38 protein-coding genes, 1 tRNA gene and 1 riboswitch (2 of these 40 cut by a window edge) are annotated in these 57,671 nt (G+C 42.9%); of the genes, 14 read left to right on the top strand and 25 right to left on the bottom strand.

Going from position 1 to position 57,671, the window contains the following annotated elements:
- From IJI01_RS01910 to IJI01_RS01920, 3 genes are all read right to left on the bottom strand, one after another.
- Positions 1-1,245, bottom strand: the 5' portion of a protein-coding gene (locus IJI01_RS01910) for an alpha-amylase family glycosyl hydrolase (RefSeq protein ID WP_292185037.1). The gene continues 609 nt to the left of window position 1, outside the view; the window shows 1,245 of its 1,854 coding nt (coding positions 1-1,245); it begins with the start codon at positions 1,243-1,245; its stop codon lies beyond the left edge, outside the window.
- A 397-nt stretch (positions 1,246-1,642) separates the two neighbouring features.
- The gene (locus IJI01_RS01915) at positions 1,643-2,689 is read right to left on the bottom strand and encodes a hypothetical protein (protein ID WP_292185040.1); all 1,047 of its coding nucleotides are present in this window, start codon (positions 2,687-2,689) and stop codon (positions 1,643-1,645) included.
- A gap of 81 nt (positions 2,690-2,770) precedes the next feature.
- Positions 2,771-3,448 carry an ABC transporter ATP-binding protein gene (locus IJI01_RS01920; protein ID WP_292185043.1) on the bottom strand — a complete coding sequence of 226 codons (678 nt, stop codon included), beginning with the start codon at positions 3,446-3,448 and terminating at the stop codon, positions 2,771-2,773.
- Between the two features lie 214 nt (positions 3,449-3,662).
- Here IJI01_RS01920 and IJI01_RS01925 point away from each other — a divergent pair.
- Positions 3,663-3,734, top strand: a tRNA-Trp gene (locus tag IJI01_RS01925).
- A 109-nt stretch (positions 3,735-3,843) separates the two neighbouring features.
- Here the strand turns inward: IJI01_RS01925 and IJI01_RS01930 are convergent.
- Positions 3,844-6,003, bottom strand: a complete 2,160-nt coding sequence (locus IJI01_RS01930; protein WP_292185046.1) for a M13 family metallopeptidase — start codon at positions 6,001-6,003, stop codon at positions 3,844-3,846.
- Between the two features lie 30 nt (positions 6,004-6,033).
- Complete coding sequence (locus IJI01_RS01935; RefSeq protein ID WP_292185049.1) at positions 6,034-6,534, bottom strand: GNAT family N-acetyltransferase; 501 nt, start codon at positions 6,532-6,534, stop codon at positions 6,034-6,036.
- 239 nt (positions 6,535-6,773) lie between these two features.
- Here IJI01_RS01935 and IJI01_RS01940 point away from each other — a divergent pair, with 239 nt between their 5' ends.
- Entirely contained in the window at positions 6,774-8,264 is a 1,491-nt protein-coding gene (locus IJI01_RS01940) for an alanine/glycine:cation symporter family protein (RefSeq protein WP_292185052.1), read from the top strand.
- Positions 8,265-8,281: 17 nt separating this feature from the next.
- On the opposite strand, the gene IJI01_RS01945 is transcribed toward IJI01_RS01940, so the two are convergent.
- The 6 genes from IJI01_RS01945 to IJI01_RS01970 all read right to left on the bottom strand — a co-directional run bounded on the left by IJI01_RS01945 (position 8,282) and on the right by IJI01_RS01970 (position 16,362).
- Positions 8,282-8,854, bottom strand: coding sequence for a hypothetical protein (locus tag IJI01_RS01945; protein WP_292185055.1), 573 nt, complete (start codon positions 8,852-8,854; stop codon positions 8,282-8,284).
- 94 nt (positions 8,855-8,948) lie between these two features.
- Positions 8,949-11,096 carry an ATP-dependent helicase gene (locus IJI01_RS01950; protein WP_292185057.1) on the bottom strand — a complete coding sequence of 716 codons (2,148 nt, stop codon included), beginning with the start codon at positions 11,094-11,096 and terminating at the stop codon, positions 8,949-8,951.
- 45 nt (positions 11,097-11,141) lie between these two features.
- Positions 11,142-12,398, bottom strand: a complete 1,257-nt coding sequence (locus tag IJI01_RS01955) for a sensor histidine kinase (RefSeq protein WP_292185060.1) — start codon at positions 12,396-12,398, stop codon at positions 11,142-11,144.
- A 34-nt stretch (positions 12,399-12,432) separates the two neighbouring features.
- Positions 12,433-13,095, bottom strand: coding sequence for a response regulator transcription factor (locus IJI01_RS01960; RefSeq protein ID WP_292185063.1), 663 nt, complete (start codon positions 13,093-13,095; stop codon positions 12,433-12,435).
- A 76-nt stretch (positions 13,096-13,171) separates the two neighbouring features.
- Positions 13,172-13,939 (bottom strand): ABC transporter ATP-binding protein, encoded by a 768-nt coding sequence (locus tag IJI01_RS01965; protein WP_292185066.1) that lies wholly within the window; start codon positions 13,937-13,939, stop codon positions 13,172-13,174.
- A 50-nt stretch (positions 13,940-13,989) separates the two neighbouring features.
- Positions 13,990-16,362, bottom strand: coding sequence for an ABC transporter permease (locus tag IJI01_RS01970; protein ID WP_292185069.1), 2,373 nt, complete (start codon positions 16,360-16,362; stop codon positions 13,990-13,992).
- Positions 16,363-16,627: 265 nt separating this feature from the next.
- Here IJI01_RS01970 and IJI01_RS01975 point away from each other — a divergent pair, with 265 nt between their 5' ends.
- Genes IJI01_RS01975 through IJI01_RS01990 form a run of 4 tightly spaced genes read left to right on the top strand, consistent with a single transcriptional unit; the run spans position 16,628 to position 20,591 of the window.
- The gene (locus tag IJI01_RS01975) at positions 16,628-17,701 is read left to right on the top strand and encodes an ABC transporter substrate-binding protein (protein ID WP_292185075.1); all 1,074 of its coding nucleotides are present in this window, start codon (positions 16,628-16,630) and stop codon (positions 17,699-17,701) included.
- Positions 17,676-18,779, top strand: a complete 1,104-nt coding sequence (locus IJI01_RS01980) for a FecCD family ABC transporter permease (RefSeq protein WP_330623003.1) — start codon at positions 17,676-17,678, stop codon at positions 18,777-18,779. The genes IJI01_RS01975 and IJI01_RS01980 overlap by 26 nt, the downstream gene beginning before the upstream one ends.
- Positions 18,766-19,797 (top strand): FecCD family ABC transporter permease, encoded by a 1,032-nt coding sequence (locus IJI01_RS01985; RefSeq protein WP_292185078.1) that lies wholly within the window; start codon positions 18,766-18,768, stop codon positions 19,795-19,797. The genes IJI01_RS01980 and IJI01_RS01985 overlap by 14 nt, the downstream gene beginning before the upstream one ends.
- Positions 19,797-20,591 (top strand): ABC transporter ATP-binding protein, encoded by a 795-nt coding sequence (locus IJI01_RS01990; RefSeq protein WP_292185081.1) that lies wholly within the window; start codon positions 19,797-19,799, stop codon positions 20,589-20,591. Before IJI01_RS01985 ends, IJI01_RS01990 begins: the two co-directional genes overlap by 1 nt.
- 121 nt (positions 20,592-20,712) lie before the next feature.
- Here IJI01_RS01990 and IJI01_RS01995 read toward each other — a convergent pair whose 3' ends face one another.
- Positions 20,713-21,234, bottom strand: coding sequence for a peptidylprolyl isomerase (locus IJI01_RS01995; RefSeq protein ID WP_292185084.1), 522 nt, complete (start codon positions 21,232-21,234; stop codon positions 20,713-20,715).
- A 550-nt stretch (positions 21,235-21,784) separates the two neighbouring features.
- Between IJI01_RS01995 and IJI01_RS02000 the strand changes: the two genes are divergently transcribed.
- Complete coding sequence (locus tag IJI01_RS02000; RefSeq protein WP_292185087.1) at positions 21,785-22,300, top strand: CPBP family intramembrane glutamic endopeptidase; 516 nt, start codon at positions 21,785-21,787, stop codon at positions 22,298-22,300.
- A gap of 134 nt (positions 22,301-22,434) precedes the next feature.
- Here IJI01_RS02000 and IJI01_RS02005 read toward each other — a convergent pair whose 3' ends face one another.
- The 5 genes from IJI01_RS02005 to IJI01_RS02025 all read right to left on the bottom strand — a co-directional run bounded on the left by IJI01_RS02005 (position 22,435) and on the right by IJI01_RS02025 (position 38,285).
- Positions 22,435-26,496: an endo-1,4-beta-xylanase gene (locus tag IJI01_RS02005; protein ID WP_292185089.1), complete on the bottom strand. Its 4,062-nt coding sequence runs from the start codon at positions 26,494-26,496 to the stop codon at positions 22,435-22,437.
- 457 nt (positions 26,497-26,953) lie between these two features.
- Positions 26,954-28,678, bottom strand: coding sequence for an EAL domain-containing protein (locus IJI01_RS02010; protein WP_292185091.1), 1,725 nt, complete (start codon positions 28,676-28,678; stop codon positions 26,954-26,956).
- A gap of 53 nt (positions 28,679-28,731) precedes the next feature.
- Positions 28,732-32,601 carry a helicase-exonuclease AddAB subunit AddA gene (addA, locus tag IJI01_RS02015; protein WP_292185095.1) on the bottom strand — a complete coding sequence of 1,290 codons (3,870 nt, stop codon included), beginning with the start codon at positions 32,599-32,601 and terminating at the stop codon, positions 28,732-28,734.
- Positions 32,591-36,118, bottom strand: coding sequence for a PD-(D/E)XK nuclease family protein (locus tag IJI01_RS02020; protein WP_292185098.1), 3,528 nt, complete (start codon positions 36,116-36,118; stop codon positions 32,591-32,593). Before IJI01_RS02020 ends, addA begins: the two co-directional genes overlap by 11 nt.
- 22 nt (positions 36,119-36,140) lie before the next feature.
- The gene (locus tag IJI01_RS02025; protein WP_292185101.1) at positions 36,141-38,285 is read right to left on the bottom strand and encodes a bifunctional diguanylate cyclase/phosphodiesterase; all 2,145 of its coding nucleotides are present in this window, start codon (positions 38,283-38,285) and stop codon (positions 36,141-36,143) included.
- 197 nt (positions 38,286-38,482) lie between these two features.
- Between IJI01_RS02025 and IJI01_RS02030 the strand changes: the two genes are divergently transcribed.
- The 3 genes from IJI01_RS02030 to IJI01_RS02040 all read left to right on the top strand — a co-directional run bounded on the left by IJI01_RS02030 (position 38,483) and on the right by IJI01_RS02040 (position 41,261).
- Entirely contained in the window at positions 38,483-39,046 is a 564-nt protein-coding gene (locus IJI01_RS02030) for a TIGR01440 family protein (RefSeq protein ID WP_292185104.1), read from the top strand.
- 74 nt (positions 39,047-39,120) lie between these two features.
- Positions 39,121-39,206: riboswitch (ZMP/ZTP riboswitch) on the top strand.
- A gap of 101 nt (positions 39,207-39,307) precedes the next feature.
- Positions 39,308-40,015 carry an IMP cyclohydrolase gene (locus tag IJI01_RS02035; RefSeq protein ID WP_292185108.1) on the top strand — a complete coding sequence of 236 codons (708 nt, stop codon included), beginning with the start codon at positions 39,308-39,310 and terminating at the stop codon, positions 40,013-40,015.
- Positions 40,016-40,082: 67 nt separating this feature from the next.
- Positions 40,083-41,261 carry a phosphoribosylaminoimidazolecarboxamide formyltransferase gene (locus tag IJI01_RS02040; RefSeq protein ID WP_292185111.1) on the top strand — a complete coding sequence of 393 codons (1,179 nt, stop codon included), beginning with the start codon at positions 40,083-40,085 and terminating at the stop codon, positions 41,259-41,261.
- 411 nt (positions 41,262-41,672) lie between these two features.
- Here the strand turns inward: IJI01_RS02040 and IJI01_RS02045 are convergent, their stop codons facing one another.
- Positions 41,673-43,811 (bottom strand): glycoside hydrolase family 53 protein, encoded by a 2,139-nt coding sequence (locus tag IJI01_RS02045; protein WP_292185114.1) that lies wholly within the window; start codon positions 43,809-43,811, stop codon positions 41,673-41,675.
- A gap of 193 nt (positions 43,812-44,004) precedes the next feature.
- On the opposite strand from IJI01_RS02045, the gene IJI01_RS02050 reads away from it, so the two are divergent.
- Both IJI01_RS02050 and IJI01_RS02055 read left to right on the top strand, forming a co-directional pair.
- A complete protein-coding gene (locus IJI01_RS02050; protein WP_292185117.1) occupies positions 44,005-45,588 on the top strand; it encodes an alpha-amylase family glycosyl hydrolase in 1,584 nt (527 codons plus the stop codon).
- Positions 45,589-45,625: 37 nt separating this feature from the next.
- Positions 45,626-47,146: a glycoside hydrolase family 5 protein gene (locus IJI01_RS02055; RefSeq protein ID WP_292185121.1), complete on the top strand. Its 1,521-nt coding sequence runs from the start codon at positions 45,626-45,628 to the stop codon at positions 47,144-47,146.
- Here the strand turns inward: IJI01_RS02055 and IJI01_RS02060 are convergent.
- From IJI01_RS02060 to IJI01_RS02085, 6 genes are all read right to left on the bottom strand, one after another.
- Entirely contained in the window at positions 47,143-48,084 is a 942-nt protein-coding gene (locus IJI01_RS02060; RefSeq protein WP_330623005.1) for a radical SAM protein, read from the bottom strand. The genes IJI01_RS02055 and IJI01_RS02060 overlap by 4 nt on opposite strands.
- Before the next feature lie 57 nt (positions 48,085-48,141).
- Positions 48,142-48,630, bottom strand: coding sequence for an NUDIX hydrolase (locus IJI01_RS02065; RefSeq protein ID WP_292185126.1), 489 nt, complete (start codon positions 48,628-48,630; stop codon positions 48,142-48,144).
- Positions 48,631-48,703: 73 nt separating this feature from the next.
- Positions 48,704-49,669 carry a DMT family transporter gene (locus IJI01_RS02070; protein WP_292185128.1) on the bottom strand — a complete coding sequence of 322 codons (966 nt, stop codon included), beginning with the start codon at positions 49,667-49,669 and terminating at the stop codon, positions 48,704-48,706.
- Positions 49,670-49,845: 176 nt separating this feature from the next.
- Complete coding sequence (locus IJI01_RS02075; RefSeq protein ID WP_292185130.1) at positions 49,846-51,312, bottom strand: methyl-accepting chemotaxis protein; 1,467 nt, start codon at positions 51,310-51,312, stop codon at positions 49,846-49,848.
- Positions 51,313-51,925: 613 nt separating this feature from the next.
- Positions 51,926-52,867, bottom strand: a complete 942-nt coding sequence (locus IJI01_RS02080; RefSeq protein WP_292185133.1) for a nucleoside hydrolase — start codon at positions 52,865-52,867, stop codon at positions 51,926-51,928.
- 169 nt (positions 52,868-53,036) lie between these two features.
- Entirely contained in the window at positions 53,037-54,599 is a 1,563-nt protein-coding gene (locus IJI01_RS02085; protein ID WP_292185136.1) for an RICIN domain-containing protein, read from the bottom strand.
- A 545-nt stretch (positions 54,600-55,144) separates the two neighbouring features.
- Between IJI01_RS02085 and IJI01_RS02090 the strand changes: the two genes are divergently transcribed.
- Together IJI01_RS02090 and IJI01_RS02095 are read left to right on the top strand one after the other, a co-directional pair.
- Positions 55,145-55,960 carry a class I SAM-dependent methyltransferase gene (locus tag IJI01_RS02090; RefSeq protein ID WP_292185139.1) on the top strand — a complete coding sequence of 272 codons (816 nt, stop codon included), beginning with the start codon at positions 55,145-55,147 and terminating at the stop codon, positions 55,958-55,960.
- Between the two features lie 64 nt (positions 55,961-56,024).
- Entirely contained in the window at positions 56,025-56,591 is a 567-nt protein-coding gene (locus IJI01_RS02095) for a GNAT family N-acetyltransferase (RefSeq protein ID WP_292185141.1), read from the top strand.
- A 460-nt stretch (positions 56,592-57,051) separates the two neighbouring features.
- Here IJI01_RS02095 and IJI01_RS02100 read toward each other — a convergent pair whose 3' ends face one another.
- Positions 57,052-57,671, bottom strand: partial view of a nucleoside hydrolase gene (locus IJI01_RS02100; protein ID WP_292185145.1) — the 3' portion only. The gene runs 148 nt beyond the window's last position; the window shows 620 of its 768 coding nt (coding positions 149-768); its start codon lies off the right edge, out of view — the gene reads right to left on this strand; the stop codon is at positions 57,052-57,054.

Below are 57,671 nucleotides of genomic sequence, written 5' to 3' on the forward strand. Positions count from 1 at the left end.
GTAGCCTGCTGCCCTTGCCATATCGTGGTTGGTAAAAAATGGCGCATCTATGTAGTCCTCGCGCACTTCCTCAAGCTCTTTTTCCGCATTGGCGGTAGCCTCAGCATAAGCTCGAGGAGATTTCTTACCTCTTGCTACAGTCGCGATCACGCTCTCACTTCCAGATAATTCGAAGGCAAAAAAGCTGTCTATGCCGCTTGCATAGTACTTGGAATATCTGGAAAGATTGGTCCAGGCTTCGCCAACCATGTAAGCATCGGCTTTCTGGCCCTTAACCGTGTCATTGAGCCATGTCATGAACTCGATGCTGCTGGTGTCGTTATCAGTGTAATAAGAAGTAACTGCATCAAGCCTGAAGCCGTCAACGCCTCTGTCGATCCAGAACTGTGTAATGTCTGAAATTTCCTCTTTTACCATGTCATTATCAAGGTTCAGATCAGGCATTCCAGACCAGAATCGTGCTTCATAGTACCAGTCGGTGCCCGCAACCTTCTCATAGCCGCTCTGATTAGTCTTGGTGAAATTGTAGTAATAAAGATATGGGCACTTGTCGACCAAATCCTCAATTGGATCACCCTGCGCATCATCACTCGCGCCAGTATACAGCTCAGTGATCTCAGGGTGATCCCTTAAATACCTGGTAGCATCCTTAAACCACTGATGTTCACTGGAAGTGTGATTCAGCACAAGGTCAATGATGAGTCTCACGCCCCTGTCGTGGCACGCAGCAAGGAGCTTATCAAAATCCTCAAGCGTTCCGTAGACAGGATCAATATCCTTGTAATCAGTAATATCGTATTTGTGGTAGGTTGGCGATGGAGAAATTGGCATGAGCCAAATCTCATTACAGCCAAGATCAGTGAAGGTCTCGTCATCCCCATCATTGACGTAATCGAGCTTATCAATCACGCCCTGCAGGTCACCGATTCCATCACCGTCACTATCGTAAAAAGAGTATACGAAAATCTCATAGGTTGTGCGATATTTATCATCTATGATGTTAAGGGCAGGCAGCCCCTCGCTGATTTTAGCAGCAATATCACTTGCTGTCTGCGGATTTTCTTTTTGCACATCACTCTCAGTGTCTTGCTGGTCAGTTGTTGTAGCTTCTTCCACACTTACTGATGCCTGTGTATCAGCCGTATTAACAGCTTCTTCCGTCTTCTGGCCGCATGCAGTCACCTGCAGCATAAGAGCTGCTGCCATTCCCAATGATAAAATCCTAGTTATATTCTTGTTCTTCATAATGTATTCCTTCTTGCTTTCTATCAGCATGCATCGCTAAATCTATGCATCTGCATATCAATTCACAAAAAAGTATAACATAAAGAGGTATAGGAAGAAAACGTTTTCCCCGCCTTTATTTCCAATATCCTATACCCAAATATCCTGCGACACATTATTTTGCATCAAAATTCAATAAGTTACCCAGAATAGATGCAATTTTATAGGTGCTGCAAGTAGTAATTACATCGATAATACAAAAAGAATTATTTTTCGATGCATACAGCAAGAATGAGCCCTTGAAATGTGCATCAATTTCAGGCAAACCAGATAAACTCGATGCAAGGATATGGATTTCTACTTTAAATTAAAATACCCCCGGCGCATTGTTGCACCGAGGGCCCAAATTAGTCATATTTTACTGAATAGCAATTGCGTGATTGTACTCATCACTGCCGCGCTCGATTGTAACCTGAACTGTCTTGTCCTTGAGAAGCACTGGGCATCTGGAGAAGTTTGTAGCTGCATCAAGTCTGATCTGCATTGTGCCGCCTGTTGTGTTGAGGTACAGTGTATTCTCTGTTGTTGACTCATCTACTGTACCAGTTACTGTAGCCTTGGTAGAAGCATCAAGTGAAACCTCAGAAGCAGCCTTGGAAGAATTGTTAACGATTCTGGAAGTGTGATTCCATGCATCGCTTCCTCTGTAGAAGCTAACTGTTACATTCTGGCCTGGCATCAGGACTCTGCATCCGCTTGCATCTGTAGCAAGATCCATTACAAATTCCATTGTGCCGCCTGTTGTTGAAAGATACAGCATAGAAGCTGTTGTTCCTTTATCTACTGTTCCTGTTACTGTATTACCAGAAGTACCTGTTGATGTAACTGTTGTAGTTGTTGATGTTGTAGTAGTTACTGGTGAAGCTACATCTGTGATAGAAAGAGCATGCATGTAAGCATCTGAGCCTCTTGCTACAACTACCTGAACCTGCTTACCGATGATAAGCATTGTTGTTCCGCTGAGGTCTGTGTCAGCATCCATCTTGATCTGCATTGTTCCGTTATCAATTACCAGATACAGGAGCTCTTCTGATGTTCCCTTAGCAATACGTCCCTTGACTGTTGCCTTGGTACTCATATCAATTGAAGATTTACCAACCTGAGTTGTTCCTGAAAGCTTGGAAACGTGCCAGTACTCATCGCTTCCCACGTAGCAGGTAGCTACAACTGAGTTGCCTGGAAGAATTACCTTGGTTCCTGTAACAGCTACATTGGAATCAATCTTGATCTCCATTGTTCCGCCGCTGGTGTTAAGGTAAAGCATATCGGCATTGGTCTTGTCTGAAACTGTTCCTGAGAAAGTTGTCTCCGCAGCAGTGATTCTTGCTGGGCAAAGATTAAAGCTTACAATTGAAACGCACACCATAAGAACTACGGTTAAAAGCGTTTTGATTCTTTTATTCATACGAATCCCCCTAAAACATATACTAGATATTCTACTTTTTCAGATACAATTATACATCATCTAGTACAATACGTATAGGGGCTATAGAATTTCTACTATTTTTCCGTCTTTTATCCTGATAACTCGGTCAGCCATTCTGGCCACTTCTTCGCTTCTGGTGGTTACTACAACGGTGGCAATACCTTCATTCACAAACTTTTCTATCAGACTTAAAACCTCTCTGCAGGCAGCAAAATCAAGCGAATAGGTTGGTTCATCCGCCAGTATGATCTTAGTCTTTTTAACAAGTGCCTTGGCTATGGACACTTTTTTCCTCTGACTACTACTCATCGTAGATGGAAAAGCTCCGGCTTTCTCGCTCATCCCCACCTTATCTATGGCATAAGCCGGATCATATGGAGTTTCGCATACTTCCGCCGTATTCTGAACATTACCTAAGGCCGTACGATTGGGCTTAAGTTTAAAAAACTGTGAAATAAAGCCCACTTCATCCCTTCGGTAAGCCTCTAGTTCTTTTTCCGTGAATTGAGCAAGATTCTTGCCATCATAGATGATCTCACCCGATAAAATCTTATCTACTCCGCCAATGGCATTTAGTATCGAAGTTTTACCGCTTCTTTCCTCGCCAATAATGACAACCAGCTCATTTTCATAGATGTCAAAACTGATATCCTCAAGGATATGCTCGCCCTTCTTGCCTGAGCTGCTGTCCTTGGTAACATTTCGAAGCGACATTATAACTTTTCTACTTTTTTCCATAGGCGGCCTCCTTTTTTGAGTGAGTCCGTAGTTACAAATGTTGGTGCAAAACATATTATACTATGCTATTATAATCCCTTCAAATAAGGATTTATTCCAATGTTTTTATTGCTTTAAAGTGCTTAAATGTATGGTAAAAAAATTCTTTACAAGCATTTTCCTATATGCTATAGTATCCTTTGTCGGTGCTATTAGTGCTGATACAAATGAATAAAGGGGAATCATACACTGGCTAGTATGCAGGTCTCCAAAACCGCTCATGCGGGTTCGAATCCTGCTTCCCCTGCTTTTAAAAGCCCACAGATTACTGATCCGTGGGCTTTTTTGTGGCCAAACGAAACCCTCAATGTCAGAGACATTGAGGGTTTCTTATTATCTAATCAATTACAACCACATCACCAGATTACCAGCCTGTCTTCAGGAGCGAGGTACATTCCATCACCCTCTTTGATATCGTAGGTGTCATAGAATTCTTCAAACTGCTGAACTGGCACGTTGGTTCTGGAATAGTTAAGCGGATGTGCATCCTGTGTAAGGACTGATAATTCGTTACTGTATACCTCAAGACTGGCATTCATCTGAGCGTATTTGGTAAAAAATTTGTCGTAGTCAAAATTATCAATCTTGGAAGCCATACGCAGTGCACACTGAAGGCCTGTCATATCGGCTACCATTTCGGTATCAATATTGGAACCTATGAAATGATAATCTCCAAAAGCAACAATAGTATCGAGATAGTCATCCATCTTCTGCACACGCTTATCGAATTCCTCTTTGTCCTTTTCCGTCCACCAATCCCTATAAACGCCCTCTGCATCGAACTGAGCGCCATTACTGTCAAAAGCGTGGGATACTTCATGTCCAACCCAGAATGCGCCGATTGAAGCATACAATTCCTCGATGCTCATGTCGCTTGAGTAGAAAGGCTCACCCATCATGCCTATGATCATGTTGATAGTATTCTCGGATGGGGAATAGAAAGCGTTGCACTCCAGAATGTTAAAGCCTTCAGCCCACATTTCCTTATCAAGCTTTTTGCCAAGAAGGCTCTTATTATATTCAATTTCATATATGCCAATTTTCTTAGCTGCTTCCACCAATGAGCAATCTGTTATATCTATCTTGGAGGTATCTCTGAATTTGTCAGGATAGGCTGCGTGGATAGTAATCTTATCAAGTTTTTCTATAGCGTAGTTTTTGACCTCATCTGAAGCCCAGGTGTTCTCAGATAGTAGTTCTCTGTAGGTATCGATCACTTCCTGGCAGAGGCTTTCCATCCTTTTCTTATCTTCCTCAGAACCGTACCTGGCTATATAAACCTTCTGCATAGCTGCTGGGAACGCGCCTACTACCTTGTTATAAGCCATCTCTTCATCAGAAACTGTTCCACTTGTACCAAAATAGGAATTGTATAACTCATTGCTCTTGTCGTAGGTCTCACGGTCAAGATAGCCCGCATGATCAAGCACATAACGAACCAACATAAGTGATTTCAATCCCTCTACATTTTCCTCAATATATATTTTATCTAGTAGCTTCAAGTAATCCGGAGTTGTGACGAGGTAAATTCCATTGTACTTATATCCAGTCACAGTAAACAGCTTTTCAAGAGGAAAAACCTCTGATAAAGCCATCGCTTCGGTAAAAGACATTTCGTTGTTGATCTTGTCGTAGAAATCTTCGTTATACTGGTCAGCTGTGGTATATATTTTTTCTGAAAGCTTGGTCTCAAGGCCGATAGCAGCATCAAAGCAGTCCCCAGCATCTGCCTCTGACATTCCAAACTTGCCTGCTATAAATGTGAAAAGATCTTTTCTGTAATTGTAGATCATATCGCCAAGTTCAGATCTCTCGGAATACTCAGCAGAATCTCTCAGCAAAAGATCCGGTGTATCAATTATAGCCAAATATGTTTCCGGATCATTAAGTCCGGTTGTTACTCCATAACCAACAAAGTCATAAAAGGTAAAAAGAGTATCTTCATCAGTTATTATAGAAGTGACATCATCTATGGTCTGCACACCAAGGAGCTTATCGAAATTATCCTGTAATTCCGATACTCCCTTTTCATTTCTCGTATCCCAATCAAGTACAAGTTTATTATAGGTGCGAATAAGGTCAGCATCGTGGCCTTCTATGGATTCATCCTTTAGAAGCTCCATGCACTTATTCTTGACCTCAAGACCGCACTCAGTATAGTGAGACCATGAGCTATAGCCGGCAGGAATCTCATTTTCCAATATCCAATCTTTGTTGGCGTAGAGATGGAAATCATCCTTGGGATTTGTTTCTGTATCTGCAGAAATATTAGCTTTTATATCAGACTCAATCCAGGGTGATCCGCCAGTGGTATCCGACCCCTCTTCAGATGCTGGTGTTTCTTCGGATGCCGGTACCTCTTCAGATACCGAAGTCTCTTCGGATGCTGATGCCTCTTCGGCTGCCGGTGCCTCTTCAGATACAGGCGTCTCCGCAGCAGGAGCAGTCTTACCACAGCCTGTAAATACGCATAGCATAGCAACAGATAATAGTGCAGATAATAGCTTTTTCTTCATAAATATACCCCTCTTTTATAACTAAAAAACTCACTCAAGTTCTTTTATATAAAATCTGGTCATTCCTGAATGTACTACGCTCTTAGGTCTATCAATCTCCCTGTAGCCACATTTCTCATAAACATGGATCGCTGCAGCAAGATTGTCGTGGGTTTCCAGATATATCTTTTTATATCCCATCTCGGAAGCCTTGTGCTCGATGAACGCGATCAGATAATAGCTAAATCCTGAGCCTTTAACACTGTCTGCAAGGTAGAGCTTCTGAAGTTCGCAGCAGTTTTCAAAGAACTCGCATTCAGCTAGTCCGATTCCGCCGATCAGCTTATCTTCCTCATCAAGGACGATGCAGTAATATCGCTTCTGAGGATCAGCGAGGTAATAGTCGCTGAGGTGGTTTAAGTTATCGTCATAGTAGACAGTTCCTGGAATATCCAGGGCGCTCTTTTTAAGATTCTCTCTGATGAGCTCGGCCAGCGCACTGTCATAGGCTGGTATCAGTTTAACGATCTTCTTATCTTCACTATTTCCCATACACACCTCCAACAAAATTCAGTAAACCCCTTTATATTACATTGTATACGAAAGCAGCCAATAATATAAGTTATTATATTTTGTCGTTTTCTTGATCTTTTTTAATCTACGATACATTAAAATGAATCAATTGTTTATCAGTAAAAATATGCTATACTAGCATAAAACAAGGGCGTTTCGATTTAATTCGTGCGCCCTTTTTGTTTAATTAAAAGATATTCGGGTAGGAGGAGCAGTGTATGTCAGGTTTTGTAGGAGTTGTTGAGACCGTCAACAACGCAGTAAATGGTTTTGTATGGGGACTTCCCATGCTGATTCTTCTGGTTGGAACAGGTATCCTAATGACCGTTCTGACTAAAGTCTTTCAGATTTCTCACTTTAGCCACTGGGTTAAGAACACCATCGGCGGAATATTCAAGGATAAGCACGTCACAGCCCACACGGGAAAAGACGATATGCAGATTTCTCAGTTCCAGAGTCTTTGTACAGCTCTTGCTGCCACAATCGGAACAGGTAATATCGCAGGTGTAGCAGCTGCTATCCTTTCAGGCGGACCTGGTGCTATCTTCTGGATGTGGATCGTTGCCTTCTTTGGAATGATGACCAACTTCTCAGAGAATGTCCTTGGTATCTACTACAGAAGAAGAAATGAAAAGAATGAGTGGAGCGGCGGTGCTATGTACTACCTTAAGTATGGCCTTGGCTCCAAGAAGGGCTGTCAGTTCATAGGAACAGCTCTTGCTCTGATGTTCAGCGTATTCTGCATCCTTGCTTCTTTTGGTATCGGCAACATGAGCCAGATCAACTCCATCGCAGTTAACATGAACTCAGCATTTGGCGTTCCACACTTTGTAACAGGCTTTATTCTCATGCTCCTTGCTGGTCTTGTAATCGTGGGCGGTCTTAAAAGAATCGCATCAGTTACAGAAAGACTTGTTCCATTCATGGCTGTTATATATCTGATCGGCGCAACAGTTATCGTTGTTATCAACGCTGATATGTTGGGTGCTGTATTTGCTTCTATCATCAAAGGAGCCTTTGGAATGCGTGCTGTAGGCGGCGGAATTGTTGGTAGCGGCGTTGCTTATGCTATGCAGTGGGGTATGAAAAGAGGAGTCTTCTCCAACGAAGCAGGTCTTGGTTCTTCCGTAATGGTTCACTCAAGCTCCAACGTAAGAGAGCCTGTAGTTCAGGGTATGTGGGGAATCTTCGAAGTATTCACAGACACAATCATAGTATGTACACTTACTGCTTTTGCAGTTCTTTCCAGCGGACTTGTTGATCTTGATACAGGTAAGGTTTTATCAGATCAGGTTTCTACAGCGCTTGTAGCTGAAGCCTTCTCAACAGTATATGGCCGCGCAGGCTCAGCTTTCATCGCTATTGCAATTTTGTTCTTTGCTTTCTCAACTGTACTTGGCTGGAGCCAGTACGGCAGCAAGGGCTTTGAGTACCTCTTTGGCACCAAGTCAGTCAAGCTCTATCACGTGATCTTCGTTGTCTTCATCGTTATAGGTGCTACCATGGATCTGACACTTGCCTGGGATCTGTCAGATACCTTCAACGGTATGATGGCTATTCCTAACCTTATCGGTGTTCTGACCCTTAGTGGAACAGTAATGAAGATCACCCAGAACTACGTAGATAGAAAGATTAAGGGTAAAAAAATAGCGCCCATGCTGTCCGCTGTAGATGAGATACAGGAACTTCACGAGCGCGAAATTTCTTAATATGTGCTATAGCTCTTTTACTTGATCTTATTAGCAGTTCTAAGCTCTGCCTTGCCACAGGTGTTCCAGTGATTTAAAAGAGCATCACCATTCTTACCAAAGGCAGCCTGCAGATCAGGATAGTTAACATAATAGTAATAAGCATTAAACTCAGCATTATTGCCAGCATAGGTCTTGAGAACTTCAGCAGAAGGATCAGCCAGTGCTGGCTTTATGTTTTGTACATAAACCTCAAGTGTTGCATAGGCATCCCAATGCTCATAAGGATCTTCTGCAGGGTAAAAATAGAAAAATACATTCTTTTCCTGCTCATCTGCTCCTATATGGATCTTGATGTTCTCTGTATTTCTCCTTGAAGAACACTCGATATAAGTGCCCTTGCTGGAGTGTTTGCCAATGTAGTAGTTGTAGTTAACCTTGGCATAAAGCCATACTTCACGAGTTGTGCCAGCATCCATACTGATTACCTGATCACCCAGATCAAAGAACTCAGGACATTCGCTGGCTGCATAAGCTTTATTGCTAACACCAATTGAACACAGCATAACTAATGTAAGTGTAACGGCCAATATCTTAGATATTCTCTTCATATGCTATACCTCCATCATCATGATTATAATTCTCCGTATACGGTATTGCACATAAACATTCTCTTAAAACAATTAAGTATTACTAAATCACTTATCACTCTATAACCCGCATTCCTGTGGTAAAAGCAAAGGGATAAATAAACTTTCTCTCAGTGCCGTCATCAAACTCCACCGTGAACTTGGTTGGAATCTCATCTTCATCCCAGGTCACATCGCTGATAGTACCTTCACCATATCTTTCCTGATAGACCCTCTCTCCCATCACCAGATTCTCTGGAACATTTTCACCAGAAGTTACCAGCTTAGTCTTTTTCTTAAGAAGCATTGTAGGAGTCTTAAGTCCTGCCTTAGGACTAGTCTTAGTCTCCTTCTTCTTGCGAACTGTCTCACCCTTAGGTGACAATTCTCCCACAAATATTGAAGGCTCATCATCATACCGCATGATCGTAAGTTTGTCTTTGGCTCTGGTCATACCAACGTAAAAGATACGCCTCTCTTCCTCATAGTCACGCTTCTCCTGAGGTGATGCAGTCTTGAAGTTCTTGATGATCTTACTAGGAAAAACTCCGTTAATTACATCCATCAAAATGACATTGTCGTACTCAAGGCCCTTACTGGAATGTATTGTTGAAAGAATGAGTTTTGCACTATAGTCATCCTCTTTTTCCGTAAGAATCTGACGAAGTTCCTCCAGCCTGTCAAGAAAGCCCTGAATAGTCGCTTCATTTTTGGCCAACATCTCCAGAATAAAGAGCTTATTATCATCCATGTTGTTATCACGAAGGTAATCGCCATAGCCCATGTACTTATTGATGCGGTTAATTGCCTTGGCAGGGTTCTCAGAAGACATGCTCCTAAAGTGAGTACGTAGGGACCTTACATTAGCCAGTGTAGCCTTATGAACCTCCACATCCTCAACTGCATCAAGGATTCCGATATGCTTAAAGTCAGCCATCTGGCACATCTGCTCAGCATCGGGCTTGCGCAGGTATGTCTGGAACTTGAAGTATATCTTCATGAAAAGTTCCGGATCCATGGGACTAAGGGCAAACTTAAGGATATTGACCACGTCCACAACTACTCTGTGGGTAAAAAAAGCCATGTCAGCACTCTTTATCCTGTAGGGCATATCCTCTCTATCAAGCATGTCCACAAGTGGCAGAATGCTCTCGTTATCCCTGTATAGAACCGCCGTCTGCTCCGAAATATCTTTGGCCATCTCAAAGAGATATTTGTACTGGCCTTTTCTACTATCCAGAGTCAGGTAGTTAATGTCGGCTGCTTCAGACCTTGTGGCGCTCATGTGCTTTTCATGGCGGTTAAAGTTCTTTTGAATAAACTTATCTGCAGTCTGAACAATCTTGGCGTTAGACCTGTAGTTCTTGTCCATCACAAGAACCTTGGCACCCTTGTGCTCCTTTTCAAAGTTAAGAAGCGCCTCAGGGTAAGCTGCTCTGAAGCCGTAGATGCTCTGATCCTCATCTCCCACCATAAAAAGATTTCCCGCATCCCCTGCAAGGAGCGAGATAATCATGTGCTGAATCTTGGAGGTGTCCTGAGCTTCGTCCACGCAGATATACCTGTATAGATTCCTATAGTATTCAAGCAGTTCCTTGGAGCCCTTGAGCATTCTGTAGGCGTAGATCATCTGATCGTCGTAGTCCATGAGGCTCCTTGCTTTGAGCTCTTTGTTGTACTTGTCATACAGCTCCCATAGCTCGATGCCTTCTTCCTCACCGCGCTGTCGTATCTCTTTTTCCGTGAGCATCATGTTCTTGCAGTAGGTGATGAGGGTTCGGATATTCTTGATATCGCTCTCAGTGGGATATTCCTTGCAAACCTTGACGTACAGATCTGTGAGAATCTTGCCAGATACCTTCTCATCCGTGATCAGGTCAAAAGATTTTTTGCCTATAAGTCTGCCGTAATGGCTGATGATCTTGGCGCAAATGCCGTTGATCGTCCTAAACTCCAGGGTATCCGATAGCTCTTTTCCAAAAAGAGCTTCAAAACGCCTTGCCATATCTCTCGTAGCTGCAACGGTGTAGGTCAGTGTCAGAATGTTCTCAGGAGCAATGCCATTAACATATAGCATGTAGCCAAGCCTGTTCACCAGAACCGTTGTCTTACCACTTCCCGGAACCGCCAGCAAAAGAACTGGTCCCTCGATGGTACGCACCGCCGTGAGTTGCTCGTTATTTAATTTGTGTCCGTATTTATCTATGAATTCTTTATCAGTCATTATGTATCTCTGATCTTGTAAAAGTTTTGTTATGCAGGCATCGGATCAGCCCAGCTTGTGCAGAACCAGCGTAATGCGCATTTCGCCGCCTGTAATCTCTGAGAATATTTCGCCACCCATTTTCTGTATGAGCTTTCTGGAAATATAAAGTCCGAGGCCGCTACCAGGCCTGCTGCCTACATTTGAGCCTCTATAGAAGCTCTCGAAGATGTGCTCAGCCTCATTTTCCGGAAGAGTGCAGCCACTGTTGGAAATAGTAATGAGTCTTGCATCTTCCTCATCGGCAAAAGACATCCTGATATAGCCGCCATCACCGTATTTAATGGCGTTTTCAAAGATGTTCTGCATAACTTCGATGAGTCTGTCCTTATCGCTACGAAGCAGAATATCAGAAAAGCTCTCAATAGTAAACTCTGTTCCAAGAGGCTTAAGTTTATCCTGATAGTACTCTTTTATGGGATTTATCGCCTCAGATAAATAGAACTCATCTTCTTTTACAGATAGATCAAGGAACTCATCGCCTGAAGATGAAATGATCCTCGCCACGTACTTCTCGATTTCCTCCGCGTTACTTTCTATCTTTTCCCCAACTTCATGGAGCTTGTCCTCATCCCTGTACAGGTTCTTTTTGATAGCCGCAGCGTAGAGCTTTATGGCAGAAATAGGCGTTTTCATGTCATGGGAGAGGGATAAAAGAAATACATTCTTCTCCTTCTGAAGCTCAAGATTCTTTTTCTTTTCCTCCTCAAGCTTTTCCCTCAGCATATCAAGGCCCCACAGAAACTGGCCAAAGTACTTGTTCTTTTCCTCAGAAAGCGGAATTGTGAGATTTCCCTTGGACAGCTGGGCAGGATAATCCGAGATCCTGGCAAATGTTCTGATGATTGTCATATAGATATATATTAGGAAAAGAGCTACAGCAGCAAACACCACGGCGATGACTGCAATTGATGCCCTGAAGAGATTGTTACGTTCTTTGGATAGGTCAATAGAATACTCAATGCGATAGAGGTTGCCGTTGATGTCGGATATATGGTAGTTCTGAGTGGTGTCGAAGAAGCCATTCCACGCGGCATCTGAATTATGACTGCCTTCTGAAAGTTCATCGGAATCTCCCTCAAAGCGATAAACTCCGGTTATGGTCTCATACCTGGAAATATCAGGGATATAGCCTTCCTCCCCAGCCTCCCTTATCTCATTCTCCACTCTGTTGATCTCTATCTTATACAGATTCAGGAAATTACTGCTGTTTGAGCGCACGTAAAGAAGCGCTCCTGCTGAAACCAGTAGCAGCAACGCCATTCCTGTTATGCACATTTTAAGGTAACTAAATTTTTTATTCGTACCTATACCCCTTTCCCCAGACGGTTATGATTTTCTTGGGATTTTTGGGATCATCCTCAAGCTTTTCACGAAGCCATCTGATATGGACTGTAAGTGTCTGAGCTTCTGACTCAGAATCAGAGCCCCAGATTGTGCTGAAAATATAATTCTTGAGAAGAGTCTGCCCCTTGTTTTCCATGAGGAGCTTAAGGAGTTCAAATTCTTTGGTTGTGGCATCCACAACTTCTCCATCCTTGAGAATCTGCTCATGAGCTATATCAAGGGTTATATTGTCATCTGACAGCTCATCTACAGCCAGGCGCCTCTTGAAGATGCCCTTTATCTTGGCTATTAGAATATCTATGTCGTAGGGCTTTTCTATATAGTCATCTGCGCCTGAAATAAGAGCCTGGAGCTTATCATCCTTGCCCAGCTTGGCACTTACCATGATAACCGGAGTGTTGGACTTCTCCCTTACCTTATCAAGGATTCTCATGCCACTGGCACCAGGGAGCATTATATCAAGCACAAGAAGCCTTGCACCGTACTTTTCATACAGTGCAAGGGCCTTGTCACCATCTCCAGCGCTGGAGACGGTGTAACCTTCGTTCCTGAGGAAGTCCACCAGAACTTCACGGAGTTCTGCGTTATCTTCTACAACTAAGATGTCTGTCATGTGTTGTCACCTTATCTACTACCTTCTGATATCCATGATATCCGGCATGTCAGCTTGAATTTCTTGCTGCATCCAATTACCAGCCCATCTCCATAAGCCAGTTGTTGAGCTTTCTCTCACGATCTCTGAGCTCGTCTGCGTTATTATACTTGCCGAGTTTGTACTCACCTTTGATGTTGCCATCCACAATGTACAGAACCCTTGAACACTTTGCCGCAACCTTGGCATCATGTGTAACCAGCATTACAGTTGTGCCTTCACTGTTTAGCTTGACCATCTCGCACATAACTTCATCAGAAGCTGTGCGGTTAAGAGCACCAGTTGGCTCATCTGCAAAGATCACCTTAGGGCTGTTGATCATGCTCCTGCAGATACATGCTCTCTGAAGCTGACCACCTGAAACCTCGTTGATATCATTGTCGGCAGTCTCTTCAATACCGAGCTTTTTCATAAGGGCTCTGCCTCTTTTCTCAGTCTCACCCATACTCTCATGGCGTCTTCCTGACTTAACTGCCGGCAATAATATATTATCGAGAATTGAGAGATTTTTCATCATATACATCTGCTGGAAGATAAAACCCATATCGTCGAGCCTTACATCAGCCATCTCGTTGTCGCTTAGGTCAGACAGCTCTTTTCCGCAAAAAGACACGCTTCCGGCGGTCATTCTGTCCATGCCTGACACGGTGTATAAAAGAGTTGATTTGCCTGATCCAGAAGGACCCATAATTGCTACCATCTCGCCCTCATCTATAGAAAAGTTTACGTTCCTAAGTACGTTGTTCTGCTTTTTATTTACAACATAAGTCTTGCAAAGATCTTTAACCTCAATTACCTTACTCATGATTTTCTCCTTATATTCCAAATTCTCTATATAACTACGTTTCTATCCGTTTACTCTATATTACCCATGGCGTCTGCCTTGATAGTCTTTGCATAAAGTGATGTTATAAAGGCCGCGCCTACTACAACTGCAGTGAGTATAAGCGGATACAAAAGAAATACTTCCGCGGGTACGATCTTGTAAGTAACACCGGACAGAGCTCCCATTACAGCAAATATCCTGTCACAGACCAGCTTGGTAAACGGGATAGTCATTACGGCAGTTATGAGAGTTGCCACTAGCATCAGTACTACAAATCTAAGGGTATGCTGCGCGCTTATGGACCTGCTCTTAAAGCCGATTGCTTTCATAAGAGCGATCTCACCAGTCTCCTTGCTGATAAAGGATCTCTCCATTAGAACTGTCACAAGAGCTGCGATAATAATTGAAATTATCAGCACCAGATTCTTGGCGTAGTTAAGTGTAGATGCTGAATTGGTGGATATGTCAACATAGCCGGCCTTATCATAGATTTTATCGGTCTTGAATATCTTTTTACATTTCTCAATTCTCTCAGCTATGACCTCGTCTGATGGATCGTCATCAAAGTCAATCTGGAAAGCATGGGCTGAGGAAGCATCATAATCCTTGAGAGGAACATCCTGATGGAGCCTTCCTATTTTTCCCATCTGGTTAAAAGAGGAAAATGTAGCAGTTATCAGATATTCTTTTTTCTCACCATTTATCTCGAGGGTGACCTTATCTCCAATTGACGCTCCAAGGTCATCCAGAAGGAGCTGTGTAAGCGCGATCTCGTTCTCGTAAATAGGTGCTGTGCCCTCGCTGTAGACATAGTCTGTGGTCTTGGTGTCCTTGCACTGCTGCATCATCACCTGAATCTTCTGGTCTCCAAACTCCACTGGAATGGTGTACATCAGCTCAACATGCACCTTTCCTGGCATACCATTTTCTCGAAGCTGCTCCTCAATATCATCAAGAATCCTGTTAAGGATATCCTCATCCTCGCTTCCCATGGTATCCATGATCTTCTCCGTGGATGCGTAAAAGACATCACTCTGTGTTGTACCCATGAGGAAAAGAAGTCTGTCACTCATGAGGGTATTAGCAGTATTCGCCAGCATTGTAATAAGTAGCAGACACACCGTGAAAGTTACCAGCATGCTCACGTACTGCTTGGGTTTACTGAGGACATCGTTGAGCGCCATAAAGATATTGCCGGGAAGCCATGTCTTAGAGAGCTTTAGCACTGACTTCTGAGTATATCTTTCACCTGTCTCGCCGCTTCTCACCGCATCAATTGGTGAGAGCTTTTTGATACTGCCTGTGCAGCCATAGCAGAAGGAAACGATTATTATAACAACAGCAATGGCGCTTACTATGCCTATCTGGACGTTGTTATCATTGCCTAGCACCATTCGCTCGCTGACACTCTTTAGGAGGAAGTTTCCAAAAGGAACACTCAGGAAATACCCTATTACAGCTCCTATGCAGGCGATGAAAAGATATTTGATAATGTAGAGACCTCGGATTGCCGCTGTTCTAAGGCCAACCGCCTTCATGACACCAATTTCCCTGAAGTCCTCTGTGAGTGTGAATTTGATAGTAAATGACAGCATTGCAAAAGAGATAAGAATGAGGCAGATGCTGACCACCATCAGAAGCCCTGCTGTGATCATATCAAGCATATAGGTCATCTTAAGTGTAGAAGCATCCAGTCCCAAAAGAGCTCCCTGCATATCAGAAAGTTCCTGTTTGAGTGATTTAAGATCATCTGTAAAAATGTAATATACGTTTCCTGTATGATACTGGTTGATCTCTTCGTCATCCAGATAAGCCTTCATATCGTCGTCATTCATGAGGATTCTCGGATTCCCCATAAATGGCGAGCCAAAGAGAGCATCCTTGATGTAGCCATCTATAATAAAATCCTTGGATACTCCTGCCATCTCGATACGGACTTTATCTCCAACATGTGTCTTGGTGTCATCAGCCAGAAGTCCGCCAAGATAAATATGGCCACTTGGGATTTCTTTTACCATCTCATCCTTCATATTGAAGTAATTAAGCTTGGCATCATCTACAGATGTGATCAGTCCGGGATTCTCAAAATCCACATACTTATCGCCATTCTGAGTAAGATTCTTGGAAGCCATGATGATGACACCTTCCTTCTTGTACTCAGTGATGGATGGTGCCTCTTCGATTGTCTGATCTGCAGGACTTACGCCGTCGCTGTTAAGAGTCAGCACTATATAATCTGACACCCCGGCCTTATCGCAGAAGTAATCGATTCCCCCATAAACCGAAACCATGTTGTTGACACTGCTTGATGCAAACATTGCTGACAAGATTACAAAAAGCAGCAGTACTGTATTCATGATCTTTTTTCGCTTGAGATCATTTCTTAGAATTCTGAAAAACATTTTGTGTCCTCTCCTTTTTTGATTGTGAGCTTATATCGGCTCTTGTCTAAGAACACACTTAATATATGACAGAAATTATTAATCAATCCTTAAATGCATATTTCTCAGTCAATTATACTTGATTCTGATAAAGTTTGTTCAGTGTTTTTAATAGGAAGATTTCTATACACACAATTTTCACCGACATTTCTCTTGACTTTTTGTTAGCCATGTGTAACAATACGCGTTAGTTTATGCTAACATTAAAAACATCGAGGAGATCATCATGAAAAAACAATTATTATCAGTACTTACAGCACTTGCATTAACAGTAGGCGTTACAGCCTGCGGCTCAGCTACAGAAGCTGACACAATAAATAATGAAACAAATATGGCAGAAAACGAGGTTGTTTCTGATTCTGGAGAAGCAACTAACGATGCCGACAGTTCTTTTCCTATGACAATCGAGCACGCCCTCGGAACTGCAGTTATAGAAGAGAAGCCAGAAAATGTAGTAGCCATCGCATGGGGTAACCCTGATGTGCCACTGGCTCTTGGAATTGTTCCTGCTGGAATTTCTGAAGCAAACTTTGGACCAAGAGATGATAACGGACTTCTTGCATGGACAGCCAAAGCCTTCGAGGATCTGGGCGTTACAGAGCCTAACGTTTTCGATGATACAGACGGATGGGACTACGAGGCAATCGCTGACTGCGAGCCAGATGTCATTCTTGCAGCTTACTCAGGACTTAGCCAGGAAGAATACGACAGACTTTCCGAGATAGCTCCAGTTGTTGCTTATCCAGGAGTTGCCTGGGCTACAACCTGGCAGGAGGAAACAGTAAATGACGCTGCTGCCCTTGGCCTTGAAGCAGAGGGAAGAGCGCTTGTGGATGAGACAGAGCAGCTCATTGCTGACAAGCTCAGTGCTTATCCTAACCTTAAGGGTAAAAAGGTTGCTTTCTTCTGGCTCAGCGAAGATGATCTTGGAACCTTCTATATTTATACAAATAATGATCCAAGAGCCGCATTCCTTGGAGACCTTGGACTTGTAACTCCAAAGAGCGTTATTAATCTTATCGAAGATAATGAAGCTTTCTATGTTACAGCAAGTGCAGAAAACGCTGATCTTCTCGATGATGTAGATATCATCATCACTTACGGCGAGGAATCACTTGTAACTGCTATGCAGAACGACGGCAGATTCTCTAAGATTCCTGCAGTTAACAATGGAGCTTTTGTTTTACTTGATTCAAATGAAGTACTTGCAGCAGCAAGCACACCAACAATTCTTTCTATACCTTATTGCATTGATGATTATTTGAAAGCGTTGAATGATGCAGCAGAAAAGATACAGTAAATCTAAGATTTTAATATTCCTCATTTTGGAAATTACCGTTGTGGCTATCGGCGTTCTGTGTTCAATAGCCTATGGTAGTAAGAGCATTCCGGTAAAAGATGTACTGGGATACCTTCTAAGCCTTGGCGACAGCGGCGATTCCTTTGAGGCTGCGGTTATATCTGCCAGAATACCAAGAACTGTCTTTGGTGTTCTGGCTGGTTCTGCGCTTGGAGTATCCGGTGCCCTGATGCAGGCAATCACAAGAAACCCTGTGGCTGACCCAAGCATCCTCGGAGTTAACACCGGTGCTTCACTGATGGTTGTAGTGGGAATTGCTTACCTTAATATTTCATCAGGCCTTGGGCTCATCGGGCTTTCTTTTATCGGGGCTATACTTACTGCCCTCTTTGTCTATGGAATAGCTTCCTTTGGATTTGGAGGTGCCAGTTCACTTAAGCTCGCTCTGTCAGGAGCCGCGGTGAGTACTGCACTTGGTTCACTGGTAAACACGATCATGCTTCCAGATTCTCAGGTCATGAAGGAGTTTCGTTTCTGGCAGGTTGGAAGCATCGGCGGAGCTACCTGGGATGACATAAGACTTGTAGTTCCATTTGTTCTTGTGGGTGTCGGTTTGTCTTTTGCCTTAGCATCTCCCTTAAATGCCATGGCACTTGGGGATGAAATGGCTATATCCCTTGGTGTTAAGGTAGGCGTTGTAAGGGCGTTCTCAGCCTTTGCAGGAGTTATGCTCTGCGCAGTAGTAACAGCAATCGCAGGCCCTGTGGGCTTTGTAGGACTAATGCTTCCTCATCTTGTAAGGCAGCTTCTTGATAACGACATGAGGCTTATTATTCCATTTTCTGCTATTGGCGGCGCAGGACTGCTGGTCATCTCAGATGTGATCGGAAGAGTCCTCGGACGTCCATCAGAACTGGAAGTTGGAATCATTACAGCGATTCTTGGTGCACCAATCTTTATCTGGATTGTGTGTGGAAATCAAGGGCGAAGGGGATGTGAGCAACGAAAAATAACTATAAATGGATTTGAAATTAAACTGACACATACAAATAGATATAAAAGACATGATAAACAATGAAATAAAAATCAAAAATATCTATAGAAGATCATATTACCATAACCTTGCCTGCGCGGGAGTGATGCTACTTATCGTAGCTATACTTGGGGTCTTTATGATGACTCTAGGTAATACCAACTACTCTCTTTCCGAAGTTATAAAGGTTCTCAGCGGTCAGGGTGCTTCCAAAGCAGTCTATGCAATTAAGACCATAAGGCTTCCCAAACTCATTGTTGGTGGTCTTGCCGGTTTTTCTTTTGGTATTGCTGGTTTTACCTTTCAGAGCTTACTGCGAAATCCTTTGGCTAGTCCTGACATTATCGGTGTCACTTCTGGATCCTCTGCAGCAGCGGTTTTCTGTATATTGATCCTTGGTGTAAGCGGACCTATAGCATCAGTATTTTCCGTGGTTGCAGGTCTTTTGATAACACTTTTCATATTCGCGTTATCCGGTAAGGGACAGGCCTTCGGAACGAAGATGATTCTCATCGGCATAGGAATGCAGGCTGCTTTAAATGCACTGATTTCCTGGATGCTGCTGGTTGGCTCTGAATATGATGTTGGAACAGCACTCAGATGGCTCAGAGGAAGTCTTAATTCTGTAACAAGTGCAGATATTCCTGCAGTTGTGATTACTACTGTTTTGTGCGGAGGTCTGCTCCTTGTGTGCAATAGGTACCTCAGGATAATGCAGCTTGGAGATGAATATGCCACCACGCTTGGAGCACCTCTCACACTTGTAAGAATCTGCTGCATGGTGTGTGCTCTTTTCCTATCTGCTGTAGCTACTGCGGCCACTGGGCCTATCGCATCTATCGCATTCCTGTCAGGCCCTATCGCTACCAAGATTACTCGAAACGGCCGAAATGCCATGCTTATTTCAGGGCTGGTTGGAACAATTCTCGTTTACGCTGCTGAGCTTGCAGCCAAGAACCTTTTTGCTACCAAATATCCTGTAGGAGTTGTCACAGGAATCCTTGGAGCACCATATTTACTGTTTCTATTACTTCGCCTTAACAAGAAGGGAGACAAGATCTGATGAACTTTACTGGTAAGAATATATCTGTAGGATACGAAGATAAGACCATTATTAAAGACCTTGATATCACTATCCCCGAGGGAAAATTTAGTGTCATCATAGGTCCAAATGGCTGCGGAAAATCCACTCTTTTAAAGAGCTTTTCAAGATTATTAAAGCCTCAGAAAGGCGACGTTCTTCTCGATGGCAAATCCATATATGAGATTCCTACTCTGTGTCTGGCTAGGCAGATAGGTCTTTTACCACAATCTCCGCTTGTTCCAGGCGGAATCACTGTTGCGGATCTGGTTGCAAGGGGAAGATTCCCATATCAGAACTTCCTGGGACAGCTCTCCAAAGCAGATTACAAGGCTATTTCTGATGCCATGGAAGCTATGGGTATCATGGACCTGGCAGATAAGCCTGTGGACTCACTTTCAGGTGGTCAGAGGCAGAGAGTATGGATAGCTCTTGTTCTTGCGCAGGATACGGATATTCTGCTGTTGGATGAGCCTACAACTTATCTTGATATTGCTTATCAGGTGGAAATTTTGGACTGTCTTGAGAAACTCAATAGAATTAAGAAAACAACGATTGTTGCGATACTTCACGACATCAATCTGTCTATCAGATACGCAGATCACATTTTTGCCATGAAGGGCGGACAGCTCATAGCTGAAGGCGCACCTTCTGAAGTTATTACAACTGACCTTATGCGTGAGATCTACGGTCTTGAGTGCTCTATCATCACTGATCCTGAGACTATGGACCCTTATGTGATCCCAAGGAGCAGCGCTCTTAAGCTAGCGTGCTGAGATAGATAAATATAACACTATGAACACTGCATTGTGATATTTGTTGTAATTATATGAATAAAGCTGACTTGCCACTGTGATGGTCGCAAGCCAGCTTTTCTTTTACCATATTATTGTGTGATCAAGCCTTCTCAGGTTCTGGATAGTCAACACCGAAAGTCTCAACTGTAACTGTCTTCATAACCTGGTTAGTTACTGGACGATCGTTCCAGTCTGTATCAACCTCAGCGATCTTGTTAACTACTTCCATGCCCTCTGTAACCTTACCAAATGCAGCGTAGTCGCCATCGAGGTGAGGTGCCTTCTTGTGCATGATGAAGAACTGTGAACCTGCTGAATCAGGCATCATTGATCTAGCCATTGAGAGAATGCCCTCTGTGTGCTTGAGATCATTCTTGAAGCCGTTTGATGAGAACTCGCCCTTGATATCATAGCCTGGGCCGCCCATTCCTGTTCCCTCTGGATCTCCGCCCTGGAGCATGAAGCCCTTGATTACTCTGTGGAAGATAAGACCGTCATAGAACTTCTTATTGATAAGTGAAATGAAGTTGTTAACTGTGTTAGGAGCAATCTCAGGATAAAGCTCAGCCTTGATAACATCTCCATTTTCCATTGTAATTGTAACTACTGGATTCTGTGCCATTTATGTGCCTCCTTGAATTATTGACTGCTATGCTGATCAGCTTGATATTGATGTTCATAATAAGCTGCGCCTTTGCATAGCGTCATGACTTACGACTTGCTTATTATAGCATATATGGGTATGCTTGTGGTTAATGAGTGTGATTGCACTGGGCTGAGGTGGGATGTACTGAGTTTTGCTGTATTGCGGTGGGATGTACTGAGTTTTGCTGTACTGCGGTGGGATGTACTGAGTTTTGCTGTACTGCTCACTATATACAGCGCGAACTCCTGGTTTTGCATCTATTTTTACTATATAGCCATAATAGATGCACTTTTTTGGGACAATATTGATAGTAAGTGCATCTATTTGCAGAGAATATCAATTCCCGATGCAATACATGGGCATTTTGGAAAAGAAATTGCATCTATAATCCAAAATTTCCATTTTTTGATGCACATGATAAAAAGAATCTTCGAAATGGGCATCTATTATTGGCAAATCACTTAAGATAGATGCAAATCAGAAAAATCCCAGAAGTAATAGCAGGATATGCCCAGAGGAAAATACTATGAAACAAGTAAAATGGTACAACTACATAGAGGTCGCTGCGATAAGCATTATCGCTACCATTGCGCTTACTTTCCTGTTTGGTGCTCTTGGACTTACTGATAACCAGGCTTATTCCGAGATAGCGCAGAGACAATTCTTTGGACATGATTCTATCGCAGAGACTATAGAGCTTTACTGCATTGTTTCTCCTGTGGTTGAGGAATTGATCTTTAGATTTGGAATATTCAATCTGATGCTGCTGATTATCAGGAGATTGGGATTGTCAAAAGATATACCGGCAGCTGCAACAGTAAGAGAATGCGATAGTTCTTTTGATAAAGAGGTGCATATATGCGTCTGGCTTACTGCCCTTCTCTTTGGCATCTATCATATGAATCTGGTTCAAGGTCTATACGCGTTCCTCATGGGACTTATCATCACCTACAGCTACGCTGTTTACCGCAGATTCTCAATCCCAGTTGTAGCACATATCTGCGCTAATGCTACTGCGCTGGTAATTACATATTTAGCCTGATCACTATCTCATAAGGATTACGACTTCTACAGCAGATACTTCTTAATCTTTTACCACATAGCAAGAGAGCCGATGCAGTATACACTGCACCGGCTCCCTTTTTATGTTTTGCAACAAAAGGATGGATAAACTAATTAGTTGAGTTCGTACTCGAAGCTATCACCAACCTGACCAACACCGATTGAACCAAATTCGATGCTCTGGCCGTTTGCAATATTAGAATTCCAGTTAACTGGTGTAACAACGTAGTAGTCGCCGTCTTCCTTAACATTGACATTCCAGCTTGAATCAAGATTAACCTGATTCTTGTTGAGCTTAAGTGTCCATGTGCTTACTGCGCTACCTGTGTTGTTTGTGATCTTGTAGCTTACCTGATAGCCTGATCCCCAGCTGTTGATTGAGTATGTAAGTTCAAGTCCTGTTGTTACTACAGGTGTAGGCTCTGGAGTCTCCTGGCCACCCTGACCCTGGCTAGGATCTTCCTGGCTGCCCTGACCCTGATTAGGATCTTCCTGCTGACCGCCCTGAGACTGTTCATCAACCTTCTCGAACTGCCACTGCTGGTTAAGTCCTCCATTGTATGACCACTGTACTACGTTTGTACCATCGTCTGTCTTCTTCTCGTAGCAATCAAGGTACTTAGTAGCATTTGAAGCCTTTGTTCCGATTGTGTAGTAACCGGAGTTAGATGTGTTCTTAACGATGAACTGCTGAGCTGTTCCGCCATAACCCTGATATGTACCAACGTTAGCGCCATCAACATCTTCGCCGTTAGCTACATCCATCATGATGCTGCCAAGTTTGCTTGTAAGAGTGATATAGCCGTCAGATACGTTTGTTACATACCACTTCTGACCATCAACTCCTGAACCTGTGCTAAGGATTACGCTGTTCCAGCCATCAGCCTTGTTGCCCTCAACTGTGAGGTACTTCTGAGACTGAACTCCCTTGATGTAATACCAGCCATCTTCGATGCGTGCTGTTGAGTTCTCGTTAACAGGTGTTGTCTGCTCTGAGCCACCCTGGCTTCCACCCTGTGATCCGCCCTGCTCTCCTGAAGGATCTGGCTTGATCTCTGGTGTGCTTGATCCGCCGCCTGCTGTAGGCTGTCCGAATACATCTGTATAAGCCTGGATAACCTTTGTGTATGACTGCTTAGGTGATCCTGGTCTTGAGAACAGAAGTGGAGCTGAATTGTTGATCCATGTTGTCTGATCTGAAAGTCCCCACCATGTAATACTTGTGATATTACCACCACTCTTCTTAAGGTTGTTGATATTCTTGAAGAGGTTGTAAGCATAGTTAGCCATGTTTGAATCGCCGCTGTTTGTGATATCAAGCTCAGTAATCTGAACTTCAAATCCAGCATTGAGGAATGACTTAAGTGCTGTTGTGTAATAATCAACTGAAGGATAGTTTGTTCCAAGGTGAGACTGCATACCAACGCCTGCGCAAACTTTTTTACCCTGGTTGATGTAGTTAACAAGTGTGATTACATCGTTAACTTCCATGTATGTGTTGTAATCGTTGTAGAAAAGCTTAACTGAATCTGTGAGCTTGAAGTACTCAAGTGTCTCATAAGCGTAGTTAAATGCCTTCTTAACATAAGTAGCGTTCTTCTTGTTGCTGCCGTAAACTGATTCCCAGCCAGATTTCTGAGCGTGGAGAATCTCGTTAGCAACATCCCATGCATAAACAACGCTGCCGTACTGGCTGTTGTATACGTGGTTCATTACTGTCTTGACATACATTTCAAGACGCTTATCCATTGTAGAAGAATTTACAAATCCGCCGTTTCCTGAATAGCCGTTTCTAAAGAACCAGCCAGGAGTCTGTGAGTGCCATACAAGTGTATGAGCTCTCATCTTGAGACCATTCTGGTAGCAGATCTGCATTACAGAATCAACAGTACTGAAGTTGATCTGAGGAACATACTGCTCGTTATATCCATCAGGGATATAGTAGCCTCTGTTTCTAGCTTCAGAAACAGAAATAAGTCTTGCTGAGCTTCCAAGAAGAGCATCTGGCTTCATCTCGTTCTCAAGAGTGATGCTGTTGTAGTGAGTCTTAAGGAACGCAAGCTGACTAGCATCTCTGAGCTGATAAAGGTTGATACATGTTCCTGAATAGCCATACTTAGCGCCATATGTGTTGAGAAGGTTAGCTTCTACAACCTGGCCCTGTGATGATCCGCCCTGTGATGAGCCTGAACCTGAAGATGAACCACCCTGGTTGCCGCCCTGGTTACCTGTGTTGCCCTGTGAAGAGCCAGATCCGTTATCCCATGTGAGGTAATCAAGATATGCATCCCATGTTCCATCATCAGAAGTAATTGTAAGTTCTACTGTCTGTACGCCTGTTCCGTGCTTAACATTTTCAATTGTGTACTCTGCTGGGTACTCATCGCCATAGTAGAATGTTCCCTTGGTCTCTCCACCAATCTTGAGAACAACCTTAGCCATGTTGCTGTTATTAGAGCATCCACGGAGAGTTACATTGTGTGTGTCATATGCGAAGTACTGATCAAAGCTTACAGTATCGTTGTTAGCATAAAGAGCTACACCAGTGAATGGGCTTGAGATGTTACCTGTGTACTGACCACTCTTTGTCATGGTCTCGCACTCTACTCTGTTATCACTTGCTGTCTGACCGCCCTGGTTACCTGTATTGCCCTGCTCGTTGCCGCCCTGGTTTCCACCCTGGTTGCCACCCTGGTTGCCGCCAGCGGTCTCGCCTGGAGCTGCTGCCTGCCAGTAATCAAACTCGAAGTTACCATTGAATACGAATACGATGTTCTTGACACCAGATACGTTCTTCATTTCACCTGTGAAGTTTGCGTTACTGCCGTTTGTGTTAGAAAGGTTGATTGTTCCAAGAAGGTTACCACTTGGGCTGTTCTCTCTAACCTGAATTGTACCTGAACCTCTGCTGTTAACATTAACTGTGATTGATCCAAGACCCTTAGAGAAGTTAACTCCCTTAACCTTTGTGTAATCACCATTTGAAATGTTGTTAACCCAAGCTACGCCGTCGCCGTTACCAGCTACACCGATTCCGCTCTGAGTGAACATTGTCTCAGCCTGAACAGCATCATAAGGATTAACATATGAAAGCTGTGAAACACCTGAAAGTGTAGGTGTAAGTGCGCTGATCTTGCCGCCTGATACATTGATCTTATCAATATGAGTTGTTCTGTAGCCAAGGCTCTTTCCTATAACCTTAGACTCTACAGTTCTTGTATGATAAGCCATGTAATAGCTGCCCTTGAACTCGAAGATCATGTGGTGGTTGTTACCAGTTGAACCAGAGAAGAAATCTCCAGGGTTTCTCATGATCTCGCCCTGATATGTGAAAGGTCCCATAGGGCTTGAGCTTGTCATGTACTCAATTGCTGCGTTGTGTAATCCGCTTCCACTGGTGTTCCAGTTAGAGCAATATGAGTAATAGTATGTATTTCCAATCTTATTGATGCCTGAATCCTCAAAAAGATAAGGAGCATCAATTGTTACAGCAGAGCCAGAAACAGAAGTCATGTTGCTTCCGAGCTTGATAACTCTTGCTGTCTTTGGATGTGCGTTCTGTCCACTAGGAACTCCGCCACCAAAGTAAAGATATCCAGTTCCATCTGAATCAACAAGTACAGCTGGATCAAACATCCATACTACACCGCTTGCGCCAGGTGTTCTTCCGTTAACAAGTGCCTTACCAATAGGATCTGACCAAGGTCCTGTTGGTGAATCTGCTGTCAGTACGCCGATACCACCGCCACTGTTAGCAAAATAAAGGAAGAACTTATCCTTGCCATTGATTTTCTTGGTTGCAAGACATGGTGCCCATGAATTGGTTGCCCACTTTGCAGCTCCGCTGCTTCCTGCAATCTTGAAACTGCCATGGTCTGTCCAGTTGACCATATCCTTAGATGAATAGCAGTTCAAAGTGTTGATCTTAGCATAAGTGTTCTCGTTGTTGCCTGCATACTCCTGGGTATCGTTTGTTGTGTAAACATACACTGTATCGTTATACACCAATACTCCCGGGTCTGCTCCATAGTTCTGTGTTACAAGCGGGTTGTTCTCGTTATCGCCTTTGACATAACTGCCATTGGAAACGCTTGCCGCCTGTACGTCCACACTGTTACCGATTACCGCTCCCCCAAACAGCATCAAACAGAGTGCTAACGCTAAACGTTTTTTCATACTTGACCCCTTTCCATATTCAATTTTTCGCTCGAGCACCATCATTTTAACAATTATGTTACGGCTACACTTCCCATAAATTGCGGCTTCTTTGACATTTATTGCGGAATTTGTAACATTTTTCGTAATATTTCCGTAGTTTCCAAAAATTAAGACAAATATCTGTATATTATCTACAATTTCAAATGGAGTTTCCGGTATTTTTTATGGCATTATTTCCTTGATCTGTTTCTTTTCCTGCGTCTTTGACGAGTACTTTTTCTACTTCTTATATCTCTTTTTTATTGGGGGACTTTTTCTATTTCTTTGTCTTCTTATTATTGGGTTCTTTTTGAGGCCTATTAGCCGCAATAGCCCCAAAATAAAAAATGCGGCTAAGCATTCAATTTTTTTCCATTGAAAGCATTAGCCGCATTATATCTAATTCACAATATTCGTATGATCCAAAGCACTAGCATTATTCCCACTCCATGCCTTTTTCAAGAGCCAAAGCCCTTGCTTCTTCCAGTGGAAGTGGTTTGCCAAAGTAGTACCCTTGGGCTCTTTCACAGCCGATTTTGTCCAGGAACTCAACCTGCTCCTTAGTTTCAACACCCTCGCAAAGGGGAACAACACCCATGGCCCTTGCGCCATCCATGATATAGGTCATGAGTCTGGCTGTCTTGGTGTTTCTTTCAAAGCTTCTCATGAAGACCATATCAAGCTTTAAGACATCGAAATTGTACTCTGCCACTGTGTTAAGCGAAGAATAGCCCGAGCCAAAGTCATCGATCCAGATGCTGTAGCCCATCTCTCTCATTCTGTCGCACTCGCTCTTGATAAAGCCGCCGTTCTGATCAAGAGCACTCTCTGTAATCTCGATATCCAGCATATTCCTTGGCATACCATATTCTTCTCTGGTCTTTTCAATGATTCCGAAGATATCGCATAGCTCAAAGTCAAGCCTTGAGATGTTGATGGAAACAGGCACAATCTCCTGTCCTGCCGAGGTAATAGCTACGTAGTCCTCACAAACCCTTTTAACAATATAAGTATCTACAAGGTGAATCAGGTGATACTGCTCCAAAGTGCTGATGAAATCTGCAGGTGACAGCATTCCAATCTTGGGATCGATCCATCTGACCAGAGCTTCGTAGCCACAGATTTTGCCAGTCTTAACTCTGATAACAGGCTGGTAAAAAACCTTAATATAGCCATTCTCTACAGCCTCATCGATATGATCAATGACATACTGCTGTCTTCTCATGGTCTCACGCAGCATATCATCGTAAACGCAAAAGTTTACATCATGCCTGCCCTTAATGCTGTTGCAGGCAAGACGCGCATGATCACAGGCAAGTCCCAGTTCTGACCTCCTGTCATCCATATAGTAGATACCGGCCTTGAGCCTTACTTTCTTATTAACAACATCAGCAAGGAGCATCTTTTTGTAGACGCTCTCGACCTTGGCTACTACGCTGCCTCTGTTGCCGGTTGTACATACAACAAAGTGGTCATCTGAAAATCTGGATACGTAAGCTCCCTGGAATATGTCCTTTATAGTCTTACCAAGGTCGCATAAGAGCTCATCTCCAAGGCTAAAGCCATGTCTTTCGTTAATAAGTTTGAAGTTAGGGATGTCAAAGTGGATAAAAGAAATCTCTTCTCTCCAACTGGCTGGTGACATCAGGTACCCCTGCACTCTCTGATAAAAAGAGGACATATTGAGAAGTCCCGTCAACGGGTCAGTCTCCTGAAGGCCTGACAGTATCTGGGCCTCCGCAGCCGAATTACGATTCTTGTTGTAGAATTCGTTCTGATCCACATCGACAATAAATACAAAGTAATAGGATTTGCCACTTACGCTGTGAAGGAGATGTCCAAAATCCTCCACATACCTCTCTTCACCCTGTTTGGTCTTTATCCTGTAACGAACATAGTCATGTCTCTTATTGTCATATATTGTCTGAGCCTGAATTTCGTTCTCTATCTTGTCATAATCGTCAGGATGAACCATTCCCCTAAAGCTGGACTGGGTGTGTTCAAGGAATTCCTCCATGCTATCGCAGCCATATAATTCGATAACATTCGGGCCTGCGAACACTATCCTTTCACTGCCTCCAGCCTCATAGATAAAGAAGCCTCCTGGAAGTCCTTTGGGAATCTGTCCATTATGCTCCGTGCTAAATAACTGATCATCCATGTATCCGTATCCTTTCGTCAAAAAACGATTTATCAGATACATCTATTATAATATTAAAAAAGTTTTATTGTCTCACTTAATGCAAAAGCATATATTAAAACTTCCTTAACTTTCATGTCAGTTGCACTTTCAAGTGCTCTCTTATAAAGCTCCAGCTGAATACTGTATCTGTCGATAAGCTCCTGTCCTTCAGACACCTTATCTGTCTTGTAATCCATGAGGACAATCTGCCCATCTTCGATAAACCATGCATCGATAATACCCTGAATCAGCACCATCTCATCGCTCGGGTACTTATCATCCAGGTCACTTGCCGGAATTCCCATCATGAACGGCTTCTCTCTTACAAGCTCGCCTCTCCTGTAAGCTCTGCCCATTCTCTGTCCCAATTCACTAGAAAGAAATACTGTAACATCAGGGCTCCAGACACTTGAAACGTATTCCTCAGGAATCATGCCCTTTTTATGCTGCAGCTGCATCCATGAGTATATCTTCTTGGAGACTTCTCCTGGGCCTTCAGCATTTTCTTTTGCCACTGTAGCTCTAGCCTTCTCAGCCGCCTCCATGAAGTCTTCATTTCCGAAAATATCCTCATCCAGAATCTCCATGATCCTGTGATAAGCTGTTCCTCTCTCAGCTCCGGTGAGTCGCTTAACCGGCTTCCTATCTGCATTTTCAGCATTTGCTTCTGTGTCTCCAGGTATTTCTCCCTGCATGTCAGTCACGATCAAATCATCATCACGATCCTGCGCATAATCTGCGCTGTGACCGAAGACTTCGCCCATCTCCTCAAGCTTATGCTTTTTGAGCTCAGTAACTGTGGTCTTAGTGAAAAGACCTTTCAAATACTCGTAAGGATACTGCGCATCAAACTTCTCTTTGAGCCTTGACGCCAGATCTCCCTGATATGTTCTGATACCATCCATCAGCTCCTGACGTTTGGATGAGCCCAGAACCTCACGTTTTAACATGTCGCCAGCAATCTTTTCATCCTGTAAAAAGATAAAGCTAAAATCTGGAACGTCTGATTCAATATAGCCTTTAAACAAATCTTCAGGAATATCCAACGCGCCAACTGCCTTGGCAAATTCCGGATGTCTTAGCACAGAAGAAAGAACAAGATCAAAGTAGTTCTCAGCGCCCGCTCTTACAGAATAAGGAAGAAGCTTGTCTTTTCCCATAATTGTAGGAAGGCTCCTGATTGTCTTACTAACCTTGTCAAAGAGCTTCTTGACCGCAGCTGTCAGGATGAGCTTTTCCTTGGCTCTTGTGAGTGCAACGTACAATACACGAAGTTCTTCGCCAAGGCTGTCTGTAATCATCTTGTCCGCTACAATGAGTCTTTTAAGTGTGTCATATTTAACGCGAAGCTCAGAATTGATGCATTTTACGCCTATTCCCAGATCCATATCAGCTATCAGGTCACCCTGGGTGTCCATTTTATTAAAGCCCTTAGTAAGTCCTGATACGAAAACAACTGGGAACTCAAGGCCCTTGGACTTATGAATACTCATGATACGCACAACATCTGCGTTCTCATCAATAATTCCAGCTTCGCCATAGTCCACATCCACAAGCTTCATGTGCTCAATGTATCTGACAAAGTGGAATAATCCCTTAAAGCTTGTCTTTTCAAAAGAAAGAGCTCTTGAAAGAAGCTGATCAAGGTTAGCCTTACGCTGATTGCCCGCGGGCATAGCAAGGCAGTATTTATCAAACCCTGTCTCGTCCAGGATATGCTGAAGCAGCTCGTGGACAGGTGTGTAGACTGACAGAGTACGCATATCCTCGACAAATTCAAGAAAAGAGGTGAGTTTTTCCCATAAATTCTCGTCTACTCCGCTATTTATGCCAGCAACTACATTCAAGCCTAATCCACTGCTACTTCCAATAACCGTCTTAAGTCCATAGTAAAAAGAATCCTCTAAAGCTGCCTTCTCATCGCTATCTACCATAACGCGGAGCCTAGCCAGATCCTCGTCTGTAAAGCCGCCTATTGGTGAATGCATAACTGAAACCAGTGGAATATCCTGGCTTGGGTTATCTATAATGGTCAAAAGCTCCAGTATTACAGCAACCTCATAGGCTTCGAAATATCCGCTCTTAGATTCTATATAAGTAGGAATTCCCTGATCTTCTAATATCTTTTTAAACACATCGTCCCAGCCTGACAGGGAACGAAGCAAAATAACAATATCTTTGTACTGAAGGTTTGGATCCTCTTCCCTGAGCTGATGAATACGCTCTGCGATTACCAGTGCCTCTTTTTCTCTGGCGTCATAATTAGAAAGAGCCTCATTGTCGCTGCTACTCTCGAACATGATAAGCTCAGGTGACACGCCGTATGTAGGATCAGGGTACTCAGCTCCCGTTACAAGCCTTGCATCCTCGTCATAATCAACACTTCCCAGGTCAGGCCCCATTATCTTTTCGAAGATATAGTTGGTTGCCTCCAGAACCTCTTTTCTACTACGGAAGTTCTTGTGAAGATCAATCCTGCGGTCCTTGGCAGTTACCGCCTTGTCATAAGTACCAAGCTTCTCCATGAATATCTCAGGACGGGCAAGTCTGAACTTATAGATGCTCTGCTTAACATCGCCAACCATGAAGCGCTCTGACTTATCAGGAATATCCCCCGAAATCGACCTAAGGATCAGCTCCTGAACATTATTACTATCCTGATACTCATCAATCAGCACTTCCTTGTAGTAGTCGCGGTACTCAAGGGCAACAGTTGATGGTGTGCACATATCAATGATTTCCTGGCTGGACTTACCCTGAGACTCCTCATCACTTGGGTGATTAACCAGAATCTGAAGCGCAAAATGTTCCATGTCAGAGAAGTCTATGAGCTGGCGCTCTCTCTTTTTCTCATCAAAGAGCTGCTTGTATCTGATAGTCAGTCTGCACAGTTCCTTGACTGCTCTGTCGCAAAGGGCCATCTGATCTACGATAGTCTCAGAAGGAAGAGCGAAATATTTCTCCACCATATTACTGATGGCTTTCTTGACCTTGTCCCTTACGTCCTTAACATATTCTTTTTTATCAGGGTTAACGGAATCGTCCTTCTTTGCTGGAAGTCTGCCAAAAGAAATTCCGCGAAGCCCGTCGAATAGCTGGTCGTAGGTATTATATCGCAAAGCCGCAGAAATACTGGATTTGTCCGCATCAAGGGTATCCCCATACATATATGGGCCATCACTCTCGCAGCAAATCTTTTCCACAGCCTCTATAGAAGCTACTATCTCTTCAAGCTGAGCCTTTGTCTTGTCTACACAGGCCTTAACCCAGGAAAGCTCGTCAAATTCAGCGCCATCAATCTGATAATCTCTGGCCCTTTCATTGATCCAGTCCTCAGGCCATGGCATACTCATGGCAAACTTGTAGAGCTCTGAAATATATCCTTCGACTTTCTTGTCGTTGCTACCTGTACTAAAGTATTCCATGCAAAAGAGAAAGTCGCTGTTCTCACCTTCATGGCACTTGGCATACTCTTCCTCTAACATATCCTGCATTACATCTTCCTGAAGAAGACGCAGCTCGCCATCGTCACCAACTCTAAAGGAAGGATCGATGCCAATAGTGTTAAAGTTGTTCCTAAGGACATACTGACAGAAGGAGTCGATGGTAGTTATCTGAGCATTGTGAATCAGAGTCTCCTGCTTCTGAAGATGCTTATTATCAGGCTCTTCCTGCAGCTTGTTTTGAATAGCTATTGTTATCTTTTCCTTCATCTGAGAAGCTGCAGCCTTGGTAAAGGTCACCACAAGAAGATGATCAATGTCTATACCTTCATTGATCATCTGAATGATTCGCTCTACAAGGACAGCTGTCTTACCTGAGCCAGCTGCTGCAGATACTAATATGTTACAGTCCCTTGCATCGATGACTGCCTGTTGTTCTTCTGTAAATTTAACCGCCATTTCTTATAGCCTCCATGGCTGCTCCCTCATCCATATCAAGCTGCCTTGTTTCATAGCCAGGAATCTTGTTGTCATATCCGCAGATTGTTCTGTACTGGCAATAAGTACAGGAATTCCTGCCACCAGCTTCATACGGATTAACCTCTATGTCACCACTTAGGATTCTGGTTCCAAACTCTCTGATCTTCTTATTAACAAAGCTTGAAACTGCACTGTAATCCTGGTTTGAAATAACCTGAGAGTTCGCAGTGAAGCTTCCATCCTTCTTGTAAGCTACAGGGATGACATCGGACTTAGCATTTAAGCCTGTATCAAGCAGCTGAATAATATCGTCATTATCACTGACTAATCCGGTCATTCTGAGTTCATCTTTAATAGCTTCATTGATATCATCTGGTTGCATATCAGCTTTGCCCTCAGCCATTGGATCATCCACATGGTAGTAGAGAATCGCGGCTGGAGCTACATCTTTGCCACCAGAAATTTTCTTTTCCGCTGCCACAGCCACATTCATGTACATTACAAGCTGAAGCTGCAGTCCATAGTAGAGTGAAGCCACATTGAATTTCTTTTTACCGGATTTAAAATCTATGACTTTGACATAAACATGATCATCATCTTCGCATAGATCAATTCGGTCAATTCTTCCGTGAAGCTTCATCTGCTCGGTAATATGGGCCTTTTCGTCCTCTGAGAGAGTAATATTAATTTCATCAAGACTTCCGGCCTCTCTGAAATCCATTTCCACAAAGGCAGGATTGAACTTACCTTTGCTGACCTGATACTTGAGAATTCCCACCGTTCTGGACAGTATTCTATGTATCCTGTCTATCATGTACTGATTACGGGCATTACTGCGCAAAATGGTATCTCCATAACGGTCGACGCATTCTGTTAAGGCGCGATTTAATATTGCCTCCGATTCCTGATCACTAAGCTCTCTCCAATCAATCTTCCTGGTCATTATTTCAGAGGTATATTTCTCTAAAATCTCATGAAAAACATTTCCAAGGTCAGCCACATCAAAATCGTATTCCTGTCGTTCCTCCAGATGGAGACCATACTTGATAAAGTGCGCATAACAGCAGGAAGCAAACAGTTCAAGCCTGCTGACACTATTCTCAAGACTGGCTCCATAAAGGGAAAGAGCAAGCATCTTGGCAAGTAGCTTATTCTCATAGTGTTTGAAGGCTGCATCTGTAATGCTGTCTATAAGAGAGTTTGTACCATCATACCCTCCCAGAACTCCCATCAGGGCATACAGCTCATTCTTTTCATCATCACTTATTATGTCTGTAGCGTATTTTCTAAGAAGCTCCGCTGCATTCATAAGGCTGTCCATTGGAGCCACGTTCTGGCTCTCAAAATCACCTGTTTCCGGGCGTGTTACCTTAAGCTCCGGATACATCTGGCACAGCTTGGGTACCAAATATGCAGGCCTCTTGGACTTACCTTCAACGTCAAGCTCTGCATAAGACAGGTATAGCTTGTCTGTAGGCTTTGTAAGGTTCATATACAGATAGAGCCTCTGGATATACATCTGCTGTCTTGGTGTAGGCGCAAGCTCAACTCCCGTGCCCAGATCCACCAGAAACTGCCTGTCAACGTCAGAAATAATGCCCCCCGTTCCTGTACTGGAAGGAATAGCGCCATCAACTGCTCCAAGGAAAAACAGTAGCTTAATCTCCTTAAGCCTTGTTCTCTCAATATCTCCAACGATTATTCTGTCCACATCCTGTGGAATAGTGCCAATTTCGATATCGCCAAAGCCAACACTCAGAATATCTCTGTACTCGGATAGCGTAAGCTCATCTGAACCAATAAGATCTCCTATCTGAGTCAAAAGAGCTATGACCTTGTCATAAATCTGCTCGAATTCTCTGGCCTTTCTCCTATCGCCCTTTTGCATAAAGAAATCTCTATATTCAGAGAGCCTCTTACTACTGTCGTTAAGCTCTATTACTTTGAGGATTGCATCAGAAATCTCTTTTGCAGTAGCTTTTTTGACCTTGAATAAAGGCGCAAGCTCTTCAGTAATGCGTACTCTCATGGACTCAAGCTGCTCCATGATAGCCACATCACGCTCAGCAGTATCATCTGTTTTTTTATTTTTAGATGCAAATTTCTTTGGCATTCTCCTGGAGAATCTGTCATCCCACTGGCTCTGTCCCCTAATTCCAAGAGCTCTGACATAATTGTCCAAAAGATCTGTATCCTCTTTTGAAAAGGCAGTCATGCCACTTCGCATGTAATGGAAAACATCCTCATATTTGTAGCCTGAAATAGCAATTCCAAGAGCACTTGTTATGTATTCGATAAATGGATTGAGCATCAGACTTGTATTCTGGTCGATATAAACAGGAATGCCAAATCTGTCCGCTGTTCTTGCTATAAGGTCACTGTATTCATCAAGTGATCCGCAAACAAGCGCAATATCCCTATATGCATATTTACCTGATCTCACAGCCTCAGTGATCTTGAGCATTGCCTGACGAACCTCGTTCTCAGGTGTTGATGCCTCGAAGATTTCCAGTCCCTCTGGCTTGTCTTCATATCTTTTGGCGTTATATCTAAAGAGGTTCTCCTCGAGAAATGCAAGTGATGGATTGCCCTCAAGACGCTTAACATGGTCAGCCTTTATTGTAATGTCGCAGCTTCTGTCTTTGAGTCCTCTCCAGGTATTAAAATCAGGAAGCGTTCCCACATCCTTCATTTCTTCCTGAGCAAGCTCATATTCAAGCTTTTCAAGGTCGCGAACTGTCTTTTTACTGAGCATGAACAGTTCCTGTTCCTCGAAGCTATCAGCATAGGCATCCTCATTTGGATCAATTGTGACAGTTACGATGATCTCGTGGGCAGAACGAAGTAATTCCCTGATTACCCTGTACTGAATAGGTGTAAAGCCTGTGAAACCATCAAAAATGATAACGCTGTTACTGATAAGCCCTGACCTTGGAATTGACTTACATAAAATATCAAGTGTTTCTTCTGTAGTTATGTATTTATCTGCAATGTACTTATGAAACTCAGTGTAAAGAAGTCTTAAATCCTTGAGCTTACTGTTAAGTGCACCTCTTCCAGAGCTCTTTTCCTCCAAAAGAGCAAGCTCATCGTCTGAGATTCCGTACATCATGAATTCGGATATGGTGGACTTAACCTCATCTATATACCCTGGCTTGTGCATGTTAGGGCCGATTACAGGAAGCTTGTCCCCCAGAAGATCGGCTACGCGCCTGAGTATCAGACTCTTTCCCACATCATCAAGCACAGAAAAAGAGCTAAGACCTACTTCCTCAAATATTCTATGAGAAAGTCGGCCAAAGCTCAGTACGTCGATGTTCATTATGGCATGAGAAGGGTGCATTCTTACTACATCCTTCTGTGTCTGCATTGTAAACTGGTCAGGAACTATGATCAGAAAGTCTTTGTCTTTTTCCGCAAAGCTTCTGTCAATGATCTCCTGATAAACTGTGGTGCTCTTACCTGCACCAGAGGCCCCAAAACAAAACTTAAGCATTCCCCAATCCCGCTTCTACTGATTATTTTCCATTAATCTTCTCGTCGTTTATCTCATCTGCATATCTGCAACATGAAATATACTTCCACCTGTCATTATAATAGAAAGGCAATATCATGTACATCTGCATTCTGCCCTTGTCATTTGGAATTGCAGAATGATAGTAATCAACCACATAATCAGTAGATACTTCTTTTACTCTTTCCCGCACAGTTGTCATGTCATAGAACTTCCTGAAGCGCTCTCTGTCTTCAGGGAACAGATACATGTTGGAATACATCTGCACAGCCCTTACGGCATTACTCTCAACATCCGCAACAGCCAACTGATCTCCGTTAAGATAGATGTTTTCAACTGTTCCATCCTCGTCATAAAGATCAACTCTGAAATACTGATTAAAAACATGAGCCATGGCAACATGTATGCTGTCAGCAAGCTTCTGCTCACTTCCTGTGATAGAAAGATTTCTTGGGACAATGGCAAAGGCCGCTCTATAGCCTGCTCTTGCGATAAATCTCACCTTCGTAAATACTACATTTCCGTTTATGATAATACTTGCATCGCTTCTGTGATCAGGATCTTTTTCTGCTTTTTTAAGAGTATCACGCATTGTATTGTTTTCTGGAACATCGATGTCAAAAGCTCTGGACCCAGCTTCCCCAATGTCTTTTATGGATACAGACCTAAGGAATTCATGGTAAGCGTTATTTGCGTACAAAAAGATTATCTTTTCATTATCCACTAATTCCAAAATGGCTATTGGAAGATTGTTATAAACATCCATGTTTTTGTCTCGAAGAGGTGTACTTCCAAGGAAATTGATCTCACCTATATCATGGAAATAGTCTGCATACATAATGTCTTCGCAGTTATCAAAAGAAAAATCATCCGGCCTTACAAACTCATCAAGTGGCTTGGGCTTACCAAAAAGATATCCTTGCAGCCTTTCACAGCCAATTCTCCTAAGGAACTCATACTGTTCCTGGGTTTCCACGCCTTCTGCAAGAGTATGAATATCCAGCTCTTTTGCCATATTTATTATGGTTGCAAGAATAACTTGTGTTTTCTTATTGGTATCAAAGGTCCTGAGGAAATCCATGTCAATCTTAAGGACATCAAACTCGTAGACCTTAAGATTATTGAGAGAACTATAGCCGGAGCCAAAGTCATCCATCCAAACCTGATAGCCAGAATCCCTGAAGCTCTTGATCTGATCTCCAAGGAAGCTCTCTCCTGAAGCAATTGCACTTTCTGTAATCTCTATATTGAGAAGATTTACAGGAATACCATACTTTTCCCTGCACTTATCAATTTCAGTCTTTATGTCACAAAGCTCAAAATCAAGCCTGGAAAGGTTTACAGATACTGGCTCTACAGCCATTCCATACTCGATATCTGACTTAAGATCAGCGCACACCTGATCTATGATGTACAGATCAAGCTTATGAACAAGATGAACTTCCTCCAGAACATCTACAAATATAGCAGGTGATATCATTCCATAATTTGGATCTATCCATCTTGCAAGGGCCTCATAGCCGCAAACTTTTCCCGTAAGAGCTCTGACTTCTTTTTGGTAATAAACCTTGAAATAGTGCTGTTTAAAGGCATTTTCAAAATTATCAATAACATACTGCCTGCGCTCATTTTTCTTTTTAAGCTCATCATCGTAGAAATTGTATTCTTTATCGTAAACACCAATAATGTCATCGCAGGCAATCTTGGCTCTGTCGATCATGATAACCGGATCAGATTCATCACCTGTAGCCATGTATATTCCGGCCTTTACGCGCATTCTAAGACCACGCTCATATTTTCTTGCAGCCTCTGATACTGCCTCGAGCTTGGAAATAATGATGCTTTCATCATTTGTTTTAGACAGGATAATAAAGTGATCTCCGCCAGTACGCGCTACCAGATCATCAGAAAAGATTTGATGAACTTCCTTGGCAAGTCCCTTGAGGAATTCATTTCCTCCAGCAAAGCCATATTGCTGATTAAAGGCCTTGAAATTCATCACATTGAGATAGATTATTACAGAAAATCTATTTTCATCTGCGTTTTGAGCATCATTAATACGCCTTAATACACCGTAGAGATTAAGGAGTCCAGTTAACTCATCTAAATCTTCTCGTTTTCCGTTTAAAGCGTTGTTTAGCTCGTCCATATTATCTCCGTAAGAACATAGTTATTCACAAATAATTATAGCATGCATAAAACTTCAAACCGTTTATTGTCTAATTATTTATCGTCTTTTTAGATATACATAATTATTGTGTACGTTCTTTTTACAAAACCGCCTATGATTTGACAACGCCTGTAGATGTGCTAACGTTAAATATAGTAAACATAAGGAGTATAAGAATGGATTTCGCAGAAATAACAAGTCAGAGTAAACAGGCGGTAAAAGAAATACTACAGGCTGCAGGTCTCAAAAAAGGAGCTATATTTGTTGTGGGCTGTTCATCAAGTGAGATTCTGGGTGACCAGATCGGAACTGCAACTAATCTTGATTCAGCAAATGCTGTGTATGATGGCATAATACCCACACTTAAGGAGAAAGGCATATTTGTAGCTGCCCAGTGCTGCGAACACTTAAACCGTGCTCTCGTAGTAGAAAGAGAAGCCATGGAGAAATATGGTTTTGAGCAGGTTAACGCTATTCCTCAGCCAAATCATGCCGGCGGCGCCTTTGCCACAGTATGCTATCAGCGCTTTGATGATCCTGTACTTGTTGAGGATATCCAGCAGAAGGCTGACGCAGGAATTGATATAGGTGGAACCATGATCGGTATGCATATGCACGGCGTTGTAGTTCCTCTTAGAATCTCTCTTCGCAAGATTGGAGAAGCTCCTATCATCTGTGCCCGTCATCGTCCTAAATATGTCGGCGGCCAAAGAGCTATCTATGATGAGAAGCTGATGTAAAGAGGCTACGGATTTTTATATCAGGTGATATTGTTGTTTCGTCTTGATTTTTTTTATCTGGTATTGTAACTTATAGGTGTCCATACAACTGGCGGATAAGTGGGTAACCACATGGGAGTATGGGTAATAATATTGAATGTCGACCGCCTGGGTAACCGCTTTTAAGAGGATTGCTCAGGCGGTTTTTTGCGTGTGAAGCAGAGCCATGCTTTAGCATTTTCGAGTTTGTGTCTGATTCACACCTTACACTTAGGAGGCATTATGCAGGAATTAGCAAAAGAAATCAGCAGCACTACTTATCCAGGCAGAGGAATTGTCATCGGTACTACTCCAGATGGCAAATATGCAGCTTGTGCTTACTTCATCATGGGCAGAAGCGAAAATTCACGTAACAGAGTCTTTGTAGAGGACGGCGAAGGCATCCGCACACAGGCTTTTGATCCATCCAAGATGGAAGACCCAAGCCTTATCATCTACGCTCCAGTAAGAGTTCTTGGTAACTCTACAATCGTTACAAACGGAGATCAGACAGATACAGTATACGAGCTCATGCAGAAGGGTCAGACCTTCGAGCAGTCTCTTAGAACAAGAGAGTTTGAGCCAGATGCTCCTAACTACACACCTAGAATTTCAGGAATCATGAACGTTGCAGATGGCAAGTATGATTTTGCTATGTCAATCTTAAAGAGCAATCACGGCGATTCATCATCCTGCCAGCGTTTCACTTATACATACGAAAATCCAAAGGCTGGTGAGGGCTACTTCATCCACACATACATGGGTGATGGCAATCCACTTCCTAGCTACGAAGGCGAGCCTACACTTGTTAACATCGAAGGTGACATCGATACCTTTACAAATAACGTATGGAATGCTTTAAACGCAGATAACAAGGTATCTCTTTTCATAAGATATATTGAAATTGCTACTGGTAAATACGAGAGCAGAATCATCAACAAGAACAAATAATTCGGATAACTGACAATAAATTGGAATTTGCTGATTCGAATATATCAGCAATATAAGGAGAAAAGGTATGAACGAGATACAGCTTAAATATGGATGCAACCCTAATCAGAAGCCATCAAGAGTATACATGGAGGATGGATCAGACCTTCCTATCGAAGTATTAAACGGAAGGCCTGGCTACATCAACCTTCTGGACGCCCTTAACGGATGGCAGCTTGTTTCAGAGCTTAAAAAGGCAACAGGACTTCCTGCAGCTACTTCTTTCAAGCACGTTTCACCAGCTGGCGCAGCTGTTGGTCTTCCACTTACAGATATCGAGAAGAAAATCTACTGGGTACAGGATCTTGGCGAGCTTAGCCCTCTTGCTAACGCTTACGCTAGAGCTCGTGGTGCTGACAGAATGTCATCTTTTGGTGATTTCATTTCTCTTTCAGATGTTTGCGATGCAGACACAGCAAGACTTGTAAAAAGAGAAGTTTCAGACGGAATCATTGCTCCAGGCTATACAGATGAGGCTCTTGAAATCCTCAAGGCCAAGAAGAACGGCAACTACGCAGTAATCAAGATTGATGAGAATTACGTACCAGCTGCTATCGAAAAGAAGCAGGTATTTGGTATCACTTTTGAGCAGGGGCACAACTTCATCGAAATCACAGATGAGATGTTTGAGAACATCGTAACAGATAACAAGGAGCTTCCTGAGTCAGCTAAGATTGACCTCAAGATCGCTCTTATCACACTTAAGTACACACAGTCCAACTCAGTATGCTACGTAAAGGGCGGACAGGCTATTGGTATCGGCGCTGGTCAGCAGAGCCGTATCCACTGCACAAGGCTTGCAGGCTCCAAGGCTGACAACTGGTTCCTTAGACAGGCTCCACAGGTTCTCAACCTTCCATTCCTTGACAGCATCAAGAGACCTGACAGAGACAACGCAATCGACCTCTACATCGGCGCTGATTATATGGATGTTCTTGCTGATGGTAAGTGGGAGCACATCTTCAAGGAAAAGCCAGCAGTATTTACTGAGGCTGAAAAGAGAGCTTGGCTTGATAAGAACACTGATGTTGCTCTTGGTTCAGATGCTTTCTTCCCATTCGGAGATAACATCGAAAGAGCTTATAAGAGCGGTGTTAAGTATGTTGTTCAGCCAGGCGGATCAGTTCGTGATGACAATGTAATCGAGGCTGCAAACAGCCACAACATGGTCATGGCATTTAATGGACTTCGACTTTTCCACCACTAATACTGACTAGAATCTTTAGGCTATCAGAGCTATAAAGCCTTTGAACACCTAAAACAATAGCGAGTGATGAAAGATAGTGCTTATATCTTCATCACTCGCTTATTATTTTGTATTTTGCATCTAAACTCGAATTATTCTCATTTCCGATGCCCATTTCTCTGTTGTCAGAGCCTCGGATGCATCGGAATTTCTTTTTTCCCTCTTTTTGATGCCTATAATCATTCTTTTTCATTCTAAAAAGCATCTAAATTTCTGTTTTCTCTTTTTCCGATGCAATCATGCATTTTTTCTCTGCATTTTGGGCATCTATTTTGAGCAAAACCAATTATCCGATGCATTTTGATATTATCAATTGATCCAGTCATCTCTCTTTAGCACTCTTTAACTCTCTTTAGCTATATTTAATCTTGTTCAATTATCCCTAATCTTCTTAAGGATAAAATTGTCTACAGTCCCCCAGCTCTTGACGTTGGATTTAATGTGAACACCGATGATCACTGAATCTCCTGTGACTTCGATTTCAGGAATCACAGGGTTCTTCCACTGTGCCCAGCTGGTGACCATAAATGGTTCTGAATAATGGGTAACCTCGTCTCCAGCTTCTGTCACATCGCAAAACAGCTCCATCTCGGCACTGGCATCCACATCTCCACCCTGTGCAAAGCACTCAAGCCTATATGTACCAGGTTCAAGCCCTGTAATCTCCTGTGTTACAGTAAAGTCTATCTCTTTTACCCCATCCCAGAAATGAAGCGCCACAGTTCCATCGTAAGCATCATCCTTTTTATCCTGATAATCTGTTGGGTCTGATGGGCTGTTGTAGCTGATGTTCCACATAGATCGGTCCAAATCCTCAAAGCTTGGATTCAGGACCAGGTTGTCGAGTTTGACCTCCAGATGGCAGATAACCCGGCTCTTTTCCTCGTTCTGAAGTGTTCCATGTAAATTTAGCTTATTCTCTGTAGATGTATCAATCTTGGCTAGATCTGATTCATCCCACACAATTTCCACAGGTTCCTCATGAGACGGATCATTATAAATAACAGCTGCTTTTTCTGGAAGCACTACCTCATCGCCAATTCCGCAGGTTACGTACAGATCAGGAACACTCTCAACTTTAAGGTCTGTCGTATGTCCTTCATACACATATTTGAAAACATTAAGGGATGAAAGCGGATAGCCCTTATGATCGAACATTGCCTGATTGTCCCAAGAACAGCCTCCATAGTATTTACCGGCATCGTTTGGATCATAGTCTTTGGCAAAGCGGCTAGCCCAGCCGCTTCCATGTTCTTCCCAGATAGTAGCATTAGTTGAAGCATTGCTTCCTACAGGAATCCATACACCCTCCCAATAACATACGCCAATGGCGCCACCAGCACTGGCACTAGCAATAATATCTCTTACCATGTGAGCCTGTCCCTGAACAGTAGCTGAATATCCTTCTACAAGATCTTCCTTGCCTTCAAAGCTGTTACCTGAGCCATCACCATCACTTGTGGTATACGGATAAGAAGTCTCTACAATCATGACTTTCTTGCCATATTTATCCTGAAGGTCACCAACTACCTTCTGCATATTTTCAAGATCACCATGCCAATAAGGGTAGTAAGAAAGTCCAACTATATCATAATCAATGTTATGTTTTTCCAGATTTGAAACCAGCTTACCGACCTTTTCGCCCTTGTCCTCAATGTTGGTGTAATGAACAATTATCTGTATGTCTTTCCCCTTATCTGATGCTACTGCTCTGACTGCCTTGCTGCCTGAATCAAGAAGCTTGGTAACATTGGAAAGGTTGGTCTCACCAGACATTCCGTTGTTGATCTCATTACCAATCTGAACGAAGGTTACATTAACTCCTGCATCAAGGATTTCTCCAAGCGCATCCACTGTAAAAGTGCTAAGGGCTTCGCATTTATCATTTATTCCCATGTCAGCCCACGCCTTAGGAGCAAACTGCTTCTTGGGATCAGCCCAGAAATCTGAATAGTGGAAGTCAATCATTACCTGCATTCCAGCAGCTGTAGCTCTTTTACCAAGTTCTATTGCTGTAGCTACATCGTTGTTACCTCCGCCATAGCCGCGGCCTTCCTCATCATAAGGATCATTCCATACGCGCAGACGAATGCAATTAACTCCAGCCTCCGCCATAGTCCTAAATACATCTGCTTCCTGTCCCTGGAAGTCGTAGTACTTAACGCCGCTATTCTCCTCAACAAGAACAGATGACGCATCCATTCCGCAGATGAAATCTGCAGATAGACCATCAATCTTCTCCACAAAGATGTCCTCTGTATTCAGACCTGTCTGCACATCTGTACTGTTGTCTGCATCTGCCTTAGTATCTACTTCCTTATCTGCATTAGTCTCTGTGTCTGTAGTTGCTTCCTGACCTGCACCAGTCTCTACATCTGCAGTTACCTCCTGACCTGTACCAGTCTCCACATCTAAAGCCACATCCTGACTTCCGCATCCGCTGATAGTCAGCCCCATCACTGCAATCCCAGCCAAAACAGCCATCCTACAATTCTCAATTTTCTTGATCATATGCCAACTCCCCTTTTTTCATATCTCCTATATACATTCTAAATACATTATAATATAATGGAAACGTTTCCGGAAAATAATATCTCGAATCACAGATTCAAGATATCATACTATTTGATTGCAGGCATCTTAGTTTAGACTTAAAATAGTAGTGTATTTCGGTAACTTAATATCGCAATTTAGGAGGAGCATCATGCCTAACTGGTTGAAAGACGCAGTTTTCTACGAGATTTACCCACAGACTTTTAAGGACACTAATAATGATGGAATAGGTGATATTAACGGTATCATTGAGAAGCTTGATTATATCAAGGATCTGGGATGTAATGCCCTTTGGATCAATCCTTGCTTCGATTCTCCATTTAAGGATGCCGGATATGACGTTAGAGATTACAAGAAGGTTGCCCCTAGATATGGCACCAATGAGGACTTATACAGACTCTTTTTGATTGCCCATGACAAGGGTATTCATGTACTTCTTGATCTGGTTCCAGGTCACACATCTGAGGAGCATGCATGGTTCCAGGAGAGCAAAAAGGCAGAGCCTAACGAATATTCAGATCGTTACGTCTGGACTCATCACTGGATTCAGGGTATAGCTGGTCACCCATATATCGGCGGCGAAGCTGACAGAAACGGCTGCTATATGCTGAACTTCTTTAAATGTCAGCCTGCTCTTAACTACGGTTTCCTCAACAGAACCGAAGATTGGCAGCTTCCACCAGATCACCCAGCTTGTATCGCAACAAGAGAAGCTCTCAAGGATATTATGAGATTCTGGCTCGACCACGGCTGTGATGGCTTCCGCGTAGATATGGCTGATTCTCTGGTAAAAGATGATGATGAAAACAAGTCAGCTACCGGCGCTATCTGGAAGAACATCAGAGAGATGCTTGATAAAGACTATCCTGAGGCTGCTATCATTTCTGAGTGGAGTAATCCTCAGCAGTCACTCAAGAATGGTTTCCACGCTGACTTCTATCTTGATCACCACGGAAATGGCTACAACACACTTATCCGTGACAACGAGACTCCTGGCGGAGATCACTCTTTCCTTAAAAAGGATGGAAATGGTGATATTATGCGTTTTCTTTTGGATTATCTTCCTAAGTATGACGCAACCAAGCATGATGGCTATATCAGCTTCATCACCTGCAACCACGATACACCAAGAGCACGCCTGACACTTGGCTATGACGAACTTAAGCTTGCATGGGCGCTGTTCCTGACACTTCCAGGTGTTCCATTCATTTACTACGGCGACGAGATTGGAATGAGATACCTTGATATTCCTACCAAGGAAGGTGGCTACACAAGAACTGGTTCCAGAACACCAATGCAGTGGGATAACAGCAAGAACAAGGGCTTCTCAGATGCAGACAGTGATAAGCTCTATCTTCCAGTTGATCCTTCAGAGGATGCACCAACAGTAGCTGATCAGGCTCAGGATCCAGATTCACTCTACAATACAGTTAAAGCGTTAACTGCTCTTAGGCATGAGTATGAAGATCTTAAGGCCGACAGTTCTTTTGCTGTAATATATGCAGAAAAAGAGGAATTCCCTTTTGTCTACAGACGTGGTAACCTTTTAATTGCAATCAACCCTTCTGAGAAAAAAGATTCTACTGCACTTCCAATTGAAGCCTTTGTCAAAAACAATGATGCTTCAAATAAGCAGTGCGAATTAAAGAACATATACACTATAGGAGGCAGCCAGGTTAACGGTAATACTCTGGTTGTTGATGCTCAGTCTTTTGCAGTATATAAGTTAGTATAAATTACAGTTATTTTCTTAAATAATCGGGAGTGATCACATGTTAAGGGGCAAGAATTCAAGGCGTTTGATTAGTTTGATAATGGCACTTTTGTTGTTGTGCACATTTCATTCAACTAGTTACGCCGCCTCCGGCAGTGGCCACTCCTCTTCTAGTATTCCAACCAGCCAGATTACAGCTGCATCCCTTATGGCATCCATGAACACCGGTTGGAATCTTGGCAATTCCCTCGACGCATACCATAAAGCAGCCAAAGGACAAGCTAATCTTGGGCAGGAAACCATATGGGGCAATCCTGCAGTAACCAAGCAACAGATAGATTATGTCAGATCTTTGGGCTATAACACTATCAGAGTTCCTGTGTCCTGGTATTATCACACCTATACCGACGCAAATGGTCAGCTCCATGTCCATCCAGAGTGGCTTGCAAGGGTAAAAGAAGTTGTGAACTACTGCGTAGCCGATGGCATGTATGTGATCATGGACTCTCACCACGACAATAAGATATTTTATGTAGGTGCTAGTTCAGGCGATTTTGCAACTGTATGTAACAGAGCAACTACCATATGGACAGATATAGCCAACTACTTTAATGATGTGGATGGTCACCTTATCTTTGAAGCCTTTAACGAGCTTGATAATGTCAAAAGAGGTCGTACCTTCACAAAAGAAGCTGCCAATCAGATGAATCAGCTCAATCAGGTATTTGTTAACACAGTTCGCGCAACAGGCGGAAATAATGCTCAGCGCCTATTGATTGTTCCCACTCTTTTCCACAAGTATACTGATGACGTTCTGAATGCATTTGTTCTTCCTAAGGACACTGCTTCAGGCAAGCTCCTTACTGCTGTTCACTTCTATTCACAGGTACTAGATCAGTACATAGACCAGGATTTTGCCAAACTTCAGGGTTTTGCAACCAGAGTTGGGGCTCCGATGGTTATTACAGAGTGGGGAACTACTAACAAATTCCAACCTGCCAGCCTTAGAACAGTTCATGCAGCAAACTATGTAGCACGCGCCAATGCACATGGAATTAAATGCGTATATTGGGATAATGGATCTGAATATGCAATTGTTAATCGCAAGAATCTGACCTGTAATGGTGAAATGGTCAAAGCCATGATAAATCCAGCTCCATATAATACAGCAGCCGGAACTGCGCTAGATAATTGGGCATCCAGCTATCTGTACAAAGGGATGGATGACAGCAATGGTGCATTAAAAGAGTGGGATTCCTGGGGCGGTGTAGTTCTAAATCAGGACGGGAACGGCCTTATTCCTATTCCTCAAGGCTCAACCACCATGTCAATGCAGTTAACAACTTCTGGCAATATGACCAGGCAGTGCTATCACTTAGTATATTTCTATAATAGTAACTACGGACTTGTAGATAAGATCTATACGAACTTTGGCTTCTATGACAAGACATTAGCGATCCCTGCGGGCGCTACTTCAGTCAGAGTCTGCATCTACAATGCCTTTGAAAAGACCTCCAAGGAAAGCTACGATGCAGCGCTTGCCAACGGATCACTTAAGCCTGTTATTAAATTCTACTAGCAGTTTCCTGTATATACATACTTAAGGTTCTGCCTGGCTACATCAGCGAGCTCATAAACAAGCCCAACATCTGTAGCAGCTCTGTCAGTCATATGGAATCTAGGGAAAAATCTGGATATGTGAAGTGGAATATCTTGTCCGATACTGTTTCCATCAATATCTGTAAGTTCAGATATCCACTTAGACAGTTCTTTTATCTCTTCTATAGAATCATTTTCTCCTGGAATAATCAGGGTTGTCAGCTCTACATGGCAGTGTCTGACAGCCTCTGATATAAATTCCATTACCATCTTCCTGTCTCCGCCAAGAATATCTCTGTAATATCGGTCTGTAAAGCCCTTGAGGTCTATGTTCATGGCATCTATATATGGCACAAGCTCCTGTAAAACCTCAAGACTCGCCATTCCATTAGACACCAATACGTTAACCATGCCCTTTTCATGGACAAGTCTCGCTGTATCCCTTACATACTCATAACCAACCAGTGGCTCATTATAGGTAAAAGCAACACCGACATTTCCTTCGCTCTTATATCCGAGCGCAAGATCAGCTAAGTCCTCTGGCATTAGGACTCTGGCCGCTTCTCCGTATTCATAGGCCTCATCAGACCAGGAAATCTCATAATTCTGGCAAAAAGGGCAGCGAAGGTTACAGCCATAGCTACCTACAGACAAAATCCTGCTGCCTGGCATAAACCTTGATAATGGCTTTTTCTCTATAGGATCAAGAGCTATACTGGTGATTCGGCCGTAGTTGAGTGGGACCACCTGAATATCTGAGTCTGTTCCCGCGGAAACATCATAGCTAACAGCAGTTCTCATTTCTCCAGTTTCATAGATACCATGCTTTGTAATTCTGGCCGCTCCCCTGACACCGCAGAAGCCCGTCTCACCCTCTTTTATCTCGCATTTCCTGTAACAAACATTACATTTTGCCATATCATGACCTCGTCAAAGTCACCTTCCATACGCCATCAAATCTTTACCACACTCGTGTCAGCGAATTTTCTTACCATCAAGCGTAGCTTCAATCAGTTTGTCTTCCTTGTCATATACGAGCTTAAGGGAAAAGAACTTCCTACTCTCTGAAAGCTTCCGCAGGAATATCTTGTCCCCTTCCCATAAATTTAAGTCATACACTTTGTCTTTTGCCACCCACTCTAGCTTACCTTCATCACACTCTTTGGGCTCAGAATCAGGAGCCTTGGCTGTAAAAAGACTCATCAGCTCATAGTCACCCTTCTGAGAAACGAAGGTCACAACAGCCCTGAATTCAAGCTCCTCAAGCGGTATGTCGTAGCCTGTCTCCTCCAGGATTTCTCTTTTTATGCACTCTTCAGGGCTCTCATCATCCTCGAGATGCCCGCCTACGCCAATCCACTTATCTTTATTTATGTCATTCTTTTTGCTGATCCTATGAAGCATCAGGTACTCGTCGCCTCGCTCCAGATAGCATAAAGTCGTAAGTCCAAGTCTTCTAGCCATGTCTCTACCTCTTTTTATATTACAGTAATCAATTAGCTCTGGTAATATCGTTATGCCGCATAAATACTGGCTTTCACTTCTTATTAACTACGATAATTCCAAGGGATACAAGTGCAAGGGAAACAACACTAATAATCGAGAATGCCTGATTCTGTTCCCCCAGGAAAAGAGCTGACAGGAGCACTCCCATGATAGGATTTACGAAGCCCAGCACAGATACCTTGCTGACAGGGTTGTACTTAAGCAGAACTCCCCACATGGTGTACGCTCCGGCTGAGATAAAGCCCATATAAATAAGATTCATATAGCATCCAGTGCTGTAAAAGACAAGACTTCCGCCCATCAGCTGACCTATGACAAACAGTACAAGACCTCCTAGTGCGAACTGATAACCACTGAGGACAACCGGGTTCTCATATTTGGAAAAAATCTTGATACAGCAGCCAGAAACTGCAAAGAACATGGCAGCTGCCACCATAGCACCTTCTCCCCGAAGTGTCATGGGGCCACCTGTTGTAAACACGCTTCCACCGCCAAAGAATATAATGATTCCGGTAAAACCTATGATGCAACCTATCATCTTACGGACACTAAATTTCTCAAGCCTGAATATAGCCACCGCAAGAAGTGGGGCCAGGAAATTGCCAGCAGCATTTATGATTGAACCGCGCACTCCTGAGGTGTTAGCAAGAGACATGAAAAAGAAATAGTACTGCCCAATAGTCTGAAAAAGCGCAAGGATCAAGATATACAGTGCACTTTCCTTTTTGGGAATCAGAACCTTTTTGGCTACTATTGAACCAAAGACAATTGTCATAATGCCTGCAATAATAAATCTGGCACCTGCCAGAACCAGTCTGGATGCGGTATCAGAGGCATCTATGTGAAATAATTCGTAAGCTATTTTAATTGCCGGGGATGCGCTTCCCCACAGCACGCAGCAGAATATAGCTGTAGCTACCATTACGGGAGTGTAAGACCAGATGGAACTTCGCTTTATATTATCACCATCTATGTTGTTTTCCTTATTATCAATCATGTTTTCGTCCTTTATGTTTATCCTTTCAAAGTATTCCAGATATTATTATGACATCTATATCTCCATAATCAAAGAGTGACATGTACCTTAAAACTATCTTTTGGGCATAATAAAACCTCACCACATTTTGATGGCGAGGTTTTAAACATATCTTTTTATATATCAAAATAACCAGTTTACTTCCCGCTTCTACTGATCTTGAGAATCTCATCCAAAATCTCCTTGGTTGTCTTCATGTCTTTCTCACAATCCTGGCTAATTTCAATGCTGGACTGTGCAGAAGCTGCAACCTCTTCGGATGTTGCTGACAGATTGCTGATAGCATCCATAACCTTGGCATTTGCATCAACACAGGCATCTACATTATCAGATATAGTACCGGCTCTGGATGTAAGGTCATGAACCTTTTCAAGGATAACCTCGAACTTCTCACCTGTCTGAGTGATGATCTCGCCCTGCTCATTGGCTGATTCTACACTCTTAAGCATATTTTCAGATGCAACATTAACCTTTCCAATAAGATCATCAATTGTAGATGCAATCTGCTCTGCAGACTCCTTAGTATGCTCTGAAAGAGCTCTGATCTCATCTGCAACTACTGCAAAGCCTTTTCCTGCTTCGCCTGCTCTTGCAGCCTCGATTGAAGCATTAAGCGCAAGAAGATTGGTCTGGCCTGAAATACTGAGGATTGTTTCAACTATCTCTTTTACCGAGCTTGCTGACTGCTGAAGGTTTGACGTCATCTCGGCGGTCTCTGAGTTAACCGCTGAAGCTTCCTGAGACTTGGTATTCAGCTCTTTTACCAGATTATTACCATCATTGATGTTCTCCGTAACCTCGTCGGCGTTGGAGCGCATGGCCTTAGCTTCGTCCGCAATACCTTCAAGAGCCGTGGTGATATTAGAGTTCATCTCGGTCTGAGTCTGAATTGCCTCCGCAGTATGGGTTGTAGCTATAGAAATCTGCTCGGAGGATTCAGCACTCTGCGTAACCTTCTCAGCAAGCGCCTGCATCGCATCATTGGCATCCTCGAGCTTCTCACCAATCTTGGTGCCGATTTCCTTGATAACCTTGGCATCTTTTTCCTGCTGAGCTGCTGCTTCCTGAATCTCTCCTATTGTTTCACCATTCTGCTTCTTGTTAAGCCTTGAATAGAAAATAGCCATCAGTGAAAGTAAGAGCGCAAATACCGCATCAGTCAGAACTGCAAATCTTCTATTCATAACTTCAGTAGAATATGCGAAAAACAGTGGTATGTACAGAACGTTGATCGCAATAACCACGATTGATGTGATAATTGTAAGCATCGTATCCGAATATAGCAGAACCAGTATTAAAAGAGCAGGTCCAAATGCCCACATGTACGTAATGTGCACGGATCCCAGCATAACTACAAGGTAGCTGACAGAAAGGCATCCCATCAGCATGTATTTGCCCAGTGCTTTGCGGCTGTACATTATGTAGGAAGCCACGCATGCAATAAGAATCAATACCTGCATAATCACCATGGCTGTGGTGTTCAAAAATCCAACCCTGGCATCCTGATAAAGTATTGTTGCCAGAATCTCAAAGCCTTGTATAATGCACGCAAACTTAAAAGCTAACAGATTACTCTCATAAAAATGCTTTTCATGTAAATCCATATTCTTTCTCCGTTCTTAATATACTTGTGCTTCGCTAAATAGTGCACAAGGCAAAAATACGAATTATCATCCACAATACTATTATTTATCATTTACATCGAGTAGTCTAATTAACACTTTATAAAATCTGTAAATTATTGGAATTTGTCCGTGGTTGGGGGAAGCATTATGTTTGTGGGAGAGGATTCTGTTTTTTTTTGGGGGGATATTTTTGTTTTTTGAGGAAGATTATTGTTTGAGAGATAGGATTTCGGGAATATTTTAGCCGAAAAGGTGAGATATAGCATTATTCGGCTAATGATTTTTCAGGTGTTTTTTGAGGCTGTTAGCCACAAAAGAGAAATAGCCTCTTGTTCGGCTAACAACATTTTCAGATTCATTAGCCGCATATGATATATATTTGCATTTCGGCTAAATCTATTTTCCAGAAAGAAATCTTTCTTTAGCCTAAATCCTCAAAAAAACAAACATGCGGCTAAGCAATCCGCAAAATGCATAGGGAAAGCTTTAGCCGCAATTAAGCATATTCGTATCATTAGTATGAAAACCTTAGTAACTTATTACATCACTAATAAAACATTCAGTACCAATACAAAGATAAATGCAAATCAATTTATCCATAATTGATCTCCAGCTTGGCAATAAAATCCTCCAAAACATATCTGGAATCAACGTCAGTATATATTCGTATTATAGGATTATCCTCTTTTACCTCAGAGGATGTATCCTCCGCTACAAGAGGAGCCTTGGCATAGTGATAATGTCCGCAGCCAGGATTGATTGCAATGGCTATAGCTGGAGAATCGCCTAATGACCAGCTCTCTCCCTGTGTCCAACCAGCAAATGGTGACATATTGTAGTCAACCATGTTACGGAAAAGATGCTCTCCGATCCTTCCACAGGGACGAATCCTTCTCTGGATCTCTGCAAGCCCTATGTTCACTGTGATATACACATGCGAAGGAACAAGCCACAGGTCTATTCCGCTCTGAAGCACTGTATTGGCAGCCGGAATATCGTTAGTTGCGTTAAACTCAGTAAAAGGCGCTTTGCAGGGAGCTTCTCCATGCGTGCCTATCCATATGACAGTTATCTTGTCTTTTATCTTCGGCTCTACTAGAAGCGCTTTCGCAACATTTGTGATTGCACCCTGACAAAGTATGTAAAGAGGCTTCTCGTCCTCTTTGAGTGCTTCGTCAATAATGAAGCGTACTGCCTCGGATATGTTATCGTCTGTTCTGTCAGAACAGCTACAGCCAGCATGCTCATCACCTGACTGGCTCAAACCAACCTCTTCATCCGAGAGAGGGCCCTCCTGGCCCTTGAGCACAGGGACATCCATGCCCATGCAATCTAGGATTGTTTCAATCTCATGGTAGCTTCTCTCCATAGATCCCGCTTCCTTGAAGTGCTCAGCAATTATGCCCTTAACCATAAGCTTTGGGCTCAACAGTGCATGCGCAATGGCAAAGGGATCATCCGCCTCGCAGGCCGCATCAGTATCAACAATTACGCGTATTTTCTTGGATTCTGGAATGTCGAATTCGAATTTCATAGATTTTACCCCCAACACTAGATGATAGACGACTGCTCCATGGCCATCGTCATTCTCGCAGTTCTACATCATACTAATATAATAAGGCTGCACTGAATGTTTGTCATCCAGATGCAGCCCATAATAATCATATTTCGTTGTCTTGAGACTATTCACCTAAACCTGATCATCAAAATCCCGTACAAGTTCCCTTGAGTGTAGCACCCTTTATGTTGTTCTTACCATTCTTGGAAATGCAGTCCTGAATGATAGCAGTTCCAAAGGTAACTTTCTTACCAAGAGCAGAAGGTGTGCCTTCCTTAGGCCAGTTGTAGTTGTACTTCTTGTTGCCGTCAGCTGTGCACTTCTTCATTGTAACAACACCGCTCTGGTTGTTGCGGTCAAAGCCACTTGCATAGTTACCAACAGCTGTGCAGCCCTCAAGTACGTGATTAAGAGGATCTATGTGTGCTGCAACACCTGGAGTTTTGTTGTCTACACCGCCAAGCTTAAAGCCATTACCGTCACCGTAGATTCCATCGCAGTATCCATTGTAATTAGCCTTACAGTTCTTGAAGGTTACTACGCCATGCGCTGCATAGAGATCCCATCCATCATCACTGTTGTACTCTGCTATACATCCCTCAAAATAGTTGCCCTCACCTGAGTGAAGCTTGCAGGCAAACCCATCAGCATTCTCACCCTTAGGGTCTGCGTTGTGATGTGAATAGCAATTATAGAACTTATTGTTGGAGCCACCATTACTGATTTGGAATCCTGCATCCTTATTGTAGCAGCAGGTTACGTTTCTAAAGGTATTGTTGCTGCCATCGATGAAAATACCGTTGTCAGCAGCATTTTTAACTGTAAAGTCGGATAATGTACTGCCGCTTCCTGAAATAGTGATTCCACGTCCTGAGCTGCCACTTGTTGATGAGAAATCGATAGTTGCATTGTTCTTACCGGAAATGTTAACACCGCTTGGAAGCTTAACTGCGCCGCTCTTAACTGTTCCGTCGATTACGATAGTTGTGCCCTTTGAAGCCTTGCTGATAGCAGTTGAAAGAGATGTGCCACCATTCTTGACTGTGATCGTGTTACCACTTGTGCTTCCGCCATTTCCTGAGCCACTACCACTTCCCGAACCAGAGCCGCTTCCGCTACCAGAACCGCCGTTTCCGCTTCCAGAGCCACCTGAACATGCTTCAAACTTAAACTGCTGGCATGTTGCTCCACTGTATGCCCAAGTATTAATGTTGCCACCTGCGGCCTTAGAAAAATCATATACATATACAGCCTGCTTGTATGAGCTGCACTTTGTCTGAAGAGCTACAACTCCGTCAGAAATCTTAACCACTTTAAACACCTGAGATTTCTTGCCATTTGAAGGCCAGAGCTGAATGTTGGTGCCGTTATCTTTTTTGCCACCATCTACATCCATCATGAGACCACTATTCATGCCGTTTTGAATAGTTATGTAATTCTTGCTGGTATTCTTGACATACCACTTCTGGCTTGCCGCGCCTGTGCCAACAGCCTGCTGAACATTAGCCCCCTTAACGTCTGAGCCGTCCTTGACATCAATGTACATCTGACTGTTGATATTCTTGATGTAGTACCATCCATCAGCAATTATAGCCGATGAAGATGCTGCCTCTGCAGTTTGTGCAACACTCACTGCATTAGAAGCAGATGCTATCATTGTTACTGTGGCGATAGCAACCACAAACTTTTTGAACAACTTTTTTACCATACCTTCTTCTCCTTTTTTGCCTTACTATGTTTGTCTTGATAATCTTAGCGTTCCAGTTACCCCCATAGCTGAAGCGCAACATACATCTAGCTTAGCACGGAAAGGTTAAGAATGTAACCGCTTACATGTCAGAATATTTCACGAATTTTGCGACATGAATTTATGCATAATAACTGTTAATCGATAAACATTTACATCAAGAAGAAGATTGTTAGGATTAATTCAAAAAGCAGTTGACATTAAATTGCGTGACAACTATACTATCACATAACAATTTTCAGAAAGCGGTGCAAATATGAAATACACTTACCTCGTCAATTTCACATCATCTAATGTAGCCCCCATTAATAATCAGGGGCCTATTAGTGATAGAATTGATGAGGATAACGATATCATATAGAACAGAAGACGCAAGTTTATTACTAATTGATCAAAAGCCTCATCCGACTTTATTAGTTTGATGGGGCTTTTTTTTATTCAAAACCGCTCTCGCATAGAAGTCACATACGACTCAATCTTATACATTAACATCAGGAGGAGAAATTATGGACCAAGCAGCATTACAAAATTCAGATATCGCAAGAGAAAAAATAGTCGCTGGCTTCTACGACCAGTATTCTGAAGACGACAGATTGACACGTTCCGTCCATGGAAGGCTTGAATATGCAACCACCATGCATTACATCCACCGCTTCGCGGATAGCAGTTCAAAAATCCTCGAGGTTGGAGCCGCCACCGGAAGATACTCCGTAGCTCTTGCAAAAGAAGGCATGGAAGTATCCGCAGTTGAACTTGTTCAGAGCAATTTTGAAAAGCTTCAGAAGAAATGTAAAGGCCTCCCTAATATAGCTGCTTACCAGGGCGATGCCACAGATCTTAGCCGTTTTGCCGATAGTTCTTTTGACCTGACACTTGTGCTCGGCCCGATGTATCATCTCTATGATAAAGAGGATGTTAACAAGGCCATTGATGAGGCTATCCGAGTGACCCATAGGGGCGGAACCATAATTTTTGCCTTTATCTCAGTATTTGCTATCATGTACGCAAACTATTTCTATGGCAACTGGCAGGATGGCCAGATCGAGAACTTTACTGACGATTACAAGGTAAGGCACTTCAAGGAGCAGCTCTTTACCGGCTATGACGTAACTGAGTTTGAAGCTCTTTTTGCGGGAAAAGATATAGAGTGGATCACCACAGCAGGCGTCGACGGTCTGATTCAGCCAATTGAGGAAAGATCTGATTTTCAGATGTCTGATGCAGATTTTGAGGCACTTTCCAAATGGTACCTCGCATTTGCAGAAAAGAGAGAGCTTCTGGGACACACGAATCATCTTTTGTATATTTGTAAGAAAATTTAACAGCTATCTGCATTTACTACATTTTCGCAAAAACAATTCATGATGTCATAGAAGGAGGAAACCCATGTTAATTAAAGACTTCGAATTCACATTAAAAGACGGAAGGACTGCAATAATACGTAGTCCAAGAGATGAGGACATTCAGGGCACCCTTGATTATCTCTACAAATCTGCCGGAGAGACAGAGTTCATCCTAAGATACCCTGAGGAGTGCGTAAAATATACTGCTGAGGCAGAGAAAGCTCTTTTCGAAAGGATGAATGAATCTGATAACGAGACCATGCTTGTTTGCATAGTAGATGGAATAATAGCGGGAAACTGCCAGGTAACCTGGAGCAAGAATATCAAGACCAGGCACCGTGCCATAGTTGCGATTGCCCTTTGCAAGGACTACTGGAATCTCGGAATCGGAACCAGATTTTTCCAGGAATTGATTCGCATCGCTGAGAGTAACCCTGAAATAACCCAGATGGAGCTTGATTTCATTGAAGGAAACACCCGTGCCAGAGCCCTTTACGAAAAGATGGGCTTTAGAATCACAGGCATGAAGCCAAACGCCATAAGGCTCAAGGACGGAACAATGCTAAATGAGTATTCTATGGTTAGGGAAGTGAAAAAATTATTCGGCTAATGATTTTTCAGGTGTTTTATGAGGCTGTTAGCCGCAAAAGAGAAATAGCCTCTTGTTCGGCTAACAACATTTTCAGATTCATTAGCCGCATATGATATATATTTGCATTTCGGCTAAATCTATTTTCCAGAAAGAAATTTTTCTTTAGCCTAAATCCCCCCAAAAATCAAACATGCGGCTAAGCAATCCGCAGAATGCATAGGGAAAGCTTTAGCCGCAAATAAGCATATTCGTTTCATTAGTATAAAAATCTTAGTAACTTATTACATCACTAATAAAACATTCAGTACCAATACAAAGATAAATGCAAATCCATTTATCCATAATTGATCTCCAGCTTGGCAATAAAGTCCTCCAAAACATATCTGGAATCAACGTCTGTATAAATGCGGATAGTAGGATTATCCTCTTTTACCTCAGGGGATGTATCCTCTGCTACAAAAGGAGCCTTGACCTAGTGTTAATGTCCGCAGCCAGGATTGATTGCAATGGATATAGCCGGAGAATCACCAAGAGACCAGCTCTCGCCTTGCGTCCAGCCGGCAAATGGTGACATGTTGTAGTCAACCATGTTACGGAAAAGATGCTCTCCAATCCTACCACAGGGGCGAATCCTTCTCTGAATCTCTGCAAGACCGATGTTCACTGTGATATACACATGTGATGGAACAAGCCACAGATCTATTCCGCTCTGGAGCACCGTGTTGGCAGCTGGAATATCGTTAGTTGCGTTAAACTCAGTAAAAGGCGCTTTACATGGAGCTTCTCCATGTGTGCCAATCCATATGACGGTAATCTTATCCTTGATCTTCGACTCTACAAGAAGCGCCTTCGCAACATTTGTGATTGCACCCTGACAAAGTATGAAAAGGGGCTTCTCATCCTCTTTGAGTGCTTCGTCAATAATGAAGCGAACCGCTTCAGATATATTCTCGTCTGCTTGAGAGACTTGATCACCTCTAAGGTCTTCGGCAGACAGTGGTCCGTCCTGGCCCTTCAGCACAGGAACTTCAATATCCATGCAATCAAGAATAGTCTCTATCTCGCGAAAGCTTTTCTCCATAGAGCCCGCTTCCTTGA

Origin of the sequence: Butyrivibrio sp. (assembly GCF_017433805.1) — a bacterium.
Classification (GTDB): Bacteria; Bacillota; Clostridia; order Lachnospirales; family Lachnospiraceae; genus Butyrivibrio.

Bases quoted from the DNA above. Each gene is read 5' to 3' on its own strand.
- IJI01_RS01915 (WP_292185040.1), bottom strand. From the start codon at position 2,689: ATGAATAAAAGAATCAAAACGCTTTTAACCGTAGTTCTTATGGTGTGC.
- IJI01_RS01920 (WP_292185043.1), bottom strand. From the start codon at position 3,448: ATGGAAAAAAGTAGAAAAGTTATAATGTCGCTTCGAAATGTTACCAAG.
- IJI01_RS01930 (WP_292185046.1), bottom strand. From the start codon at position 6,003: ATGAAGAAAAAGCTATTATCTGCACTATTATCTGTTGCTATGCTATGC.
- IJI01_RS01935 (WP_292185049.1), bottom strand. From the start codon at position 6,534: ATGGGAAATAGTGAAGATAAGAAGATCGTTAAACTGATACCAGCCTAT.
- IJI01_RS01940 (WP_292185052.1), top strand. From the start codon at position 6,774: ATGTCAGGTTTTGTAGGAGTTGTTGAGACCGTCAACAACGCAGTAAAT.
- IJI01_RS01945 (WP_292185055.1), bottom strand. From the start codon at position 8,854: ATGAAGAGAATATCTAAGATATTGGCCGTTACACTTACATTAGTTATG.
- IJI01_RS01950 (WP_292185057.1), bottom strand. From the start codon at position 11,096: ATGACTGATAAAGAATTCATAGATAAATACGGACACAAATTAAATAAC.
- IJI01_RS01955 (WP_292185060.1), bottom strand. From the start codon at position 12,398: ATGGCGTTGCTGCTACTGGTTTCAGCAGGAGCGCTTCTTTACGTGCGC.
- IJI01_RS01960 (WP_292185063.1), bottom strand. From the start codon at position 13,095: ATGACAGACATCTTAGTTGTAGAAGATAACGCAGAACTCCGTGAAGTT.
- IJI01_RS01965 (WP_292185066.1), bottom strand. From the start codon at position 13,939: ATGAGTAAGGTAATTGAGGTTAAAGATCTTTGCAAGACTTATGTTGTA.
- IJI01_RS01970 (WP_292185069.1), bottom strand. From the start codon at position 16,362: ATGTTTTTCAGAATTCTAAGAAATGATCTCAAGCGAAAAAAGATCATG.
- IJI01_RS01975 (WP_292185075.1), top strand. From the start codon at position 16,628: ATGAAAAAACAATTATTATCAGTACTTACAGCACTTGCATTAACAGTA.
- IJI01_RS01980 (WP_330623003.1), top strand. From the start codon at position 17,676: ATGATGCAGCAGAAAAGATACAGTAAATCTAAGATTTTAATATTCCTC.
- IJI01_RS01985 (WP_292185078.1), top strand. From the start codon at position 18,766: ATGATAAACAATGAAATAAAAATCAAAAATATCTATAGAAGATCATAT.
- IJI01_RS01990 (WP_292185081.1), top strand. From the start codon at position 19,797: ATGAACTTTACTGGTAAGAATATATCTGTAGGATACGAAGATAAGACC.
- IJI01_RS01995 (WP_292185084.1), bottom strand. From the start codon at position 21,234: ATGGCACAGAATCCAGTAGTTACAATTACAATGGAAAATGGAGATGTT.
- IJI01_RS02000 (WP_292185087.1), top strand. From the start codon at position 21,785: ATGAAACAAGTAAAATGGTACAACTACATAGAGGTCGCTGCGATAAGC.
- IJI01_RS02005 (WP_292185089.1), bottom strand. From the start codon at position 26,496: ATGAAAAAACGTTTAGCGTTAGCACTCTGTTTGATGCTGTTTGGGGGA.
- IJI01_RS02010 (WP_292185091.1), bottom strand. From the start codon at position 28,678: ATGGATGATCAGTTATTTAGCACGGAGCATAATGGACAGATTCCCAAA.
- addA (WP_292185095.1), bottom strand. From the start codon at position 32,601: ATGGCGGTTAAATTTACAGAAGAACAACAGGCAGTCATCGATGCAAGG.
- IJI01_RS02020 (WP_292185098.1), bottom strand. From the start codon at position 36,118: ATGCTTAAGTTTTGTTTTGGGGCCTCTGGTGCAGGTAAGAGCACCACA.
- IJI01_RS02025 (WP_292185101.1), bottom strand. From the start codon at position 38,285: ATGGACGAGCTAAACAACGCTTTAAACGGAAAACGAGAAGATTTAGAT.
- IJI01_RS02030 (WP_292185104.1), top strand. From the start codon at position 38,483: ATGGATTTCGCAGAAATAACAAGTCAGAGTAAACAGGCGGTAAAAGAA.
- IJI01_RS02035 (WP_292185108.1), top strand. From the start codon at position 39,308: ATGCAGGAATTAGCAAAAGAAATCAGCAGCACTACTTATCCAGGCAGA.
- IJI01_RS02040 (WP_292185111.1), top strand. From the start codon at position 40,083: ATGAACGAGATACAGCTTAAATATGGATGCAACCCTAATCAGAAGCCA.
- IJI01_RS02045 (WP_292185114.1), bottom strand. From the start codon at position 43,811: ATGATCAAGAAAATTGAGAATTGTAGGATGGCTGTTTTGGCTGGGATT.
- IJI01_RS02050 (WP_292185117.1), top strand. From the start codon at position 44,005: ATGCCTAACTGGTTGAAAGACGCAGTTTTCTACGAGATTTACCCACAG.
- IJI01_RS02055 (WP_292185121.1), top strand. From the start codon at position 45,626: ATGTTAAGGGGCAAGAATTCAAGGCGTTTGATTAGTTTGATAATGGCA.
- IJI01_RS02060 (WP_330623005.1), bottom strand. From the start codon at position 48,084: ATGGCAAAATGTAATGTTTGTTACAGGAAATGCGAGATAAAAGAGGGT.
- IJI01_RS02065 (WP_292185126.1), bottom strand. From the start codon at position 48,630: ATGGCTAGAAGACTTGGACTTACGACTTTATGCTATCTGGAGCGAGGC.
- IJI01_RS02070 (WP_292185128.1), bottom strand. From the start codon at position 49,669: ATGATTGATAATAAGGAAAACAACATAGATGGTGATAATATAAAGCGA.
- IJI01_RS02075 (WP_292185130.1), bottom strand. From the start codon at position 51,312: ATGGATTTACATGAAAAGCATTTTTATGAGAGTAATCTGTTAGCTTTT.
- IJI01_RS02080 (WP_292185133.1), bottom strand. From the start codon at position 52,867: ATGAAATTCGAATTCGACATTCCAGAATCCAAGAAAATACGCGTAATT.
- IJI01_RS02085 (WP_292185136.1), bottom strand. From the start codon at position 54,599: ATGGTAAAAAAGTTGTTCAAAAAGTTTGTGGTTGCTATCGCCACAGTA.
- IJI01_RS02090 (WP_292185139.1), top strand. From the start codon at position 55,145: ATGGACCAAGCAGCATTACAAAATTCAGATATCGCAAGAGAAAAAATA.
- IJI01_RS02095 (WP_292185141.1), top strand. From the start codon at position 56,025: ATGTTAATTAAAGACTTCGAATTCACATTAAAAGACGGAAGGACTGCA.